At 69.9% G+C, this 46,525-nt stretch carries 39 protein-coding genes and 1 tRNA gene; 13 read left to right on the top strand and 27 right to left on the bottom strand.

Annotated features, from left to right (window positions below; genetic code table 11):
• The first annotated feature begins 271 nt into the window (after positions 1-271).
• A complete protein-coding gene (locus tag K9U41_RS04900) occupies positions 272-2,872 on the top strand; it encodes a diguanylate cyclase (protein ID WP_282639739.1) in 2,601 nt (866 codons plus the stop codon).
• Positions 2,873-3,087: 215 nt separating this feature from the next.
• Here K9U41_RS04900 and K9U41_RS04895 read toward each other — a convergent pair.
• The 4 genes from K9U41_RS04895 to K9U41_RS04880 all read right to left on the bottom strand — a co-directional run bounded on the left by K9U41_RS04895 (position 3,088) and on the right by K9U41_RS04880 (position 5,876).
• Positions 3,088-3,164, bottom strand: a tRNA-Met gene (locus K9U41_RS04895).
• Positions 3,165-3,279: 115 nt separating this feature from the next.
• On the bottom strand, positions 3,280-3,924 hold the full coding sequence (locus tag K9U41_RS04890; RefSeq protein WP_282639738.1) for a class I SAM-dependent methyltransferase: 645 nt from the start codon (positions 3,922-3,924) through the stop codon (positions 3,280-3,282).
• A 74-nt stretch (positions 3,925-3,998) separates the two neighbouring features.
• Complete coding sequence (gene mnmA / locus K9U41_RS04885) at positions 3,999-5,168, bottom strand: tRNA 2-thiouridine(34) synthase MnmA (RefSeq protein WP_282639737.1); 1,170 nt, start codon at positions 5,166-5,168, stop codon at positions 3,999-4,001.
• A gap of 186 nt (positions 5,169-5,354) precedes the next feature.
• Positions 5,355-5,876, bottom strand: a complete 522-nt coding sequence (locus K9U41_RS04880; protein WP_282639736.1) for an invasion associated locus B family protein — start codon at positions 5,874-5,876, stop codon at positions 5,355-5,357.
• Positions 5,877-6,360: 484 nt separating this feature from the next.
• Here K9U41_RS04880 and K9U41_RS04875 point away from each other — a divergent pair, with 484 nt between their 5' ends.
• Positions 6,361-7,341, top strand: coding sequence for an NADPH:quinone oxidoreductase family protein (locus tag K9U41_RS04875; RefSeq protein WP_282639735.1), 981 nt, complete (start codon positions 6,361-6,363; stop codon positions 7,339-7,341).
• 42 nt (positions 7,342-7,383) lie between these two features.
• On the opposite strand, the gene K9U41_RS04870 is transcribed toward K9U41_RS04875, so the two are convergent.
• From K9U41_RS04870 to K9U41_RS04855, 4 genes are all read right to left on the bottom strand, one after another.
• Positions 7,384-7,785, bottom strand: a complete 402-nt coding sequence (locus K9U41_RS04870; protein ID WP_432715728.1) for a YkvA family protein — start codon at positions 7,783-7,785, stop codon at positions 7,384-7,386.
• A 52-nt stretch (positions 7,786-7,837) separates the two neighbouring features.
• A complete protein-coding gene (thpR, locus tag K9U41_RS04865; protein WP_282639733.1) occupies positions 7,838-8,371 on the bottom strand; it encodes an RNA 2',3'-cyclic phosphodiesterase in 534 nt (177 codons plus the stop codon).
• A gap of 207 nt (positions 8,372-8,578) precedes the next feature.
• Positions 8,579-10,138, bottom strand: coding sequence for a DUF3300 domain-containing protein (locus K9U41_RS04860; protein WP_282639732.1), 1,560 nt, complete (start codon positions 10,136-10,138; stop codon positions 8,579-8,581).
• Positions 10,139-10,318: 180 nt separating this feature from the next.
• Entirely contained in the window at positions 10,319-10,990 is a 672-nt protein-coding gene (locus tag K9U41_RS04855) for a GyrI-like domain-containing protein (RefSeq protein ID WP_282639731.1), read from the bottom strand.
• 299 nt (positions 10,991-11,289) lie between these two features.
• Between K9U41_RS04855 and dapF the strand changes: the two genes are divergently transcribed.
• Genes dapF through ftsY form a run of 3 tightly spaced genes read left to right on the top strand, consistent with a single transcriptional unit; the run spans position 11,290 to position 15,091 of the window.
• The gene (dapF, locus tag K9U41_RS04850; RefSeq protein ID WP_282639730.1) at positions 11,290-12,147 is read left to right on the top strand and encodes a diaminopimelate epimerase; all 858 of its coding nucleotides are present in this window, start codon (positions 11,290-11,292) and stop codon (positions 12,145-12,147) included.
• Complete coding sequence (gene mtaB, locus K9U41_RS04845; RefSeq protein ID WP_282639729.1) at positions 12,147-13,460, top strand: tRNA (N(6)-L-threonylcarbamoyladenosine(37)-C(2))-methylthiotransferase MtaB; 1,314 nt, start codon at positions 12,147-12,149, stop codon at positions 13,458-13,460. Before dapF ends, mtaB begins: the two co-directional genes overlap by 1 nt.
• Positions 13,461-13,486: 26 nt before the next feature.
• Positions 13,487-15,091 (top strand): signal recognition particle-docking protein FtsY, encoded by a 1,605-nt coding sequence (gene ftsY, locus K9U41_RS04840; protein ID WP_282639728.1) that lies wholly within the window; start codon positions 13,487-13,489, stop codon positions 15,089-15,091.
• A 132-nt stretch (positions 15,092-15,223) separates the two neighbouring features.
• Here ftsY and K9U41_RS04835 read toward each other — a convergent pair whose 3' ends face one another.
• From K9U41_RS04835 to K9U41_RS04820, 4 genes are all read right to left on the bottom strand, one after another.
• Positions 15,224-16,072: an SAM-dependent methyltransferase gene (locus K9U41_RS04835; protein ID WP_282639727.1), complete on the bottom strand. Its 849-nt coding sequence runs from the start codon at positions 16,070-16,072 to the stop codon at positions 15,224-15,226.
• Positions 16,069-17,112, bottom strand: a complete 1,044-nt coding sequence (locus K9U41_RS04830) for a glycosyltransferase family 4 protein (RefSeq protein WP_282639726.1) — start codon at positions 17,110-17,112, stop codon at positions 16,069-16,071. Before K9U41_RS04830 ends, K9U41_RS04835 begins: the two co-directional genes overlap by 4 nt.
• Positions 17,113-17,119: 7 nt before the next feature.
• Positions 17,120-17,551 carry a 6-pyruvoyl trahydropterin synthase family protein gene (locus tag K9U41_RS04825; RefSeq protein WP_282639725.1) on the bottom strand — a complete coding sequence of 144 codons (432 nt, stop codon included), beginning with the start codon at positions 17,549-17,551 and terminating at the stop codon, positions 17,120-17,122.
• Positions 17,552-17,616: 65 nt separating this feature from the next.
• Positions 17,617-18,621 (bottom strand): zinc-dependent alcohol dehydrogenase, encoded by a 1,005-nt coding sequence (locus K9U41_RS04820; protein ID WP_432715727.1) that lies wholly within the window; start codon positions 18,619-18,621, stop codon positions 17,617-17,619.
• A gap of 105 nt (positions 18,622-18,726) precedes the next feature.
• On the opposite strand from K9U41_RS04820, the gene mdoH reads away from it, so the two are divergent.
• Positions 18,727-20,547, top strand: a complete 1,821-nt coding sequence (gene mdoH, locus K9U41_RS04815; RefSeq protein WP_282639724.1) for a glucans biosynthesis glucosyltransferase MdoH — start codon at positions 18,727-18,729, stop codon at positions 20,545-20,547.
• 19 nt (positions 20,548-20,566) lie between these two features.
• On the opposite strand, the gene K9U41_RS04810 is transcribed toward mdoH, so the two are convergent.
• The 3 genes from K9U41_RS04810 to K9U41_RS04800 form a co-directional block, all read right to left on the bottom strand.
• Positions 20,567-21,076 (bottom strand): DinB family protein, encoded by a 510-nt coding sequence (locus K9U41_RS04810; RefSeq protein ID WP_282639723.1) that lies wholly within the window; start codon positions 21,074-21,076, stop codon positions 20,567-20,569.
• 96 nt (positions 21,077-21,172) lie between these two features.
• Complete coding sequence (locus tag K9U41_RS04805) at positions 21,173-23,659, bottom strand: carbohydrate-binding family V/XII (protein ID WP_282639722.1); 2,487 nt, start codon at positions 23,657-23,659, stop codon at positions 21,173-21,175.
• Between the two features lie 190 nt (positions 23,660-23,849).
• Positions 23,850-24,119, bottom strand: a complete 270-nt coding sequence (locus K9U41_RS04800; RefSeq protein WP_282639721.1) for a hypothetical protein — start codon at positions 24,117-24,119, stop codon at positions 23,850-23,852.
• A 591-nt stretch (positions 24,120-24,710) separates the two neighbouring features.
• Here K9U41_RS04800 and aqpZ point away from each other — a divergent pair.
• Positions 24,711-25,400: an aquaporin Z gene (gene aqpZ / locus K9U41_RS04795; RefSeq protein WP_282639720.1), complete on the top strand. Its 690-nt coding sequence runs from the start codon at positions 24,711-24,713 to the stop codon at positions 25,398-25,400.
• 259 nt (positions 25,401-25,659) lie between these two features.
• Here aqpZ and K9U41_RS04790 read toward each other — a convergent pair whose 3' ends face one another.
• The 3 genes from K9U41_RS04790 to K9U41_RS04780 form a co-directional block, all read right to left on the bottom strand.
• Positions 25,660-27,090 carry a homospermidine synthase gene (locus tag K9U41_RS04790; RefSeq protein WP_282639719.1) on the bottom strand — a complete coding sequence of 477 codons (1,431 nt, stop codon included), beginning with the start codon at positions 27,088-27,090 and terminating at the stop codon, positions 25,660-25,662.
• 247 nt (positions 27,091-27,337) lie between these two features.
• Positions 27,338-28,621 carry an MFS transporter gene (locus tag K9U41_RS04785; protein ID WP_282639718.1) on the bottom strand — a complete coding sequence of 428 codons (1,284 nt, stop codon included), beginning with the start codon at positions 28,619-28,621 and terminating at the stop codon, positions 27,338-27,340.
• 122 nt (positions 28,622-28,743) lie between these two features.
• Positions 28,744-29,961: a polyhydroxyalkanoate depolymerase gene (locus tag K9U41_RS04780; protein WP_282639717.1), complete on the bottom strand. Its 1,218-nt coding sequence runs from the start codon at positions 29,959-29,961 to the stop codon at positions 28,744-28,746.
• A 355-nt stretch (positions 29,962-30,316) separates the two neighbouring features.
• Here K9U41_RS04780 and K9U41_RS23920 point away from each other — a divergent pair, with 355 nt between their 5' ends.
• The 3 genes from K9U41_RS23920 to K9U41_RS04770 all read left to right on the top strand — a co-directional run bounded on the left by K9U41_RS23920 (position 30,317) and on the right by K9U41_RS04770 (position 32,054).
• Positions 30,317-30,541, top strand: a complete 225-nt coding sequence (locus K9U41_RS23920; RefSeq protein WP_432715726.1) for a pentapeptide repeat-containing protein — start codon at positions 30,317-30,319, stop codon at positions 30,539-30,541.
• A gap of 77 nt (positions 30,542-30,618) precedes the next feature.
• A complete protein-coding gene (locus tag K9U41_RS04775; protein WP_282639716.1) occupies positions 30,619-31,269 on the top strand; it encodes a glutathione S-transferase family protein in 651 nt (216 codons plus the stop codon).
• An 8-nt stretch (positions 31,270-31,277) separates the two neighbouring features.
• The gene (locus tag K9U41_RS04770) at positions 31,278-32,054 is read left to right on the top strand and encodes a TSUP family transporter (protein WP_282639715.1); all 777 of its coding nucleotides are present in this window, start codon (positions 31,278-31,280) and stop codon (positions 32,052-32,054) included.
• Positions 32,055-32,064: 10 nt separating this feature from the next.
• Here K9U41_RS04770 and K9U41_RS04765 read toward each other — a convergent pair whose 3' ends face one another.
• From K9U41_RS04765 to K9U41_RS04750, 4 genes are all read right to left on the bottom strand, one after another.
• Positions 32,065-33,216 carry a patatin-like phospholipase family protein gene (locus K9U41_RS04765; RefSeq protein WP_282639714.1) on the bottom strand — a complete coding sequence of 384 codons (1,152 nt, stop codon included), beginning with the start codon at positions 33,214-33,216 and terminating at the stop codon, positions 32,065-32,067.
• A gap of 181 nt (positions 33,217-33,397) precedes the next feature.
• Positions 33,398-34,147, bottom strand: a complete 750-nt coding sequence (locus K9U41_RS04760; protein ID WP_282639713.1) for an acetoacetate decarboxylase — start codon at positions 34,145-34,147, stop codon at positions 33,398-33,400.
• A 271-nt stretch (positions 34,148-34,418) separates the two neighbouring features.
• Complete coding sequence (locus tag K9U41_RS04755) at positions 34,419-35,411, bottom strand: WD40 repeat domain-containing protein (RefSeq protein WP_282639712.1); 993 nt, start codon at positions 35,409-35,411, stop codon at positions 34,419-34,421.
• A 114-nt stretch (positions 35,412-35,525) separates the two neighbouring features.
• On the bottom strand, positions 35,526-36,737 hold the full coding sequence (locus K9U41_RS04750; RefSeq protein ID WP_282639711.1) for an ABC transporter substrate-binding protein: 1,212 nt from the start codon (positions 36,735-36,737) through the stop codon (positions 35,526-35,528).
• Positions 36,738-36,882: 145 nt separating this feature from the next.
• Between K9U41_RS04750 and hrpB the strand changes: the two genes are divergently transcribed.
• The gene (hrpB, locus tag K9U41_RS04745; RefSeq protein WP_282639710.1) at positions 36,883-39,417 is read left to right on the top strand and encodes an ATP-dependent helicase HrpB; all 2,535 of its coding nucleotides are present in this window, start codon (positions 36,883-36,885) and stop codon (positions 39,415-39,417) included.
• Between the two features lie 44 nt (positions 39,418-39,461).
• Here hrpB and K9U41_RS04740 read toward each other — a convergent pair whose 3' ends face one another.
• Positions 39,462-39,860 (bottom strand): acyl-CoA thioesterase, encoded by a 399-nt coding sequence (locus tag K9U41_RS04740; RefSeq protein WP_282639709.1) that lies wholly within the window; start codon positions 39,858-39,860, stop codon positions 39,462-39,464.
• Between the two features lie 319 nt (positions 39,861-40,179).
• Between K9U41_RS04740 and K9U41_RS04735 the strand changes: the two genes are divergently transcribed.
• Positions 40,180-41,295 carry a linear amide C-N hydrolase gene (locus tag K9U41_RS04735; RefSeq protein WP_282639708.1) on the top strand — a complete coding sequence of 372 codons (1,116 nt, stop codon included), beginning with the start codon at positions 40,180-40,182 and terminating at the stop codon, positions 41,293-41,295.
• Positions 41,296-41,535: 240 nt separating this feature from the next.
• Positions 41,536-42,825, top strand: coding sequence for a 5-aminolevulinate synthase (gene hemA, locus K9U41_RS04730; protein ID WP_282639707.1), 1,290 nt, complete (start codon positions 41,536-41,538; stop codon positions 42,823-42,825).
• 69 nt (positions 42,826-42,894) lie between these two features.
• On the opposite strand, the gene K9U41_RS04725 is transcribed toward hemA, so the two are convergent.
• The 4 genes from K9U41_RS04725 to K9U41_RS04710 are packed head-to-tail and all read right to left on the bottom strand — an operon-like array spanning position 42,895 to position 46,460.
• Complete coding sequence (locus tag K9U41_RS04725; RefSeq protein WP_282639706.1) at positions 42,895-43,719, bottom strand: phosphodiesterase; 825 nt, start codon at positions 43,717-43,719, stop codon at positions 42,895-42,897.
• 53 nt (positions 43,720-43,772) lie between these two features.
• The gene (locus tag K9U41_RS04720) at positions 43,773-44,834 is read right to left on the bottom strand and encodes an ABC transporter ATP-binding protein (RefSeq protein WP_282639705.1); all 1,062 of its coding nucleotides are present in this window, start codon (positions 44,832-44,834) and stop codon (positions 43,773-43,775) included.
• Complete coding sequence (locus K9U41_RS04715; protein WP_282639704.1) at positions 44,831-45,625, bottom strand: ABC transporter permease; 795 nt, start codon at positions 45,623-45,625, stop codon at positions 44,831-44,833. Before K9U41_RS04715 ends, K9U41_RS04720 begins: the two co-directional genes overlap by 4 nt.
• Before the next feature lie 16 nt (positions 45,626-45,641).
• Complete coding sequence (locus K9U41_RS04710) at positions 45,642-46,460, bottom strand: ABC transporter permease (protein WP_282639703.1); 819 nt, start codon at positions 46,458-46,460, stop codon at positions 45,642-45,644.
• Positions 46,461-46,525 lie beyond the last annotated feature (65 nt).

Below are 46,525 nucleotides of genomic sequence, written 5' to 3'. Positions count from 1 at the left end.
TCAGATGGGTATAAGAGACAGGGGGAGGGGAGTGGGGATGGCCTTCCGGTCACCGCCCGGCCGGCCCCATGCTGCAATGCGAAGCGGTAATTGTGCACTCTGTCGCCTTCTGGTTTATATGCACACGTCTGCCCCGCGTTTGTCACATCACCATGGAGCGTTTTCCGTTCGCATCGGCATACGGCAATCGCTCAGAGTCGCGTGTTGACGCGTTTTTTCACGCGAACGGGTATCTACTTCGCTCGAAAATGCTCGAGGGGAACAGCGCGCCATGGGACTTCAGGACCGGAAGCTGCTGAGCTGGCGGGCGGGCGCCGTGGCGGGGGCGATCGTTGTCGCCGGCCTTGGGGTGACCTGGGCAGCCGGGTCCCTCGCACGGCACGTCATCCAGTCCAATACCCAGAGCCGCTTCTCGGCCGAAGCCGCCGAAATGGCGTCGGCCGTGGGCGAGCGCGTGCGGGCCCATGCCGAGGTGCTGGTGAGCATGCAGGGGCTCTACGCCTCGGTGGGGCGCATCGATCGCGCCCAGTTCCAGCGCTATGTGGACGTGCTCGACCTCGTGCGCCGCTATCCGGGCTTCGAGGCGCTCCAGGTGCTCCGTCACGTGACGCCGGGCGGCCTCGACGCCTTCGTCGCCGAGGCGCGCGCCGATACCAGCGTGGATCCGCGCGGCCAGCCGAATTACACCGTCCATCCGGCCGGGCCGCGCCCGGTCTACAACGTCATCCAGTTCGTGGAGCCCATGCGGGGCAACGAGCGGGTGATGGGCTTCGATGTGGGCTCGAACCCCGCGCAGCTCGACAGCCTGGTGCGCGGCGGGGACACCGGGCGCATCGTCGCCACGCCGCCGGTCAAGCTGCTGCAGGATGAGAGCGGCGGGCTTGGCTTCATCCTGCGCGCGCCGCTCTACAAGGCGGGGGAGTTGACCGCCACCGTGGAGCAGCGCCGCAACGCCCTGCTCGGCTATGCCGCCGCCGTCTATCGCGCCAATGACCTCATGCGCGGCGTGCTCGACGCGCGCACCCTCCAGCAGATGAACGTGCGGGTGCTCGACCGCGGCTATGCGCGGGTGACCACCGAGGGCGCGGTCACGGCCGAGCCGGCGGACCCGGCCGCCGCCGCGGTGCTGCTTTATGACAGCCGAGAGCCCAACCTCCAGGTGGTGACGCCGGTGGCGGAGGTGCCCATCGGCATCGCCGCCGAGCGGTCCCTGGTGGTGGGCGACCGGCTCTGGCTGCTCCATTTCGCCGCGCGGGCGGGATCGAGCTACGAGGCCGACCAGACCATTCCCGTCGTGGTGCTGGCGAGCGGCTCGGTCATCAGCCTGCTGCTGGGGGGCATGGCGCTGTCGCTCATGCGCGCGGGCCGGCTCTCCCGCAGCCTCGGCGCGCTCGATGCGGAGCAGCGGGCGCTGGTGGAAAATCCGCTCGCCGGCATCCTGTTCACCCACGGGCGGGAGGTGGTGCGCGGCAATCACCGCATGGGGGAATTGTGCGGCCGCGCGCCGGAGGCCCTGGCCGGTCTCGATCTCGCCGATCTGGCGGCGCGGCCGGAGGATGCCGCCGCATTCGAGGCGGCCCTCGCCGCCATCGCCGCCGGCGGAACCGCCGCGCTCGAACTGCACCTCAGCTGTCCCGATCGCCCGCCGGTCGTGGTGGATGCCTTCGGGCGTCCCCTGTTCCTCCAGGGGCGCCGGGGCGACGGCGACGTGCTGTGGGTGATGCAGGACAAGACCGACGCGCTCGCGGTGGAGGCCGAGCGGCGCAGCCACGAGCGCGCGCTGCACGAGGCCAATGCCCATCTCACCCGCCTCGTCGGTGCCGCCGAGGCCCGCACCATGGAGATCACGCTCCTCGCCGAGCTGAGTTCCATCCTGCAATCCTGCCAGTCCATGGACGAGGTCTTCGCCTCGGTCCAGGCCTATGCGGCGCGGCTGTTTCCCGACGAGGCCGGCGCCCTCTACGTGCTCAACCGCACGCGGGACCAGGTGGTGCGCGGCAGCCGCTGGGGGGAGCCCCGGGCCGACGTGGCCGCCTTCACCCCGGATGCCTGCTGGGCGCTGCGCCGGGGGCAGGCCTTCCCGGTCTCCGAGGCGAGCCGGGGCCTTGTCTGCGACCACGTGGCCCACGCTGTCGACGATGCCGTGGCTCCCGATCATGTGTGCCAGCCGCTGATCGCGCGCAACCGCCTGCTGGGCCTGTTCTATCGCGAGCCGGCGGAAAGGGCGGCCAGCACCTCGGGCGTCCAGCTTGCCACCATGCTGGCCGAGCAGGTGTCCCTCGCCCTCGCCAACATCGACCTGCGGGAACAATTGCGCGGCCAGGCATTGCGCGATCCCCTCACCGGCCTCGGCAACCGCCGTTTCGTGGAGGATGCGCTGGCGCTCCAGATCGCCGGCGTCGCGGGCGACGGGCGGCCGCTGTCCGTGGCGCTCATCGACCTCGACCATTTCAAGCAGATCAACGACACCTACAGCCACGAGGCGGGGGACGCGGTGCTGCGCGCCATCGGCGACGTGCTGCGCGCCAATACCCGCCAGAGCGACATCATCGCCCGCTATGGCGGCGAGGAATTCCTGCTGCTGCTGCCCAATACCGCGCCGGACGGGGCGCTGGCGGTGGCCGACCACCTGCTCCAGGCGGTGCGCAGCCTGCGCGTGCTGTGGTCGGGCGGGGTGCTGGACGGCATCACCGCCTCCATCGGCGTCGCGGCCTTTCCCGACCACGTCAGCCGGCCGGACGACCTGATCGTCGCCGCCGACGCGGCCCTCTACCGCGCCAAGGCGCTGGGGCGCGACCAGGTGGTGGTGAGCGCCGTCGCGCCGGATGCGGCGGGACGGCCGGACGTGCCGACCCTGCACGCGGTGGAGTGACGGCTTTCACTGCCGGTAAAAGGCCGCCCCCAAGAGGCCGCCCCGGCGTGCGCAAGCTGTCCGGCCTGAGCCCCCGATCCGGGGTGATGGAGGCGGCGGCTTCGCTCTCACCCCATCGCCGCCATTACGCATGCAGCTTTTCGACCCCGGCCGGCGAACGCGCGTGAGCACGGGGCGGGCAGGACGGCTGTGCGGATCGCGGAAAGGAAGGTATGTGGTAGCAGCGGGCGGATTTGAACCGCCGACCTCCGGGTTATGAATCCGGCGCTCTCACCAACTGAGCTACGCTGCCACGCGGAGAGACGCGCATATAGGGGCGGCGCGGCGCGGGTGTCAAGAAAGCGGAGGGCGCGGAACGCTGCTCCGCACCCGATTTCCACCGCTCCACCGGTCCCGCCGAGGCTGGATCAGCGCGCCCGCTTCTTGATGCGCACCAGCTTGAAGAAGCCCACCGGGAACACCGGCGAAATCTCGATCACTTCCATGTCGGGGTAGCGCGCCGCCCAGTTGCGCAGGCGGCTCGCCTTGAAGGCGATGCTCCAGCCCACCTTCTTCACCAGCGGGGCCAGCGCCGCCTCGATATGCATGGCGGTGCCCTCGTCCGCGCCGAGCTTGGAGGCGATCACGATCTCGCCGCCCGGCTTCAGCACCCGGTACATCTCGTCGAGGGCGCCTTCCGGGTCCGGCACCAGGGTGATGACGAAGGGCACGGTGACGGCGTTGAAGCTTTCGTCGGCAAAGCCCAGGTTGCAGGCGTCCATGGCGGCGAGCAGGCCGACCTGCGACAGGGCGCGTTCCACCTTCTTGTCCACCGCCTTCTGCAGCATGTGGAACGACAGGTCGATGCCGGTCACCTGCGTGCCCTTGGGGTAATAGGGCAGCACCAGCCCGGTGCCCACGCCCACTTCCAGGATGCGCGGGCCGCAGGCGGCGGCGGCGGTGGCGGCCTTGCGCTGGGCGTCCGCCAGCAGCTTCACATAGACCTTGTCATAGATGGGCGCCCACTTGGCGTAGGCGCGCTTCTGTCCCTCAAGATCGTACTGGACCGCCATTCTCAGTCTCTCCTGGCCGCGAAGGCCCGTCCGTTGGGCCGTTGCCTCAGGCCACTTCATTCGGGCCACTTCACTCAGGCCACTTCGGCGACGCTCTTCGCCACCCGTTCCGCCCGCATGATGGTGCCGCCGCCGAGAAGGCGGGCGGCCGTTCCGGCGTCATCGTAGAGCACGCAGGCCTGTCCCGGCGCAACGCCTTCTTCACCTACCGCCAGATGCACCGCCGGCGTGCCATCCGCACCGCGCGCAAGATGCGCCGGCACCGGTGGTCGGGTGGACCGCACCTTCACGTAAACGTCCGCCTGCCGCGCCAATGCCTCGGCGAAGGGCATGTCGCCCAGCCAGTTCACGTCGTCGATGGCGATGGCGCTGACCGTGAGCGCCGTGCGCGGGCCGACCCGCACTTCCTGCCGCGTCGCGTCGATGGCGATGACATAGAGCGGCTCCGGCGTGGCGATGCCCAAGCCCTTCCGCTGGCCGATGGTGTAGTGCATGACGCCGCGATGGCGGCCGAGCACGCGGCCGTCCAGATGCACGATGTCGCCCGGCTCGGCGGCTTCGGGCCGCAGGCGCTGCACCACCTGGGCATAGTCGCCGCCGGGCACGAAGCAGATGTCCTGGCTGTCCGGCTTGTCCGCCACGGGCAGGCCGAACCCGGCCGCCAGCGCCCGCACGTCCGCCTTCCGCATCTCGCCAAGGGGGAAGCGCAGGCGCTCCAGCTGGGCGGCGGTGGTGGCATAGAGGAAATAGGACTGGTCGCGCGCCTCTTCCGCCGCCCGGTAGAGGCCGCGCCGGCCGTCCGGCAGCGCCCGGCTGGCCACATAATGGCCGGTGGCGAGATAGCGCGCGCCCAGCTCCTCGGCGGTGGCGAGCAGGTCGCGGAACTTCACCGTGCGGTTGCAGTCCACGCAGGGAATGGGGGTGACGCCCGAGGCGTAGCTGGCGGCGAAGCGGTCGATCACCTCTTCCTTGAAGCGGCTTTCGTAGTCGAGCACGTAGTGGGGAATGCCCAGGGTGCGCGCCACTTCGCTGGCGTCGTAGATGTCCTGCCCCGCGCAGCAGGCGCCGCGCCGGTGGGCGGCCTCGCCATGGTCGTAGAGCTGGAGGGTGACGCCCACCACGTCATAGCCGGCGCGGGCATAGAGCCCGGCCACCACGGACGAATCCACCCCGCCCGACATGGCCACCACAACGCGGGTGGAGGCGGGGTCGCCGTCGGTATCGAGAAGGGGAAGGTCGGTCATGGTCGTGTGATGCTTGCCCGGCTGCAGCTGGCGCAGGTTAGGCCGCGCCGGATGAAGGTGCAAATGGCTCGCATCCTTCAGGCCATGGGAGCAAGGCGAAATCGGGGCCGAATGCGGTTCGAACGCGCCCGGCTCCGTCCTGTGTGCTTCCGCGTCACCTTCAACCAGCGTCCCTTCAATCCGGCGTCATTTGCACTCCTGCGCCGCCCGGTCGAGGGCCTGACCCAGGCCGGTCAGGGAGTATTTGTCGGTGGTGGGGTTGCCGCGCAGGGAGGTGGAGACAACCTGGAGGTCCTTGCCGCGGCGCATGGCATCCACCAGCTTGGCCTCGTCCGCCACGTTGCGCACCCAGGCGCCTTCATTCTTGGTGTAGAGCTGCAGCGTCATGCTGCCGACGGTGAGCGTCGCGTCGGAGCCTTCCTTCAGCGGGAAGCCCATGGTGACGGTCACCTCATTCTTCACGTTCTCGCTCGGGCGGGTGGAGACGAAGAAAAACGCCGGGTCGCGCTTCAGGCCTTCCGGCGCGCGGCTCTTCGGCTGGGAGATGGCGTAGCACACCTTGGGGCTGACGGTGGAGACGTAGACGCTCCAATCCCCGAACTGCGCCACGGACTTGGACTGGGGCTGTCCCTGCGCGCCGGCGGGGGCGGCAAGCGCGCAGGCGAGAAACACGCCCAGCAGCGTCGGATGGACACGAGGAAGCGTCATGGCTTCTCCTATTTCACCAAGGCCCTTCAGGCGAGCCGGACGAGAGTACGATCCAGGGAGATCGAAACGGTTCCGGTTCCATCCCATCCGCAAATCGCCTTCTAACTCAGTGAAGAGAGACGGATTCAGTGTTCAGGCGAAAGCGCAAGGCGTTTTCGTCCAGACACGTCCCGCTCTCGAAGCGTGGCCGCCATCGGGTAGCGGCGCAGGCAGTCAAAAAAGTGGCGGTCGAAAAATGGCAGGTACGTCTTGCGTTTTCATAAACCAAAGGCTCCGCTCCGCCTGAGGCGATCGTCGTGCCGCGCAATGATTCGAAGCGGCGCGCGGCTTTGCGCGGCAAGGTGGCCCGGCGATCCCTTGGCGCGGGCCAGGGGGGATGGCGCCTCTCTGCCGTTGGGGAACGAATGTGTATCCGGAGCTTTTGCGGCACGGGGTTAAATTTTGGTAACCCGTCTCGCGATCCACCGTGACAGAAGGTGAGTCCATGAAAGCGGTCATCTGCGTGCGCCATGGTCCCCCCGACGCCCTCGAAATCCAGGATCTGCCGGATCCTGTGCCGGGACCGGGCGAGGTGGTGGTCGAGGTCTCGGCCATCGGGCTCAATTTCTTCGACACGCTGATCATCCGCGATCTCTACCAGGTCAAGCCGGCCCTGCCGTTCTCGCCGGGCGCCGAGTTCGCCGGCCACGTGGCGGCGCTGGGCGAGGGCGTCGCCGGCTTCGCCGTGGGCGAGCGGGTGTGCGGCTATGTCACCCACGGCGCCGCGCGCGAGAAGGTGGTGGTCCCGGCCCAGTTCCTGGCGCGGGTGCCGGACGACCTCGACCTCGTGAAGGCGGCCGGCCTCATCGTCACCTACGGCACCTCGCTCTACGCCCTGCGCGAACGCGGCAACCTGAAGGCCGGCGAGAGCCTCGCCGTGCTCGGGGCCTCGGGCGGGGTCGGGCTCGCGGCGGTGGAGATCGGGCGCATCATGGGCGCACGCATCCTCGCCTGCGCCTCGTCCGCCGAGAAGGTGGCCTTCGCCATGGCCCATGGGGCCGACGAGGGCTTCGACTATGCCCAGGGCGACCTCAAGGCCGCGCTCAAGGCCTTCGGCGGCTCGAACGGCCTCGACGTGGTCTATGATCCGGTGGGCGGCGACATGGCCGAGCAGGCGCTGCGGGCGCTGGGTTCCCTCGGCCGTTTCCTGGTGGTGGGGTTCGCCGCCGGCGAGATCCCGAAGATCCCGCTCAACCTGCTGCTGCTGAAGAATTGCGACGCGCGCGGCGTGGCCTTCGGCTCGGTGGCCCGCAGCGATCCGGCCTGGCTCGCCGGCGTGGTGGCCGAGTTGATGGAGCATGCGCGTACAGGTCGCATCTCCGCCCATGTGGACAAGACCTTCCCGCTGGAACGCTGCGTCGATGCGCTGGGCGAGATCGCCGGGCGCCGCGTCAAGGGCAAGGTCGTGCTCACCACCGGCCGGTAAGGAGGCGGTGACGCGCGCGGTCGGCGGCGTCGCCAGCGGGACTCAGCTCTTTTCGTCCTTGAGGCGGGTCAGGGCGTCGCGGGCGGCGGTGTAGTGGTCGGGCGTCACATGGCCCGACAGCAGCTTCAGTGCCGCCATCAGCACCGCCGTGTCGTCGGTGAATCCGATGAGGGGGAAGAGGTCCGGCATCACGTCGAGCGGCAGCACGAAATAGGCGAGCGCGGCCATCAGTGTCGCGCGCACCCTGAGCGGCGTCTTGCGGTCGAACGCGGCGTAATAGCTCGCGATGGCATCTTCCGCGAAGGGGATGCGGACAGCGGTGGCCTTGATCTTGGTCCAGAAGCCGCGGCGCACGCTCCGTTCGTCGCGCGCCGCCTGCTCCCGCTCGTCGGGGGATAGGCCGTCGTCGCCCAACGCATCGTTACCCAAGGTGGTGCTGGTCATGACCACCATTTGGGAAGGGTTCGCCCGCCCGCAAGACCTCCGCGGTGCGCACTTACAGCAGCGGATAGGCCGCTTCCACCAGATAGGGGCCGCCGCCCACCGAATCGCGTGAGGAGAACAGGACGAATCGCGGCACGTGGAAGGCGGGGCTGCGATAATGGCCTCGGGTGGCGAGATAGTCGGCCACCTGCCGCGAGGAGGCGTCCCGCAGCCGGGCGAGGGTGACGTGGGGCTTGAAGTTGCGCCCCTCCGCGCCGAGGCCGAGGCGCTGCATGATGCGCTCCTGCTCGGCCTGCAGCTCCATGAGGGCGGCACTGGCCTTCACCGCCGCGAACACCGCCCGCGGCTTGTGGCCGCCGAACTGGTCGATGCCGTCCAGCGTCAGGTCGAAGGCGGGCCGGCGCACCTGGCCGAGCATCAGCATGATGTCGCGGCCGGTGGCGTCATCCACGTCGCCCACGAACCGCAGGGTCACGTGGTAGTTCTCGGGATCGATCCAGCGGGCGCCGGAAAGCCCGCCGCGCAGCAGCGACAGGCCGAGCCCGACCTCGCGGGGGATCTCGATGGCGGTGAACAGTCGCGGCATGAAACCCTCCGCGATCGGTCGACCCGCTGCGATGGGTCGGCTCTGGCAGCGCCGGCGCCGGGGCGGGACCGCCCGGTGGAGCGACGATGCCCCAAGTGAAGAAGATTCGCGCCGGGAAGAAAAGAGAGGCGGCCCCATGAGGCCGCCTCCCGCTGTGCATCGGGTGCGTTCCGCACCCTTTTCTCATCGCAGGGACGGCTGCGCGTATCAGCGCCGCCGTTCCCCGCCGCCCTGCGGGCGCGCCCGCTGCTGCTGCGGCCGGGCGTTCTGCTGGGGCCGTGCGCGTTGCTGGGGCCGGGCGTTCTGCTGCGGCCGGGCCCGCTGCTGCGGCCGGGCATTCTGCTGTGGCCGGCTCTGCTGTGGCCGGGGTCGGGCATTTTGCTGTGGCCGGCTCTGCTGCGGCCGGCTGCGGTTCTGCCCGGCGTTGGGCCGCTGGCTGGGCCGTTGCGCGTTCGGCCGCTGGTTCGGGCGGTTCTGCCCTGCCGACGGACGCTCGGGGCGGCTGGTTCCGGCGCCGGGCCGATCGGGACGGCCGGGACCCGCGCCGGGCCGATCGGGCCGGTTCGGACCAGCACCCGGACGATCCGGGACGCCGGGCCGGTTCGGGCCTGCCCCAGGACGATCGGGCCGGTTCGGGCCCGCGCCGGGACGATCGGGGAGGCCGGGCCGGTTCGGACCCGCTCCGGGACGATCCGGGACGCCAGGGCGATTGGGACCGGCGCCGGGACGATCAGGGAAGCCGGGGCGGTTCGGGCCTGCACCGGGCCGATCCGGACGGCCCGGGCGGTCGGGCTGGCCGGGCTGCCAGCCGGGCGGACGGCCGGGACGCCACGGCCCCGGACCCCAGGCCGGCGGACGTCCGCCGCCCCATCCCGGACCCCAGTGCGGCGGCTGGTTCCAGCCGGGCGGGTTCACCCAAACGGTGTTCCAGCCGCGATTGTTCCAGCCCCAGCGATTGTTCCACGCCGAGCCCACCAGCACGCCGCCGCCGAACAGCAGGGCGCCGGTGGCGAAGGTGGTGAAGACGTCGGAGCTGTCATAGACCGGCACATAGACCCGCTCGGGGTTGGCCGGCTGGATATAGATGGTGCGCTGGCCCCCTTCCTCGCGGGTGGTGACCACCTGCTGCGGCGTGGTCTTCAGGTTGCCGACGCTCTGCGCCTTGGCCCGCAGCATCTGGATGGTGTTGGACACATCCTGGGGCTGGGTGGAGAAGGCGAGGCCGAGGGATTCGGTCCATTCCATATGGTCGTGGAGCTGGCGGACCACGTCGGGGAAGCGGATCAGCGCCTTGACCGAGCTGTCCCAGTCCTTGGCATCGGCCTGCGCGAAGTTGCGGGCCTGCACCAGGCGCGGATTGGCCTCGATCCAGTTGTAGGCGTCCACGATCTGCTCGGGGAACAAGGTGGCCGGGAACAGGATCGCCAGCAGCGGGTCCGGATACAGCGCCAGTGGGCCGAGGAGATATTCGAGGTCCGAGAGCGAGTAGATCGGGGCGGTGTTCGCCGGCTGGGTGGGCGCGGCCGGAAGTGGCGCCTGGGCCGCTGCGGGCGGCGGTGCGACGGGCGCGGTCGCCGGGGCCGGCTGCACCTCGGGCGCCGCCTGCATCGGCTGGGCCTGGGGCGGGGTTTGGTCAGGGATTTGGGGCGCGGGCTGGGCCTGCGGCTCCGCCGCGGGCATCTGCGCGAGGGCCGGATAGACCGCCGTGGACCACCCGAACACCGCGGCCACGGCGACACGGGACCAGTTGCCGGCGCGGCCTTTCACGCACGTTCTGACGGATATTCCTGGCATTCAATGCTCCTGACGCAGGGGTTCTGGCCCCTGCCATTCTTGTCCTTGATGCGTTCCGATTGGCCTGCGGTGGTTGCCGCCGCGCGCTCATTGACGTTCGGGTAGTAGCCTACTTCCAGCGCGAAACTGTGGTGGGCTCCGATCAAAGAACCGTTACGGCACCGGTACCAGGATATCGATTGTCAGCGCGTCAGGAGAGCCCGTGACGATGTCGGTCCGGTATTGCTCGATATACATGTCGTTCTGCTCGACGTTCTTCTCATCGAGATAGTTGGCGATCTGCTCGTAGGTGTTGTCCATGTCGGCGAAGGAGCCGGCATGGGTGAATTTCAGCACCTTGCCCGCGTGGGAGCCGCCGAGCTTCATGCCCTCGCCCGGCTTCCGGGTGGTGGTGCCGGAGAAGGGCACCTGGATCTCATATTCAAAGCTCAGGTCGTCGCTCGACGTGTAGACGATGAAGGTGTCGCCCGACCGCGCAAGCCCGAGGCGCTGCAACTCGGCGTCCGTCTGCTTCACGCTCGCCACCAGCTTCTCGAACGCCTCTTCCCAGGTGGCCGAGCCCGCGAGCGTCAGCACCGGCACCGGGGAAAGGGTGATCTCCTGCGGCGCGAAGGTGCGCCCGGCAGGGGCGACGGGGGTGGTCTCCACCTTCTTCGGGTCCACCACGGGTGGCGGCGTCAATGCCCCGTCGGTACCGGGCTGGGCGGACTGGCCCTGCGCCGCGGCCGGGAGCGGGACCAGCGCCGCGCCCAGACTGGCGCCCAGCAGGGCGCATGCCCCGGCCACCCTCACCCTGTCGAGGCTGACCCAACGCGATCCCGCCATTGCTCTTTCTCCCGCCAGCCGAAGCAGTTGAGCACCGTTTCTAGCATGTTCTCGGGCGGCGGCGAGGCCGCACTTGGGCGGCTTTGCGGCAAGCTCCGGCGCCCGGTTGCGGCGGGGGTGGTGTCGCCGGCGGATCGGGGCCATATAGGACGACAGTTTCAACCCGAGTGGGTCACCCGATACACTTGGCTACCCTTCTGTATCGGGTGACCCGCGCGATCAATGCTCCAGGGTTCGACCGTTCGCGACAGGTGGGTTCCACCCGTTGCGGTCGAGCCACCAGGAAGACCCGGCCCGCCGTGAATCCGCTCGCACACCGCCCCTTCGTCAAGATGAACGGCCTCGGCAACGAGATCCTCGTGCTCGACCTGCGCGCGGATCCCGTGGAGGTGCCCGCCGCCGCGGCGCGCGCGCTGGCGCGTCCCACGGTGCTGCCGTTCGACCAGGCGATGGTGCTCTATCCGCCCCGGCGGAAGGGCACGGCCGCCTTCGTGCGCATCCTCAATTCCGACGGCTCGGTCTCCGCCGCCTGCGGCAACGGCACCCGCTGCATCGCCGCGCTGGAGGCCGAGCGCACCGGCAGCCCCCACGCCGTGTTCGAGAGCGAGGCCGGCCTCCTCGACTGCCACGTCCGCGCGGACGGCTTGGTGGAGGTGGACATGGGCGCGCCGCGCTTCGACTGGCGCGACATCCCCCTGTCCCATGACGTGGGCGACACCGGGCAGGTGATCGTCCCCGGCTTCGAGGCCTTGGGGCCGGCAAGCCTCGTCAGCATGGGCAATCCCCACGCCGTCTTCTTCGTGCCCGACGCCGATGCCGTGGATGTGGAAAGGCTGGGCGCCGCGCTGGAGCAGCATCCGCTGTTTCCCGAGCGCGCCAACATCTCCTTCGCCAGCCTCACCGCGCCCGACCGCATCCTGCTGCATGTGTGGGAACGCGGTGCCGGGCGCACCCGCGCCTGTGGCACCGCCGCCTGCGCCACCGGCGTTGCCGCCGCCCGCACCCATCGCACCGCCCGCGCCGTGACTGTGACGCTGCCCGGTGGCGACCTTGAGATTTTCTGGCGCGCGGCGGACGGTCACGTGTTGATGACCGGCCCGGTGGAACACGAGTTTTCCGGCACGCTCTCCCCCGCCATGCTGGAGGAGGCCGCCTGATGGCGGCTTCATCCGTGGCGCCTGGATCAGTGGCGCCCGCAGCGCCGGGCGAACAGGTGCGCGTGCTCTCCTTCGGCTGCCGGCTCAATGCGCTGGAAGGCGACGGCATCGCCCGCGCCGCCACCGCCGAGGGGCTGGAGCGCACCCTCGTGGTCAACACCTGCGCCGTCACCGGCGAGGCGGTGCGGCAGGCGCGCCAGGCCATCCGCCGGGCGCGGCGGGAGGACCCGGACCTGCGCGTCATCGTCACCGGCTGTGCCGCCCAGACCGACCCGCAGGCCTTCGCCCGCATGGACGAGGTGGACCTCGTGCTGGGCAATGGGGAAAAGACCTTTCCCGCCACCTGGGCCGCGACCCGCGCCGCCCTCGACTTCGGCATCGCGGCCGAGCAGAAGGTGCAGGTGCAGGACATCGCGGCGGTGCGCGCGGCCACCCCCCACCTCGCCGACCGGTTCGAGGGGCACACCCGCGCCTTCGTGGAGGTGCAGAACGGCTGCGACCACCGCTGCACCTTCTGCATCATCCCCTTCGGCCGTGGTCCCTCGCGCTCCGTGGCCATGGGCGCGGTGGTGGATCAGGTGCGCCGGCTGGTGGACAACGGCCACCGCGAGGTGGTGCTCACCGGCGTGGACCTTACCGCCTATGGCGCCGACCTGCCCGGCGCGCCCACCCTCGGCCTGCTGGTGCGCGCGGTGCTCAATGGCGTGCCGGACCTTGCCCGTCTGCGCCTGTCCTCCATCGACGCGGTGGAGGCCGATGACGCACTCATGCGGGCGCTGGCCGAGGAAGAGCGGCTGATGCCCCATCTGCACCTCTCTTTGCAGGCCGGCGACGACCTCATCCTGAAGCGCATGAAGCGCCGGCATTCCCGCGTCGAGGCGCTGGATTTCATCGCCGCATTGCGCCGGGCGCGGCCGGACGTGGTGCTGGGCGCCGACATCATCGCCGGCTTTCCCACCGAGACCGAGGAACAGGCCCGCGCCACCCGCGCTTTCCTTGACGAGGCGGGCCTCGCCTTCGTCCACGTCTTCCCGTTCTCGGCGCGTCCCGGCACCGCCGCCGCCCGCATGCCGCAGCTTCCTGCCCCCGTGGTGGCGGAGCGCGCGCGCCGGTTGCGCGAGACCGCCGCCGACCTGCTCCGCCGCCATCTCGCAGGCGAGGTGGGGCGGCGCCGGCAGGTGCTGGTGGAGGCCGGCGGGCGCGGCCATACGGAACACTTCACCCCGGTGCGGCTGACGTGGCCGGCCGAGCGCGGCAGCCTCACGGCGCTGCGCATCGCCGGACATGACGGCGCGCGCCTCATCGCGGCGTGACCTCTTTTCAAGGAACGGCCTGAGCCATGAGCGACAACGACCAGGAGTCCCCCGCCGACGCGCAGAAGAAGAAGCGCGGCTTGTGGGGCTGGCTGAAGTCCGGCTTCGAGGACCCCGTCCCGCGCTTCACCCACGCCCCCCCGCCGGAGGCTGGTGCGACGGCAGAAGAGGGTCGCGAGGCCGCGCCTGAGCCGTTGGGCGATGCCCCGGCTGTGGGCGACGCGTCCACCTCCGCGCCATCTGCCGCTGAAGCCGAAGTCGGCCTCGGAGGCCTGCCCACGCCGGTGGGCGAGTTGGTGCTACCGGTCCTGGTGGAGGCCATGGAGTCCGCAGGCGTCCCCGCCTTCGGCGTGCCGCGCGAACAGCCGCCGGCCCCCGTGGCGGAACACTTGCCGGTGGCGCAGCTTGCCGTCGAATCCTTCCCGCCGGTTCCTGCGGTCGAGCCGGAGCCCGAGGCGCCGTTCGCCGAAGGGCCGAACGCCATCGCATCCGAGGGCGCGCAAGCCGGAAGCGCGGCTGCCTTTGGCGTTGCGCCCGAGGACGCCCCTGGTCCCGAAGCCCACATTTCCTTGCCCGCGCCCGAGGTCCCGCCGCCAGCCGTTGCGGCTCCCGCGCTGCCCCCGGTGGAGGAGGTGGCCCCGGAAGCCGTCCTCCCGGCTGCGGAGCCTGCCGCGGTGGTGCCGGCTGAGGTCGAGGGCGAGCCGCAGCCGGTCAAGAAGGGCTTCTGGAGCCGGCTCGCCGCGGGCCTCGCCCGCACCGCGTCCAGCCTCGGGCAGGGCATCACCGACCTCGTCTCCAAGCGCAAGCTCGATGCCGATACGCTGGAAGAGCTGGAGGACGTGCTCATCCGCGCCGATCTGGGCGTGGAGACCTCCATGCGCATCGTGGAAACCGTGGGCAAGGGCCGGCACGACAAGATGATCTCCCCCGAGGAGGTGAAAAGCCTCATCGCGGAGGAGGTGGAGCGCATCCTCGTCCCCGTGGCGAAGCCTCTGGTGGTGGACACGGCGCACAAGCCCTTCGTGGTGTTGATGGTGGGGGTGAACGGCTCCGGCAAGACCACCACCATCGGCAAGCTCGCCGCCCAGTGGCGCACCGAGGGCAAGAAGGTGGTGCTCGCCGCCGGCGATACCTTCCGTGCCGCCGCCATCGAGCAGCTGAAGGTGTGGGGCACCCGCACCGGGGCCACCGTGATCGCCCGCGAGCAGGGCTCGGATGCGGCCGGCGTCGCCCATGAAGCCATCGTGGAGGCGCGCGCGGCCGGGGCCGACATCCTCATGGTGGATACTGCCGGCCGCCTCCAGAACCGCACCGAGCTGATGGCGGAGCTGGAGAAGGTGGTGCGCGTCATCAAGAAGCTGGAGCCCTCGGCGCCCCATGCGGTGCTGCTGGTGCTCGACGCCACGGTGGGCCAGAACGCGCTGTCGCAGGTGGAGGCCTTCACCCGCATCGCCGGGGTGACGGGGCTGGTCATGACCAAGCTCGACGGCACGGCGCGGGGCGGCATCCTCGTCGCCATCGCCGCCAAGCACAAGCTGCCGGTGCACCTGATCGGCGTGGGCGAGGCGGCCGAGGACCTGCAGCCCTTCACCGCCCGTGACTTCGCCCGCGCCATCGCCGGGCTGAACTGATACCGATGGGCGCTGGGCATGAGGCATCGCCCATCGGTACAAGCCCGCGCGGCACCTGAGCGCAACCCTCTCGGCGCCGGTCATAGGCCGGGGCCGTTGGTATAAGGCCGGCGGAAGGGGGCCGCCCGCCGTTCAGCCGCGCGGCACCGCCAGAAGGTCCAGGTGGCCGATGGCGCAGGCGTCCGCATCGGCCCGGTGCCGGGCCCAGTCCTGCGCCGTGGCGGCATCGACGCGGCCGCTCTCCATCGCCGCTGCCGCCGTGCCGGCGGCGAGCCTGGCCATCAGCGCCCGGTCGCCGGGGACGAGCCGCCACGGGCTCTGCGCCTGCCCCACGTCATAGCCCGCCCGCGTCAGCGCCGAGCCGAGCACCTGCGTTGCCTGCGGACCCAGGGCCGGGCCGAAGCCCTTGTCGATGCCCTGATGGGCGCGAAAGCCCTCCGCGATGGCGGCGTCCGCCGGATGGGGCGGCGCCCAGGCATCCTGCCCGTCGCAGATGAGGGCGGCGTGGATGAGGATGCCCGAGCCCGCCATCCCCTCGGCGAAGCTCGCGCACCAGTCCGCAGAGACCAGGTCATGGAACGCCGAAGCCGTAACCAGATGCGGCGCGAAGGCCCGCGGGGCGGCGGGATCGCGGGCAAGGTCCGCGATGGCGAAGTCCACCCGGATCTCCCGCGCGCCGAGGGTGAGGACCAGCGTGTCACCCGCCTCCCGCCACTTGTCCGCGAAGGCCTTCAGGCGGGCGCGGGCGGCATCGGCGAGGGCGCCGTCGTAATCCATCAGCACCCAGTGCTGGCGCGGCCCGAGGCGCAGCGCCAGCGCCCGCAGGTTCGATCCGGAGCCGGCGCCCAGATCCACGATGCGCTGCTCCTCCACGTCTTCCAGATGACGCACCAGCTCGGCTTCCAGGGCCATGTTGCGGGAGCGGTGGTCGGCCGGCTCGCGCAGCGAGAGCCAGTCGTCGGAGAAGGTGGCGGGGGTCACGGCTGGCTCGCTTTCGCCAGCACCCGGCCGATGATGGCGGCGGTGTCGGCCCAGGAGGGCAGTGTCTGCCCGGCGGCGAAGGCGGCGTCGGCATAGGCGCGGCGCCGGGCGGGATCGGCGATGAGGCTGCGCAGGGCGTCCGCGAGGGCCACCGCATCGCCCGGCGGCACCTTGAGGCCGGCGCCGTCCGGCACCGTCTCGCCCGCCGCGCCACCGGTGGTGCACACCACGGGCAGGCCGCGCCGCATGGCTTCCGCCAGCACCATGCCATAGCCCTCATAGAGCGAGGGATGCACGAAGATGTCGGCCTGCCCATAGGCCGCGTCGAGGGCGGCGCGATCGAGCTGGCCCAGCAGCCGGATATTGCCGCGCGGGGCCGCCGCCGCCCGCGCGGCGACCATCTCTGCCGTGGGCGGATCGAGATGGGTGGCACCGGCGATGGCGAGGGAGAAGTCGAGGTCGGCGATCCGGTCGATGGCGTCGAACAGGATGTCGTAGCCCTTGCGCGGCGTCAGCGAGCCCACGGCGATGAGGCGCGGCGGCGCGCCATCGGCGTTAACGCGGTCCATGGGCTCGGTGCCGGGAACCGCCAGCGTCAAGCGCTCGGGGGCAACGCCATAGCGCGCCACCAGGGTGCGGCCGGTCTCGGGGCTCACGGTGATCACCGCGTCGGCCGCGTTCAGCACCGCCTTCTCGCTTGCGAAGAGCTGTTCGGCGAGGTCCGCGGACAGCCCCGTCTCCAGCGCCAGCGGATGATGCACCAAGGCGACGAGGCGCCGGCCGAGCCCCCTCAGCCGGTCCGCCGGCAGGGCGCCGAAGGCGAGGCCGTCGCCCAGCAGAATGGTGTCTGGCGGCGTCGCCGCGAGCCGGGCGAGGGCGGCTTCCACCTCGGCCCCGGAGGCGGTGGGAAAGGCGCCGTCGAGGCTCAGGGGCGCGATGTCCAAGCCCGCGGCCTGAAGCTCGGCGATGACGCGCCGGTCATAGGCATAGCCCCCGGTGGGCGTGTCCAGCGGGCCGGGGTGGACGAAGGCGACGGGCATTGCGGTCTCAAGCCCAGAGCTGGGGCGCGGCGTCGTCGTCGGCGAGGTCCGCCTCGTACCAGGCGCGGGCCACGTGGGATTCGTGCAGCGTCACGCGGATGCGGGCAAGGGCCTCGCTGCCCGCGCCCAGCTCGCCGGCGCGCGCGGCCTGCGCCATCCTGTCGAAGACGTGCCGGCACAGCACTTCCGTAGTGGTATTGCGGCCGGCGAAGTCCGGCACCTCGTCGAGGTTCTTGTAGTTGAGCGGGCCGAGCACGGCCTTGAGTGCGTCGTGGGCGCGCGCGATGTCCACCACCACCCCCTCCACCGTCAGCTCGCGGCGGTAGAAGGCCACGTCCACCACGAAGGTGGCGCCGTGCAGCGCCTGGGCGGGGCCGAACAGCGCGCCCGTGAAGCTGTGGGCGATCATGATGTGGTCCCGCACCTCTACCGCATACATGCGTCACTCCCTTGGTGGATTTCGGGGCCGGTCCGTGCGCCGGTCGCAAACCGATGCCGTCGATATCACGTGTAGCGCACCACCGTGGCGATGCCTGCGGCGCCATCCGCAAGGATACGCGGCAGAGCCTGCGGCAGATCGTCGAAGGCCACCTCTTCGGTGATGAGCGCGTCGAGGGCGGGGTCGGCCAGAAGCGACAGCGCCTTTTCCAGCCGTCGCCGGTGGCTCCAGCGGGGGCGGCGGACCGGGCTCACCTGGCCCACCTGAGACGAGACGACCTGCAGGCGTCGATGGTGGAAGGCGCCGCCGAGCGGCGCATTCACGCCCTTGTCGCCGTACCAGCTCATCTCCACCACGCGGGCTTCCTCGCCGCAGCAGGCGAGGGCGGTGGCAAGCCCGGCGCCGGTGCCGCTGGTGTGGAAGACGAGGTCGGCATCGGCGACCCCTTCGCCCGTGGTCGCGAAGGCGGCGCCGAATGAGCGCGCCAGCCCCCTGCGGCTCTCGTCCGGATCGATGATCATCACCTCCGCCCCCGGCAGGCGCGCGGCGAGCCAGGCGACCAGCAGCCCTACGAGGCCCGCCCCCACCACCACGATGCGGTCGCCGGGGCCGGCGCCGCCATCCCACAGGGCGTTCAGGGCGGTTTCCATGTTGGCGGCCAGGGTCGCCCGGCGGGGCGGCAGGCCCTCCGGCAAAGGCGTCAGCATGGCTATTGGGGCATTGAAGCGGGTCTGGTGCGGGGCGAGGGCGAAGACCATGCGGCCCTCCAGCGCGGCGGGACCCGCCTCCACCCGGCCGACCGCGCAATAGCCGTATTTCACCGGGAAGGGGAAGTCGCCCTGCTGCAGCGGCGCGCGCATGCGGTCGCGGTGGACGGGATCGGCGAGGCCCTGAAACACGAGGCGTTCCGTGCCGCGGCTGATGGCGCTCCACACGGTGACGACCCGTGCTTCATCGGGTGCGGGCGGCGCAAGCTTTTCCGTGCGCACCGCCGCGGTGCCGGCGCCCACGGTCCAAAGCGCCCGGCCTTCGTCAGGGTTGGGACATTTTGACGCATCAAGGGCTGTCATGCCGTCGCTTTCGTATAGCGCTTCAGGGGCCTGCTGCGGCCTTGCCGGCGGCGGGTGTGGGATGCGTTTTCAGCCTTGAGCCGGGTCCGGCAGTTGGAGCTATGCATGTCTTCGAGGTCCGGTCCACCGCCGCACATAAGCCCCGCCGCTGATTTCACCCCGGCTTTGCTCCAGCCGGTGGCGATGCTCGCCCGGCGCCGGCTGTTCATGCTGGTGGCGAACGGGCTGACGCTGCTGGTGGTTCTGGCGGCCGTCGCCGTGCTCGGGGCGCATGGCGGCTTTACGGTGGTGGATGGCCTCATCCTCCTGTGCGCCCTCGCCATAACGCCGTGGAACGCCATCGGGTTCTGGAACGCGCTCACCGGGCTCGTGCTGCTGCACGGGCGCCGGCGCGGGGTGGAGGCGGCGGCGCCTTTCCTCGCCCCGGAACCGCAGGGGCCGCTCACCGCGCGCACCGCCATCCTGCTCACCGTGCGCAACGAGGACCCGGCGCGGGCGCTGGCGCGCCTCAGGGCGGTGAAGGCCGACCTCGATGCCAGCGGCCACGGCGCCCTGTTCGATTTCCACGTGCTCAGCGACACCTCGCGGCCGGAGATCGCGGCGGCGGAAGAGGCGGCGGTGGCCGCGTGGCGGGGCGAGGAGGGCGCCGCGCGCATCTTCTATCGCCGCCGGCCGGAGAACACCGATTTCAAGGCCGGCAACATCCGCGATTTCTGCCTCACCGCCGGCGCGCGCTACGACTTCATGCTGCCGCTGGATGCCGACAGCCTCATGGGCGCCGCCACCATCCTGCGCATGGCGCGCCTGATGGCGGCCCACCCGCGCCTCGGCATCCTGCAGAGCCTGGTGGTGGGGCTGCCGGCGCAGAGCGCGTTCGCCCGCATGTTCCAGTTCGGCATGCGCCACGGCATGCGCTGCTACACCCTGGGCGCCTCCTGGTGGGCGGGGGAGTGCGGGCCGTTCTGGGGTCACAACGCGCTGATCCGCATCGCCCCGTTCCGCGCCTTCTGCCATCTGCCGCATTTGCCCGGCACGCCGCCTTTGGGCGGGCCGATCCTGTCCCACGACCAGGTGGAAGCCGCCCTGATGCGCCGTGCCGGCTACGAGGTGCGCGTGCTGCCGGTGGAAAGCGAAAGCTATGAGGAGAACCCGCCGGCCGTCACAGATTTCGTGTCGCGCGACCTGCGCTGGTGCCTCGGCAATCTGCAATATGTGCGGCTGCTCGCTCAGCCCGGCTTTGCCGCCAGCCTGAAGCCCATGAGCCGCTTCCAGCTGGTCTGGGCCATTCTCATGTTCGTGACCGTGCCGGCCCATCCCCTGCTCATCGCGCTTCTGCCATTCGCGGCGGCGGAAGCGGCGGGGATGGCGGATTATCCCGCCGGCCTCGCCATCGGCCTCTATGGCGGGATGCTGCTGCTGGCGCTGGCGCCCAAGCTTGCCGGCGTCGCCGACGTGGCACTGACCCGCGGCGGCGTCGCGGCCTATGGCGGGGCCGGGCGCTTTGCGGCGTCGGTGGCGGTGGAACTGGTGTTTTCGTTTCTGCTCTCGGCCATCACCGCGCTGGCGGTGACCCTGGAGATCGGGCGCCTGATGCTGGGCCGCGCCCGCTCCGGCTGGATGGCGCAGGCGCGCGACGGGCATGGGGTGAGCTGGACGGCGGCGGCGCGCGCCTTCTGGCCACAGACGGCGTTCGGCCTGGCGGTGACGGTAGGGCTCGCCGTCGTCTCCCCGGGCCTCATCGCGTGGGCGGCGCCGGTGCTGGCGGGCTATGTGCTCGCCATTCCCTTCACGGTCGCCACCGCCGATCCCCGCTTCGCTCGGTTCGCGGTCCGCACCCGCCTGTGCGCCGTGCCGGAGGAATTCGTGCCGAGCAAGGTGCAGGGCATCCTGTCGGGCGAAAGCCCGCGTGAGCGCGCCGCGGCCTGAAGCCGAGGCGGCGCGCGAGTCAGGCGCCGGCCTGTTCCCGCTGGAAGACGATGAGGTCGAGCGAGGGGGCTGCCTCCCGGCCACCGATGCTGGTGAGGAGGGCGTGCGCCTGCCCGCGATGGTGGGCCTGGTGGTTGAAGAAATGGTCGAGGGCGCTCGCAAGGCTCTGGCGGAAGGTCTGCCCGGACGAATTGGCGTAGCTGATCTCGGCTGAAAGGCTCAGTGCGTCCTGCGCGGCGGTGAAGGCGATGATGCGCGCATCCTCCGCCGTGCGCAGCGGCTCCAGATCCGCTATCCGGGGGGCGAGGATGGTGTCCAGCTTCAGGGCCGGCGGCGCCTTGCCCTCGAAGCGGGCGAGCCAGATGCGGTCGGCCACCACGAGATGGTTGAGGGTCGCGCTCACCGAGCCGAAGAAGGCTCCGGCAGGACGCCCGCAGGCGTCCTCGCCCTGCGCGCGGGCGGCGGCATAGAGGCGAGCGTTGGCCCAGGCATTGTAGGCCGCGAAGGTGGTGTAGCTGCGCAGCGGCATCTTGGCTCTCTGATCGCAATCCTGAAGATATCGGCGCCTCTGGGCGAGGGACCGGGGGCGAATGGGGACGGGCGGGTTCCCGCCCGTCCGTTGCCGTCAGCGACGGAAGCCGCCGCCGCCGAACCCGCCGCCCCGGAAGCCGCCGCCGCCGAAGCGGTCACCACCGCCATAGCCGCCGAAGCCCCGGTCGAAGCCGCCGGAACCGTAATGGTCGCCACCCTCGAAACCGCCGCCGCCGCCATAGCTCGACACCCGCTGCTGGCTCACCGAGCGGGCGCGCTCCTCGTCGTCGAGGCGGCTGGTGTCGGTGGTGCGGTCCACGTTCTGCCAGCCCGAGCCGGTGTTCTTGCTCCAACCCGAATCGGTATTCTGGTAGACGTGGCCGTCATGGTCCACGGCCACGTGGCCATTGTTCCAGGCCACCGCATTGCCGGTCTTGGCGTTGCCGGCGACGCCGCGGCTGTCCACGCTCACCTTGCCGTTCTGGTCGGTGACGGCGGTCTGCGAGGCATGGCCGGTGCCGGTGGTGGGGTTGTAGCCCGCCGATTCGCGGCCGGCGGCGGCATTGCCGGTGTTGACGTTGCCCGCGATACCGGCGGCCGATTCGCCCCGGGCCCCGGTGGTCGGATTGTAGCGGGCGTTCGCGGCGCCGGCGGCGTAATTGCCCGTATAGGGATTGAACGCGGCGCCCGAGCGGCCGGCGAAGCTGGTGCCGCCGCCGGTGGTGCCGTGCCAGTCGCGGCCCGACCATTCGGTGCCGTTCCAGGTGGTGCCCCAGGCGTGGTTCACCGTGGCGGCGCCGCCCCAGCGGCCGTAGATGTTGGCCTGGTTGATGTTGGTATAGCCCCAGTGGCCGCCCCACGGCCCGTAGGGGCCATAGCCCGCGGACCAGTACGGCCCCCAATAGGGCGTCACCGCCGCGCCCCAGGGCCAGCCGGCGGCGAAGCCGAAGGCGAACCCGTCCGCCACGCCCAGGGCGAAGCCGGCGCCGACGCCGTAGGTGACCGGGCAGGAATACCACCAGGTGCCCACATAGCCCGGGCAAGTGTAGCCGGTGCCGTAGACCACCGTGCCGCCGGGCGCGACGACCACGCCCATGTAGCCGGGCGTATAGCCCACCACCACCGCTTCAGGCGTGGTGGCATAGATCCGCACATAGGTGACGTAGTGGAGCGGCGAGGAGACCGGGATCGTATAGATTGCGTCCGGCACCAAGTCGGCCACGCGCCAGGGGCCGGTGGCGGTTTGCGCCACGAACCAGATGCCGTTGTTCACCGCATAATAGCGCTCGGTGTCGAGCTGGATCACCGGGGTCGGGGTGTTGACGGCGTAGTGCAGCGGCGTGCCGGGGATGGGCTCGAAGCGCGGCGTGCCGTCGAAGGCGACCTTCAGGGGCAGGTCCCGCTTCACCGTCGCGGTCTGCGGGATGGTGGCGGCGATCACCGCCTCCTTCGCCTGCGGCGTGCCGGCCACCGAGACCAGAACATTGGCCTTGGCGTCGTTGGGCGAGATCTTCGCGAAATCGGCGGGCAGCGCGTTGCTGGCCACGAACGCCCACGGCCCCTTGAGGTCGGGGGCGCGGAACCAGCGGCCGGAGAGCAGCACGTAATAGGTGTTGGAGGTGGTCTCCATGAACACCGCGTGGTCGGCGTTATTCATGGAGAGCAGGTTGGTGCCGGCCACCGGCAGCATCTGCGGCGGGCCGTTGCTCTGGATCAGTTCGGCCGGCTGGGTGGCGACCAGAATGGCGGGGGCCGGGTTGATGGGCTTGCCCTTGCCGTCGAGCAGCGGGTCGCCGGCCTGCTCCTGGAGCGCCGCCTTGGCGGCGGCGGAGAGCGCATCCGAGATCTGGGGCGTGAGGATCCAGGTGCCGGTGAGGCTGGGGCTCTCATACCAGTGCCCGCCCGCCTCCAGATGATAGGTGCCGGCCTCGTCGAGCAGCAGCAGCGGGCGGGTGTTGACCACGCGCTGGAAGGTGCCGGCGCCGGCGATGGGCCGCAGCACCGGCGTGCCGGCCACCGGCACCAGCACGGTGGTGGAGGTGGCGAACAGGATCTGCGGCGGGGTGTTGTCCACCGGCTGGGACTTGAGCTTGGCCAGCTCCTGGTTCACCGCGTAGCTCGCCTGCAACTGGTCAAGCGGCACGGTCATGCCGTTGGCCGGCAGGCGCGACTGGAGGGTCGAGCGGATGAGGGACGCCTTGGCCGGCTCGGTGGGCACCTCCACCCCGTCGATGGAGATGGTGGCGAGGTGGACGAGGCCGGCCGGCTTGTCCACGGCGACGCGGGCCGAGAATCGCACCATGCCGTAGGTGGGCGTGCCGGACTTGGGCCCGATGGCCACCGCCGCGCGGCCGGACATCACGTCGCCGGTCCAGCTATCGACCTGCGGCTGGTAGAGCTGGAGCAACTGGTCGCCGGCGAGGGCGAAATCCCGCGGCCACGGCAAGGGGGCCTGTTGGCCCGTCGCATCCTGGCCCTGCGGGGCGGCTGAAGGCTGGGCCTGCTGGGCCTGACCGCTCGCGCTCCAGAGCAGAGCGGCGGAGAGGACGGCGGCCGAGACGCCGGTCCAAAGTCGCTTCATGACGTCACTTCCTTCCGATCCGTCGGGGCGGCGGGAGGACTAGCATGTTCGCGGGCAAGCGTCAGCGGTACCTTGCGGTGGCGTCGGTCCCATCCCCTTCAAATGTCGGTGGGCGCCGGCTCCAGGCTTTGCGACGGAGCTGGCGCCGATCGGATCGGCGAAACGGGCGCGTGGCCCGTCGTTCGGCCTGTCAGGCCGGGGCCGGGCAGGTGCGCTGCCACTTCAGCCGGGGGCCGTCCCAGGAGACCTGCAGGGTCTTGCGGAAGGGGCACAAGCTGCCGGGGCCGGCAGGCTCCGTTGTCGTGGTGTTCCAGTAGCCCTGCCACCGGTAGGGCGCGCCGGCGCCGGCGACCAGGGCGTCCGGGCCCGCGGCCGGGAACGCCCGCACGAGGTCGCCGCCAAACAGGCTCGCTCCGACGAGCGTGGCGCCGACCATGGCGATGAGGGAAGACCGTTTCATGGCTGTCTCTCGAACAAGTTCTCTTCCGAAACCGGATTCACCGGCCAGGAAGACCTGAGCTGACCGGATCCGGCTGGCGTATTGCCGCGCGTTCTTCGCCCGAACCGCTATCCGTTTCGCACGGCTGCGCTTCGGGGATTGCCGTTTCACTGCGCGTCGCTGCGCTGGGCATAGGACGGCCCATGCCGGTGGTCGTCCCCCCAACGGAGGATGCGTGCCTGTGTCTTACGCCTGCCGACCTGAACCGGGTGCATCTGGTCGGTCAGGATTTGTTCATCTTTCCGCGATCAGGCAGCGGACCCCTCCCTCCACCCCATTCCTCCGTCCCTTCCACCGTATCTTTCCGCGCGCTCGCGGAAAGATACGGTGGAGAGCGTGGGTCATTTTTGGTTGCGGGCTTGATCTTAACCCTGATGCGGATTTCGCTGGGCGGGAGCGTCGGCCAGATGAGATCTTGCACGCTGGAGCCGGATCCCATCAGGCACCCTGGGTCCGATGGGTGAATCCGGCTCCAAATTTTTGGGAGAGCGCGCACGCGGGCCATGCCTGGGGATCCGGGCTGACCGGTGCGCCGTTCGGGGAGGGGTTGGCATGAACAAGTATGTGGCCGAGTTCATCGGCACCGCCGTGCTGGTGCTGTTCGGGTGTGGGTCTGCGGTGCTGACGGGCTATGGCTCCGCACCCATCGGCATGCTCGCCATCGCCTTTGCCTTCGGCCTGGCGGTGACGTCCATGGCCTATGGCATCGGCCACGTCTCGGGGTGCCACATCAATCCCGCGGTCACCATCGGCGTCTGGGCGGCGGGGCGTCTGCCCACCTCCGAGGTGCCCATGTACATCATCGCCCAGGTGCTGGGCGGCATTGCCGGCGCGGCCATCCTGTTCGTCATCGCCTCGGGCAAGCTTGCGGGCTTTGATGTCGCCACTGCCGGTCTCGGCCAGAACGGCTGGGGCGAGGGCTATATCGGCGGCTACGGGCTCGGCGCAGCCATCGTGGCCGAGCTGGTGGGCACCTTCGTGTTCCTGGTGGTGATCCTCGGCTCCACCTCCAAGGCGGGCATCACCCAGGCGGCGGGCCTCGCCATCGGCCTGTCGCTGGTGATGATCCACATCGTGTTCATCCCCGTCACCGGCGTGTCGGTGAACCCGGCCCGCTCCATCGGCCCGGCCCTGTTCGCCGGCGGCAAGGCCATCGGCCAGCTCTGGCTGTTCATCGTGGTGCCGCTGGTGGGCGCCTATCTCGCCGGCCTGCTGTTCAAGCTGAAGGTTCTGGAGGACTGAGCCTCCTCCCTCCCCAACCCGCGCGGCGCCTGAGTGGAAACGCAAGGCGCCCGCGCGGCGTTTGGTCGGCCAAGCGAAATCAGCCCGCGTGGTACCTGAGCGAAGCCGTCTTGAGGCAAACCATCCTGGCTCCGGTCGAAGGATGACGCGGTCTTCGCCCGTCCCAAACGAACAGGCCCGGCGCGGGGCCGGGCCTGTCGAAGCTGCATCCTCGGTTTGAGGCGGCGTCCGTTGTGGGCGGCGTTTGCCGCCGGCACAATCAGCGCACGATGATGTTCTTGAACTGCCAGGGGTCTTCCAGGTCCAGGTCCTCGGGGAACAGCTTCTGGCGGCCGGTGAGGGGCGTCCAGTCCGTATAGGTGCCGATCACCGGGCCGAGATAGGGCATCTGCACCTCAAGGCAGCGGTGGAAGTCCATCTCGTCCGCTTCCACGATGCCCGCGGTCGGGTTCTCCAGCGCCCACACCATGCCGGCGAGCACGGCGGAGGTCACCTGAAGGCCGGTGGCGTTCTGGTAAGGGGCGAGTTCCCGCGTCTGCTCGATGGAGAGCTGCGAACCGAACCAGTAGGCGTTCCTGGCGTGGCCGTAGATGAGCACGCCCAGTTCGTCGATGCCGTCCACGATCTCGTGCTCGTCGAGGATCTTCCACTTGCCCTGGAAGTGGCCGCCATTGCCGAACATCTCGTGCAGGGAGAGCACCGCGTCGTTGGCCGGGTGGTAGGCATAGTGGCAGGTGGGCCGGTAGAGCACGGCGTCGCCGTCGCGCACCGTCAGGTAGTCGGCAATCGAGATGCTCTCGTTGTGGGTGACGAGGAAGCCGTACTGGGCCTGCGGCGTCGGGGTCCAGGAGCGCACGCGGGTGGCGGCGCCGGGCGAGAGCAGATAGATGGCCGCGCCGCAGCCGGCCTCGTGGGTGCGGCCGTCCGGCGGCAGGGACTTCTCATGGGTGCCCCAGCCCAGTTCGGCGGGCTGGAGGCCTTCGGACACGAAGCCTTCCACCGACCAGGTGTTCCAGAACTCGCCCATCACCTTGGGCTCGCGGGCGCGCTGGGTGTCGCGCTCGGCGATGTGGATGCCCTTCACGCCCAGCGCGCGGGCGAGCTGCGCCCATTCCTCGCGGCTCGCCGGCTCGGGCCGATCGAGGCCGGTGTCGGAAGCGATGTTCAGCAGCGCCTGCTTCACGAACCAGGACACCATGCCCGGGTTGGCGCCGCAGGTGGACACCGCCGTGGTGCCGCCCGGATTGCGCCGGCGCGCGGCCAGCAGGCTCTCGCGCAGGGCGTAGTTGGTGCGCGCGGCGTTATCCATGGTCTCGTCGAAATAGAAGCCCTTCCAGGGCTCGATCACCGTATCCACATAGAGCGCGCCGATCTCGCGGGTGAGTTCCATCACCGCGATGGACGACACGTCCACCGAGAGGTTCACGCAGAAGCCCTGCCCGCCGCCATTGGTGAGCAGGGGGGTGAGCAGCTCGCGATAATTCTCGGCGGTGACTTCCGACTGGATGAAGCGGATGCCACGGGCGTCGAGCAGCGTCTTGTGGTCCGCCACCGGGTCGATCACCACCATGCGGGAGAGATCGAAATCGAAGTGGCGCTCGATCAGCGGCAGGGTGCCGCGGCCGATGGAGCCGAACCCGATCATCACGATGGGGCCGTCGATCTTCGCGTGGACCGGCCAGACGCTCATGGCGCTACACTCCTCGTCGGGGCGGCGTTCGTGGGACACGGGCGCCGCTCGATCATCAATTTTCAGGACGCGCACCAACGGGGCGGTAACCGCTTCGTCGGCGCAGCGTCGGGGGCAAAGTCCCGCGACGGATGCGCGGGCGGCGGCACCATGGGAAAAGCGCGCCCGCGCGTCAACCGAAGAGGCGCATGAAAGCCGGCAAATCAAATGATTGCGGCGGCTCCCGGTCCTCGGTTGCCGGATCGGCTCAGCCGGATTTGACCTGCGGGGGGTGTGTCTGCGCCGGATGTGTCCGCGCGGGGCGGGCGGGCATGCGGTCGACCTTCAGCAGGTCGGGGAACAGACGCATCCACAGCACGGCCACCAGGATGGTGCCGACGCCGCCGGCCACCCCGGCGCCCACCGCGCCGAGCAGGGCGGCGGCCATGCCCGATTCGAACTCCCCCAGCTGGTTGGAGGTGCCGATGAACAGCGAGTTCACGGCGCTCACCCGCCCGCGCATGGCGTCGGGGGTGGAGAGCTGGACCAGCGAGGAGCGGATGACCACGCTCACATTGTCCGCCGCCCCCAGCACGAACAGCGCCCCAAGCGACAGGAGGAAACTGCTCGAGAGGGAGAACACCACGGTGGCGAGGCCGAACACCACGACGGCGGCGAACATCATGTGCCCCACCCGGTGCGACAGCGACATGCGGGCGAGCACCATCGCCATGAGCATGGCGCCCACCGCCGGGGCGGCGCGCAAGGCGCCGAGACCTTGCGCGCCCACGTGCAGGATATCGGCGGCGAAGATGGGCAGCAGCGCCGTGACCCCGCCCAGCAGCACCGCAAACAGATCAAGCGAGATGGAGCCGAGCACCACCTTGTGCCCGCGGATGAAGGCGAGGCCTTCGACCAGGGTTGCGAGGGTCATCGCGCTGCGCGGCGCCGGGGCGTGGGTGTGACGCACCGCCATCATGGTGAGAGCGGCAGCAGCGTAGCACAGGGCGGCGCCCGCCAGCGGCGCGGTGGCGCCGAACGCATAGGCGAAGCCGCCCGCGGCCGGCCCGGTGATGGTCGCGATCTGCATGGAGGAGGAGGACACCGCCAACGCCCGCGGCAGCAGTTCTCCAGGCACGAGGCGGGGCAGCAGCGCCGCCATGGTGGGGTGCACGAAGGCGCGGCAGGCGCCGTGCACCACCACCGCGACGTAGATGGCGACAAGGCCGACCATCCCCTCCGCAAGGCCAAAGGCCAGCAGGGCAAGCGTCACGGCCGCGACGGCATGGCCGATGACGACGATGCGGCGGCGGTCAAACACGTCGGCGGCATGCCCGGCGATCAGGCTGAAGAGGAGGAGAGGCAGGAACTGGGCGAGGCCCACCAGCCCCAGCGCCACCGCGCTGCCGGTGAGGCTATAGATCAGCCAGCCCACCGCCACGCCCAGTATCTGGTAGGCGAAGGCGGAGGCGATGCGGCTGATGCAGAAGAGCAGAAAGGCCGGGTGGTCCCGCAGCCGTTCGGACGGGGGTGGGGCAGGAGCTTGGGGCACGGAGCAGATCTCCGGGCCAGGGTGAGGCCGGCTCTGGTCCGGCTCCCCTGGCCCGTCAGGCTGTGTCGGGTGGCGGCGGGGGCGGACGCCGCCCGGCCGCCGGACGGTTCATCGTCGTGGCGTCAGTCGCTGGAGAGGATGTGGTTGCGGACGATGGGATAGACCTGCCCGGCCCATTTGCGGCCGGAGAACACGCCGTAATGGCCCACGCCCGCCTGCATGTGGTGGCGCTTCTTGTGGGGCCGCAGGCCCGAGCAGATATCCTGCGCCGCCATGGTCTGGCCGATGGAGCAGATGTCGTCCCGCTCGCCTTCCACCGTCAGCAAAGCCGTCTTGCGGATGGCCTTGAAGTCGATGGGCTGGCCGCGATAGGTCAGCTCGCCCTTGGGCAGGCGATATTCCTGGAACACGTACTTCACCGTCTCCAGGTAGAACTCGGCATCGAGGTCCAGTACCGCGAAATATTCGTCGTAGAACGCCTTGGTGGACTCGGCCTTCTCGTCGTCGCCTTCGGCAAGGGCGTTGTAGAGGTCGATATGGGCCTTGACGTGCCGGTTCACGTTCATGCTGACGAAGGCGGTGAGCTGGACGAAGCCGGGATAGACCTTGCGGCCCGAGCCGGCGAACCCTTTCGGCACCGTGGCGATGAGGTTCTTCTCGAACCACGACATGGGCTTGGAGGTGGCGAGCTCGTTCACCTTGGTGGGGTTGATCCGGCAGTCGATGGGCCCCGCCATGAGCGTCATGGAGGCGGGCGCGGCGGGATTTTTGTCCTGCGCCATCACCGCAGCGGCCACCAGCGCCTGGACGCACGGCTGGCACACGGCCACGAGGTGGGACCCCGGCCCCATGATCTCGAGGAACTTGATGACATGCTCGACATAGTCGTCGAAGGCGAACGGACCGGCCGACAACGGCACGTCGCGGGCGTTGTGCCAGTCCGTGATGTACACGTCATGGTCCGGCAGCATCGTCTTGACGGTGTTGGTGAGCAGCGTCGCGAAATGGCCGGAGAGGGGCGCCACCACCAGCACGCGGGGCTGGGCGATGTCCACGTCCTTCTTGAAGCGCAGCAGGGTGCCGAAGGGCAGCACCGCCGCCTTCTCCTCGGTGACCTGGACCTCGCGGTTGCCCACCTCCACCGTGCTGAGGCCGAAGTCGGGGCGCCCATGGCTGAGGCCGGTGCGCTCCACCAGTTCGTAGGCCGCGGCGAGATGGCGCAGGCCGGCATGGCCGTAGCCGTTGATGAGCGGACCCGTGAGGGTCTGGCGTGCGAGCCCCGCCAGAAAGCGGATGGGGCCCATCAAGTCGGACTGGGTTTGATACGCCTGATACATCATGGCTGCCCGTGCCGCTGCGACCGCCGGCTATGTACCGGAGAGACTGACCTGAATATCATCTGCAGCATGACGCTGAAAGGTCCTTCTATTCCCCGTCTGCCGCCGCCCTCGTGGACGGCGGAGCCATTCTGTTTAAGTTATTGCCGCAGGGCCTGCTTTCCGCTTTGCAGCAAGCCTGAACGGATGTACCTGTTACGGTGAATAGTGAAGCGGTGCGTGGTGCAATGCAACATGCTTCCACGCGAGGGGCGCCGGAGCCGGTGCCGTTCACGTCGAAATCGGTCTGAACGGTCGATCCGCCCGCGAATGGACATTGGAACGCGGACCCCGACCGACCCTCGGGCCGGACAGGTTCATGCCCTCGCGGTGGCACTTCGTGGCGTTATCCGGAGCGGCGTTCTCCGGAGCGGCGTTCTCCGGAGCGGCGTTCTCCGGAGCGGCGTTCTCCGGAGCGGCGTTCTCCGGTGATTCCGCCCCGTCTTGCGGCGACGCGGGCGCCACGGTGGCGACACATCAGGGGATCAAGAATCCAGGCGAATATTCAGGTCGGGGACCCAAAGTCGAGCACCCTTCAGGTTGAGCACCCCAAGTCGAGCACCCAGGTCGAGCACCCAGGTCGAATATCCGAGGCGCAGGACAGGCAGACGAGCATCCAGCATGGCGACACTCACCATCTCCAGCAAGAACTACTCCTCCTGGTCCCTGCGCGGCTGGCTTCTGTGCAAGATGGCCGGCCTGTCCTTCGAAGAGGAGCGCGTGCCCCTCGACGACCCGGACATGAAGGCCGAACTGCTGCTGTTGTCCCCCTCCTTCCTCGTGCCGCGCCTGGTGCATGAGGACGTGACCGTGTGGGACACCCTCGCCATCGCCGCCTTCCTCAATGAAGTCTTCCCGCAGGCCGGGCTGCTGCCAGCGGATCGCGCGGTGCGGGCGCACTGCCTGTCCATCTCCGGCGAGATGCATTCGGGCTTTGCCAACATGCGCTCGGCCCTGCCCATGAACATCAAGGCCCATTATCCGGGCTTCAAGGTGTGGGCCGGGGCACAGGCGGATATCGAGCGCATCGTCGCCATCTGGCGCGGCTGCCTCACCGCCCATGGCGGCCCCTTCCTCATGGGCGCCACGCCGACGCTGGCCGACGCCATGTACGCCCCCGTCTGCTCGCGCTTCACCACCTATGACGTGAAGCTCGATTCCGAGTGCGACGCCTACCGCGCCCGCATCATGGACCTGTCGCTGATGCAGGAATGGATCGCCGGCGCGCAGGACGAGCCCGAAGAACTGGAAGAGCTCGGCGCCGAGTTCTGACTGCGTCGATGCCGGCCGCCGTCGCCGGGTTGCCCGTCGGCGTCCTTGTCGCGGGCTTCGCCGTGCTGGTTTTGGCCGGCATGGTGAAGGGCCTCATCGGCATGGGCCTGCCCACGGTAGGCATCGGGCTGCTCAGCCTGTTCCTCGCCCCTGCCGAGGCGGCGGCCGTGCTGATCCTGCCGGCCACCGTCACCAATCTCTGGCAATATTTCACCGGGCCGAACGTGGCCGGCACGGCCCGGCGCTTCGGCGCCATGATGGTCGCTGTGGTGCTGGGCACCCTCGCCGGCGGGCTGCTGCTGGGCGGCCTCACCTCCCCCGCCGCGGTGCCGGCGCTGGGGGCGACTTTGCTGCTCTACGGCGCCCTCGGCCTCAGCGCCATTCCGCTGCGCCTGCCCGCCGGCTGCGAACGCTGGATGTCGCCGCTCATGGGGGTGCTGACCGGCCTCGTCACCGGCACCACCGGGGTGGCGGTCATGCCCTCGGCGCCCTTTCTCCAAGCGCTGGGGCTCAATCGCGACGATCTGGTGCAGGCCCTCGGTCTCACCTTCACCGTCTCCACCTTCGCGCTCGCCGCGGTGCTCGCAACTCCGGGGGAGGGCGGCGCGGTGCTGACCGATCCACGGGTGGCGCTGGCATCGGCGGCCGCGCTTGCGCCCGCCTTCCTCGGCATGGAACTGGGCCGGCGGATCCGCCTCGCGGTTTCGCCGCTGGTGTTCCGCCGGGTCTTCTTCGCCGGCCTCGCCCTGCTCGGCGCCTACATGCTGGCGCGCGGATTGCGCTGAACCGCTCCGCTCACTCGGACAGGCGGTGGATGTCGTGCACCACGATGCCGATGGAATCGTCCGGCTTCTTCAGCCAGTCGCCGCGGCGCAGGGTCTTCACCGTGTCCTCGTAGCCGGTCTGCCAGTGATCGCGCATGGAGGCGGCGGAAAACTCGTAGTCCTTGGTATCCCGCTCGTAGGTCTTTTCCTGATAGATCAGGTGACAGATGTTGACCGGGCCGGATGAGCTGTAATCCTCGATCAGGGCGAGGTCGTCCTCGGTGCGCAGCTGCTCGGGAATGCGCTGGAGCGCGTCATACAGCTTGGAGCGCAGCTCCTGCACCCGGCGGAAGACGTCGGTGGTGTAGCGGGTGCGGCTCGAATAGCCGATGTCCTTCTGCCGCTCGCTGACGTCGTACATGTCGCGGGGCAGCTGGCCACGGGCGCTGAACAGGTCCACCTGGAACACCAGGGCGCTCGGATGATCCGGCTGGTCCAGCAGGAACTGGAGAGGGGTATTGGAGACGACGCCGCCGTCCCAATAATATTCGCCGTCGATCTTCACCGCCGGGAAGCCGGGCGGCAGCGCGCCGGACGCCATCACATGCTCCGGCCCGATGGTGTGCTCGCGGTTGTCGAAATAGATGAAATTGCCGGTGCGCACGTTCACCGCGCCCACCGAGAAGCGCTTGTCGCCGGAATTGATGCGGTCGAAGTCCACCAGCTTCAGCAGCGTGTCGTGCAGGGGCGAGGTGTCGTAGAAGGAGGTGGCGCCGGGCGCTCCGGTGGGCATCATCAGGGGGCTGGGGAAACGCGGCTTGAAGAAGCCGGGCTGGCCCTGCAGGATGGTCCGGGCGGCGCTGAACTGGTTGCGCCACTGCCGGAAGATGTCCCCCTCCAGATTGAAGGGGATGATCCGCTGCGAGGTAATGGTCTCCCAGAACGCCTTCAGCCGCGGCACCCGGTCCTGCGGCGCGTTGCCGGCGATGATGGCGCAATTGATGGCGCCGATGGAGACGCCCGAGATCCAGTTGGGGTCGCACCCGGCCTCCGCCAGCGCCTCGTAGACGCCGGCCTGGTAGGCGCCGAGCGCGCCGCCGCCCTGGAACACCAGGGCGATGCGCTTGTACTCGCCGATGATGTCGCACAGGTCGGGCGGAAGGTGATTGGCGCGTAGTGTCATGAACCTTGCCTCTCGCATTCCGGCGGAACGCTCTTCGTGTTGAGGAGCGGCGCACCGCGCCGCCCGTTCCACTGGATCATGTTCCGATCAGATGAGCCTGAGCGGATCCGGCTCTCGTCATCTGTGTCAAGGCGTCTTCGCGCCAAGCGGATGCAGGTTCGCGCGAAGACGTTCCAAGGCTTCAGCCCTCGCCGTCCTTCATATAGTCGTAGATCACCTCGCCCATCCCGAGGGTGAGGTCCGCCTTCACATGCAGGGCGGAGATCACCTCCAGCACCGGCAGCTGCGAGACGTTGCACAGGGCGTGGGGGAACAGGCCGAGGGCGCCGGGCCCGGTCCAGCATTCCTTCAGCGTCACGTCTTCCAGATAGTAGCGCACCAGCTCGCAGATGCGCGGCTTGGCGTCCACGTCCGGGATGATCTTGAGCAGGAAGCTCGGCGTCAGCAGCGCGGCGAGCACCTTCTCCTTGTTGCAGGCCACGTGCTTGTAGCCCATGGTGGCTGAGGCGCAGAGCACGCTGCCATAGTGCAGCGTCCCCACCAGCGTGTCCTTCTCCACCACCAGCTTGGGATTGGCGAACTTCTTGGGGAAGCCCCACAGCTCGCGCCCGCCGGCGATGGGGCTCTCGTCGTCGAGATACATGGAGTGGACATAGCCGCCCTCCATGCCCTGGAATTTCACCGGGATGACCTGTCCGGTCTCGGTATAGTCGCCGAAGCCGGTGGAATCCGGCATGCGGATGAATTCGTACTTCACGATCGGCTCGATGATCTCGAGCGGCTCCGGCACCACCTTCGCCAGCGCGGCGGGGTCGGTGCGGTAGGTGATGATCATGTATTCGCGATCGACGAACCGATAGGGTCCGGGCGGATAGGACGGGTTCACGAGCGGCATCGAATAGGCGGTGCGGCGAACGTCGGCGATCTTCATCGGCGTTTCTCTCGTGCGCTTGGGCCGCTTCGCAGTCGCGAACGGGCGGCGCCACGTTAGTGCGCGCGCAGGCGCGTGAAAAGCGGTTCCATCGGCGGCGGCGCGCAAATTCGCCAATGGCTTGAGGCCGGACCAGACGGCCGGCCCGCAGGGGGCATACCGGCCCGCCGTGACACCACCGCGACGCGGAGCGGCCGTGGGCGGCCTTGGGGCCGACCGCGGGGGGCATGCCGGCGGTCCGCCCTCGAAGCCGGGGAGCGCGCCGGCTGGTTCAGAAGGCGAGCAGGCCGCCCTTGCCGCCCTTCGTGCCGAAGGCCACCGCCCCGCCGGACGGGTGCCAGGCCATGGCGCTCACCGCGTCGGAATCGGGGGCGCGCAGCAGGATCTCGGCGGCGTCGGGGATGCGCACCATCATCACCATCCCGTCCTCGTAGCCGATGCCCACCACCGGATCCTTGGGATGGGGCGCCACCACGGTGACGCGGGTGGTGGGGGAAGGGGCGAGCATGGACGGCTCCTTGCCCATGGGGCCGTCCTTGGCCTGGAACGGCCACAGGATGGCCTCGCCCGAGCCCGAGGTGGCAAGCCACTTGCCGTCCGCCGTGAAGGCGAACGACTTCACCCGCGAGGGATAGCCGGACATGCGCATGTGCGCGCCGTCCACCACCCGCCAGCCGTGGAGCGCCGGCTCCTGCATGGTGGTGACCAGGAAGCGGCCGTCGGGCGAGAAGGCGACACCGAGGTGGGAGCCCTTCCAGCCGAACAGCTCCGGCTTGGCGGCCGCGGCGTTGGGAAACCACAGGGTGACGCCGCCATAGTGCGCCACCGCCAGGCGCAGCCCCTTGGGGGCGAAGGCGAGGCCGCCCACGGTGGAGGGCACGTCGAGGCTCTTGGGCTCGCCCTTCGGCGGCAGCACATGGGCGGTCTTGCCGGCGGACCAGGCGACGACGCCGTCCGGACCCAGCGCCACCCGGTCGATCCAGCGGCCCTTCTGGCCGGCGAGGAGGCGGGTGGAGCCGTCCGAACGGGTCTCCATGACCTGCCCGTCGTCGCCGCCGGTGACGAGGCGCTTGCCGTCGGAGGCGGCGTCGAGCACCGCGCCGTCATGGACCTTAACCATCTTCGGCGCGGCGCCCACCAGATGCACCACGCCCTCCGTGCCCACGAAGGCGACCGCCGCATCAAGGAAGGCGAGGGCGAAGATCCCGGTATCGAAGGCGAGGGGCTGCACCTTGCTGGTGAGGCTGGACGGGGCGGTGGACATGAAGGCGGCGTTCCCGGTTGCGGCATCGACGCGCCTCATAAGGCACCGAACGTGCCCGACCGCAAGGCGGCACCCCGCAGGCCGGCCCGTGCCGGGTGGTCGATCCGGCGGCCGTCAGTTGCTGGCAGCCTTGCCCACCAGCGGGCAGCCGCCCTCGTTGAGCGGCCGGAACGCCTCGTCGCCGGGAATGACGCGGATGAGCTTGAGATAGTCCCACGGATACTGCTGCTCGGACGGCGCCTTCACCTGCAGCAAGTAGAGGTCGTGGACCATGCGCCCGTCCTCGCGGATGCGCCCGCCGTGGGAAAAGAAATCGTCCACCGGCGCCGCCTTCATCTGCGCGGCGACGGTGGCTGTGTCGGTGGTGCCGGCCGCCTTCACCGCCTTCAGATAATGCAGGATGGCCGAATAGGTGCCGGCCTGGCCCATGGTGGGCATGGCCTTGTGGCGCTCGTAGAAGCGCTTGGACCAGGCGCGGGTCTCGTCGTTGAGGTCCCAGTAGAAGCCCTGGGTGAGGATGAGGCCCTGCGCTGTCTTCAGGCCGATGGCGTGGATGTCGGTGATGTGCAGGTAGAGGCCCGCCAGCTTCACGCCCGACTGGGGAATGCCGAACTCGTTGGCCTGCTTGATCGCGTTCACCTGATCGGCGCCCGAGTTGGCGAAGGCGATCAGGCGAACGCCGGTGCCCTGGGCCTGCAGCAGATAGGATGAGAAATCGGTGGTGCCCTGCGGGTGCTTCACCGCGCCCGCCACCTTGCCGCCGCCCTTGGTGACGGCCGCCGCGGTGTCGCGCTCCAGCGCCGCGCCGAAGGCATAATCGGCAGTGATGAAGAACCACGGCCCCTCCTTGGCCAGCGACGCGCCGGTTCCGGCCGCCAGCGCGTAGGTGTCATAGGTCCAGTGAATGCCGGTGCTGGCGCAGGCCTTGCCGGTGAAGTCCGACGAGCCGCCGGTGGAGGCGAGCACCAGCTTGTTCTTGCGCCGGCCAATCTCCTGCACCGCCAGCAGCACCGAGGAGGTGGGGATGTCGGCGATCACCTCCACATTGTCCTCGTCGATCCAGCGGTTCACCAGCGCCGCGCCCACGTCCGGCTTGTTCTGGTGGTCGCCGGCGATGATCTCGACCGGGCGGCCGAGCACGCTGCCGCCGAAATCCTCCACCGCCATTTGCGCCGCGATCACCGAGCCGGGTCCCGCCATGTCGGCATAGATGCCGGCCTGATCGTTCAGCACGCCGATGCGCAGGGGCTTCTGGTCGGCCGCGGCGGCGAGCGGCCCCGCCAGCAGCGGGGCGAGGAAAGCGGCAAGGAGCAGGGGGGCACGCATGAATGGGTCTCCGAAAGCGGTGCCTTTCAGATAGTCAACAATTATGAGTGATTCAATCAATAAAAACGCTACAAGTGCGATGATGGAATAAATAACGGCATTATCATGCTATTTACCCCTTTGCCGCCGCGGCCCTTTCTGGCCTATGAGCGGCCATGCCGTCCCGCGCCCAGCGAGAAACGCCCTGTCCGATCCGCGACCGTTCGACACGCCCTTGCCCATCGACGCCATTCTCGGCGACCTGACCGCGACGCTGGCCGCCGCCCCCTGCGCGGTGCTGGTGGCGCCGCCGGGCGCGGGCAAGACCACGCGGGTGCCCCTCGCGCTGCTGGACGCGCCATGGGTCAACGGCGGCCGCATCCTGGTGCTGGAGCCGCGCCGCCTCGCCGCCCGCGCCGCCGCCCGCCGCATGGCGCAGACCCTCGGCGAGCGGGTGGGGGAACAGGTGGGCTACCGCACCCGCCTCGCCTCGGAGGTGTCCGGGCGTACCCGCATCGAGGTGATCACCGAGGGCATCTTCACCCGCATGGTGCTGGAGGACCCCGAATTGTCCGGCGTCGCCGCCGTGCTGTTCGACGAGTTCCACGAGCGCAGCCTGGATGCCGACCTCGGCCTCGCTTTGGCCCTCGACGCCCAGCGCGGCCTGCGCGAGGACCTGCGTCTCCTTGCCATGTCGGCGACGCTGGATGGCGCCCGCGTCGCCGCCCTCATGGGCAGCCCCGACGCGCCCGCGCCGGTGATCGAGAGCGAGGGCCGCGCCTTCCCGGTGGATACGGCCTATCTCGGCCGCGATCCGCGCAGCCCGCTCGAGCCGCAGATGGCGGAGGCCATCCGCCGCGCGCTCGCACGGGAAAGCGGCTCCATCCTCGCCTTCCTCCCCGGTGCGGCGGAGATCCGGCGCACCGAAAGCCTGCTGCTGGAGCAGGTGCGCGATCCCTCCGTGGACGTGGTCGCCCTGTTCGGGGCGCTGGACGCCGCCGAGCAGGACCGCGCCGTGCTGCCGGCGCCCAAGGGCCGGCGCAAGGTGGTGCTCGCCACCTCCATCGCCGAGACTTCGCTCACCATCGAGGGGGTGCGGGTGGTGGTGGATTGCGGCCTCGCCCGGGTGCCGCGCTTCGAGCCGGACGTGGGCCTGACGCGACTGGAGACGGTGCGCGTCTCCCGCGCCGCCGCCGACCAAAGGCGCGGCCGCGCCGGGCGCACCGAGCCGGGCGTGTGCTATCGCCTGTGGGGGGAGGGCGAGACGGGAAGCCTCGCCGCCTTCGCCACGCCCGAAATCCTCGCCGCCGACCTCACCGGCCTGGTGCTGGACCTCGCCCGCGTCGGCGTGCGCGAACCTGCGTCCCTGCGCTTCCTCGATCCGCCGCCCGCCCCGGCTGTGAGCGAGGCCAAGGCGCTGCTGCGCCTGCTGGGCGCCCTCGATGCCGACGATGGGGTGACGGCGCTGGGCCGGCGCATGGCCCGCCTGCCCCTGCCGCCGCGCCTCGCCCATCTGGTGGTGGTGGGCGCCGACCGGGGCGTGGCGCGAGAGGCGGGCGAGATCGCCGCACTGCTCACCGAGCGCGGGCTGGGCGGGGATGGCGTGGACCTTCTCCATCGCCTCGACGGCTTCCGTCGCGATCGCTCACGCCGGGCCGAGGATGCCCGCCGCCTCGCCGTCCGCTGGGCCGACTTGGCCCGGAGCGGCGGTGAAAGATCCGACGGCCCGCGCCCGTCGCCGGCGGCGCTGCTCGCCTTCGCCTTTCCGGACCGGGTGGCGAAGGCCCGCGGCGACGGCACGCGCTTCCTCCTCGCCAACGGCCGGGGGGCGGTGATGGACCCCGCCGCGGCTCTGGCGAAGGCATCCTTCCTCGCCGTGGCCGAGGTGGGCGGCCGGGCCGAGGCCGCGCGCATCTCGCTGGCCGCCGCCTTGTCGCCGGACGAGGTGGAGACGCAGTTCGCCGGCGACATCACCTCCGGCACCGAGATCGCCTTTGATGCGGAGGCCGCCGCCGTGCGGGCGCGGGAGGTGCGGCGGCTGCGGGCCATCGTGCTCGCCGCCCAGCCGCGTCCGGTGCCGGCCACCGAGGCCACCGCGCGGGTGCTGGCGGAGGGCATCGCGGGGCTCGGCCTCCACCGCCTGCCGCTCAGCGCCGCCACGGCGCAATGGCGCGCGCGCGTCGCCTTCCTGCGCGCCGCCGAGGGCGAGGCGTGGCCGGACCTCTCGGATGCGACCCTTGCCGCCACCGCTGCCGATTGGCTGGCCCCGTTCCTTTCCGGCAAGACCGCGCTGGCCGATATTGCGCCGGGCGATGCGGGCAATGCCTTCCACGCGCTCCTGCCCTACGCCCTGTCGGCACGGCTGGAGGCGGAGGCGCCCACCCATTTCACCGCCCCCACCGGTTCGCGCCTGCCCATCGACTATGATGCCGAGGGCGGGCCGCAGGTGAGCGTGCGGGTGCAGGAACTATTCGGCCTCACCCATCACCCGGCCATCGCCGGCGGCCGGGTGCCGCTGACGCTGGCGCTGCTGTCGCCCGCCCACCGGCCGATCCAGGTGACCAAGGACCTGCCGCAATTCTGGCGTGGCTCGTGGCGGGAGGTGCGCGCCGACATGCGCGGGCGCTATCCCAGGCATCCCTGGCCCGAGGACCCCGCCGAGGCGCCCCCCACCACCCGGGCCAAGCCAAGGGGCACGTAGGTGGGCACGTGAGGGCGGGGACGCAGGTGGGAACGTGAGGGCCGTCAGCCCTCGTCCACCGGGATGGGGCGGGGGCGGCCTTCCTCGTCGATGGCGACGAAGGTGAAGACGGCTTCCGTCACCTTGGTGGTCTGCTCGCTGGCGCGGGCGCGGCGCCAGGCCTCCACCTCGATGCGCATGGAGGTGCGCCCCATCTTCGCGACGCGGGCGAACAGGCTCACCTCGTCGCCCACCGCCACCGGCGACAGGAAGCTCATGGCCTCCACCGCCACCGTGGCCGCCCGACCGCGCGAGCGCCGCGCCGCCACGTTGCCGGCGGCCAGGTCCATCTGCGACATCAGCCAGCCGCCGAAGATATCGCCATTGGGATTGGTGTCCGCCGGCATGGCGATGGTCCGGATCACCGGGATACCGTCTGGCATATGGGCCTCTTTATCGAGCATCGTCTCTCCAGGCGCCTGAGGCGCGTTTGGCCATTCATGCGCCTGGGGCGCGTTCGACTTTAGCCCATAGCAAAAATTTGACCGGCTTCCGCCAAATTTGATCCATCTCAGAGAATCCCCCCGGGGGAGGTGGTTATCTCCCTCTTGTCCATGTCTTTTCGGGGCAGACAGGGCATGGATGACCGGCTCCGCCTTGCTGTGTGGGCGGAGCCGGTATCTCTTTCAGCCGTCTATCCGGCGGTCGATGCGGCGCTGTCGGGGCTTAAAGCTCCGGCAGCCCGCTCAAAAAAACGGCCCGGCCGCCCAACCGGAGACCCCTATGCCGCATTCGCGCGCTCCCCGCACCCTCAGGTCCGTCCGCGCCGCCGCGCTCGCCGCCGCGGCGCTTTATGTCTCGGGCCTCGGCGCCGGGGTGGCGCAGGCCTGCACCCGTGCGGTCTATCTCGGCTCCGATGGCGTGGTCATCACCGGCCGGTCCATGGACTGGGCCGAAGACATACGCACCAATCTCTGGGCCTTTCCGGCCGGCATGGCGCGCACCGGCGCCGCCGGAGCGAACACCCCCAAATGGGTGTCCAAATACGGCAGCCTCATCGCCTCCGGCTATGACGTGGGCACGGCGGACGGCATGAACGAGAAGGGCCTCGTCGCCAACCTGCTCTATCTGGCCGAATCCGAATACGCCAAGCCGGACGGCCGTCCCGCCCTCTCCATCAGCCTGTGGGCGCAATATGTGCTCGACAATTTCGCCACGGTGAGTGAGGCGGTGACGGCATTGTCCGCCGAGCCGTTCGTGGTGGTGACGGCCAACCTGCCCAACGGCGACGGCGCGCAGCTGCACCTCGCCATTTCCGACCCCTCGGGCGACAGCGCCGTCTTCGAATATCTGGGCGGCAAGCTGGTGGTCCACCATGGCCGCCAGTATCAGGTGATGACCAATTCGCCGTCCTTCGACCAGCAGCTGGCGCTCAACAGCTACTGGGAGCAGATCGGCGGCACGGTGTTCCTGCCCGGCACCAACCGGGCGGCCGACCGCTTCGCCCGCGCCAGCTTCTTCATCAAGGCTATTCCCACGAAGGCCTCCCCGGCCATCCTCACCGCCGTGCCGGACGGCACCTATGCCAACCAGGCGGTGGCCAGCGTCGCCAGCGTGATGCGCTCGGTGAGCGTGCCGCTGGGCCTCACCACGCCGGGCGAGCCCAATATCGCCTCGACCCTGTGGCGGACGGTGAGTGACCAGAAGGACCGCGTCTATTTCTACGATTCCGCCACCAGCCCCAACAGCTTCTGGGTGCCCCTCGACAGCCTCGACCTGAAGGCCGGGGCGCCGGTGAAGAAGCTGACGCTGACCGGCGGCAAGGTCTATTCCGGCAATGCGGCGGCCCGCTTCGAGCCGGCCGCGCCCTTCACCTTCCTGCCGGTGGAGGTGAAGTAGCTCGCCCCGGTTGTATGGCGGTTGCCCGATGGCGCCGGGGCGATCCCGGCTGCCCCGCGCAACATGCTGCAATGCAGTAAAATTTCCGCTGCGCCGTCCCCTTGCGCCGGATCGCCGCGCGTCCTGCTCGCCTCTTGATTGGCATCAATACAAGGAGCAAGGTGCCGCGATAACCTTATAACAATGAGGAACGGCTCCGTCGGAGCCGCACCCAGTCGCTCAGTCGCCGCAGGGTTCGGAATGAACTACGACAGCTTTTTCGCCGACGCCATCGACGCCCTGCGCAAGGAGCGCCGTTATCGTACCTTCGCCGAGATCGAGCGTGACGCGCGCCATTTCCCGCGCGCGGTCTGGCATTCCCCCGGCGGCCCGCGCGACATCGTCGTGTGGTGCTCCAACGACTATCTGGGCATGGGCAGCCATCCCGACGTGGTCGCCGCCATGTGCGAGGCGGCCCAGGCGCGCGGCGCCGGCGCCGGCGGCACCCGCAACATCTCGGGCAACAGCCACGAGATCGTGATGCTGGAGCGCGAGCTGGCCGACCTGCATGGCAAGGAATCCGGCCTGGTCTTCACCTCCGGCTACATTTCAAATGCCACCGGCATCTCCACCATCGTCAAGCTGATCCCCGACTGCGTGGTGATCTCCGACGAGCTGAACCACAATTCCATGATCGAGGGCGTGCGCCACGGCGGCCGGCAGAAGGCCATCTTCCGCCACAACGACCTCGAGCACCTGGAAGAGCTGCTGAAGGCGGCCGGTGACCGGCCCAAGCTGGTGGTGTTCGAGAGCGTCTATTCCATGGACGGCGACATCGCCCCCATCGGCGCCATCTGCGAACTGGCCGAGCGCTACGGCGCCATGACCTATCTGGATGAAGTGCACGCCGTGGGCATGTATGGCGAGCGCGGCGGCGGCGTCGCCGAGCGCGACGGCGTCATGGACCGCGTGGACGTGATCGAGGGCACGCTGGGCAAGGCGTTCGGCGTGGTCGGCGGCTACATCACCGGCAAGCGCCTGATCATCGACGCGGTGCGCTCCTATGCGCCGGGCTTCATCTTCACCACCGCGCTGCCCCCAGCGGTCGCGGCGGCGGCTGCCGCCTCGGTGCGGCACCTGAAGGCGTCCCAGGTCGAGCGCGAGGGCCAGCGCGCCCAGGTGGCCAAGGTCAAGCGCGCCCTCGCCGCCGCCGGCCTGCCGCAGATGGACACGCCCACCCACATCGTCCCGGTGATGGTGGGCGATGCCAAGGCCTGCAAGATGGCCAGCGACCTGCTGCTCGCCGAGTATGGAATCTACATCCAGCCCATCAATTACCCCACCGTGCCCCGCGGCACGGAGCGGCTGCGCATCACCCCCACCCCGTTCCACGACGACGCGCTCATCGCCCATCTGGCCAAGGCGCTCACCGACGTGTGGGAGCGGCTGGAACTGCCCTACGCCGACCATGTGGCGGAGCGCGCCTCCGCCTCGTCCCGCCGCACCGCGCTGGGGCCCGCGCCCATCCCGCTGCCGGTGGCCGGCGGCTGACAGTCGGTCTGTCTCAACTGAAAAAGCCCCGGCTGGTCCGGGGCTTTTTCTTTTCCGGGGCTGGACGTCTCACCCCGGCGTGCCGATGGCCCTGCCGTCCGGGCCGAAGAAGGGATGCGGTCCGCCATAGGCGCCGATGAAGCTGCGGTGGGTCACCAGCCGGCCGTCCGTGAACAGGTGCAGGGACAGGCTCGGCGGCTCCATGTGGAAGGTGGGCGGCGCCTCGCGGTCGAGGGCGAGGCTCACGGAATGGGCGGGGGCCGGCCCGATGGTGGCGGCGACGCCGGCGAAGCTGGTGGTCACCGCCCGGTGGACATGGCCGCAGGTGAAGCCCAGCACCTGGGGCCAGTGCCCGAACACCTCTTCCAGCCCCGCCGCGTCGGACAGGTTCTGCACGTCCATGTGCCGTATGCCGGTGAGGAAGGGCGGATGGTGGGCGCAGACGAAGGCCGGTCGCCCGGGCGCCGCAGCCAGCGCGCGGTCGAGGAAGGCGAGGCCCTGTTCCCCCAGCGCGCCATGCGGACGGCCATGGACCGTGGAATCCAGCATCACCAGCCGCAGCGGAAAATCCTCGACCACATAATTCACCCGCCCGCCGTCGCACCGCGCGGCGATCTCGGGGAAGGCGGTCAGCAGGCCCGCAGACGAGTCGTGGTTGCCCGGAACGGGAAACAGCGGCATGGGCAGCGCCGCCGTGATCGCCCGGAAGCGGGCATATTCGGCCGCATCGTCGAAATCCGTGAGGTCGCCGGTGACGATCACCGCATCGGGCCGGGGCGCGAGGGCGAGGATGTGGGCGACCGCCGCTTCCAGGTAATGCGCGGTGTCCACCACCCCGTAGGCGAGGGTGCCGGGGCGGCGGATATGGGTGTCGGTGAGCTGGGCGATGAGCATGGGGCAGGATCAGACGAGCAGATTCAGACGGGAAGGAACGGTGTGAAAGGCAATCAGGCGAGGCTGATTCGGCCAGGATCGAGGATAAGCCCCACGGCGCCGCCGACGAGCAGGGTTCCATCGGCGGGCGCCTCCACGAGGATGCGTGCCCCGGACGGATCCTTGAGGGTCACCTTCTGGCGGGCGCCCTGGAATTCCACCTGCACCACCTCGAATACCAGACTGGTTTCCACCGGGCTCGCGAGCCGCGCGGCCTCGGGGCGGAACAGCAGCCGTGCCGCGCCTTTCCCGGCCGCGGCGGCCGGTGGCGACGCAAGATCCGGCGGCAGGGACACCACGCCCGCCGCGGTCTCGAAGCGGCCGTTCCGCACCGTGCCCGCGAGGCGGTTGGTGACGCCCACGAAATCGGCCACGAAATCGTCGGCCGGGCGGAAATACACGTCGCGCGGGGTGCCCACCTGGGCGATGGCGCCGTTGCGCATGACCACGATGCGGTCGCCCAGGGCCAGCGCCTCGGCCTGGTCGTGGGTGACATAGATGGCGGTGATGGCGAGGCGCTTCAGCAGCGCATCGATCTCGCCGCGCAGATGCTCGCGCAGGGCGGCGTCCAGCGCGGTGAGCGGCTCGTCGAGCAGGATCACGCGCGGCTCCACCGCCAGCGCCCGGGCCAAGGCCACCCGCTGGCGCTGGCCACCGGAGAGCTGGTCGATGCGCCGCTCCGCCAGCGCGCCGATGCGCATCATTTCCAGCACGCCCGCCGCCTGCGCGCGCCGTCCCTCTTTTGCCATGCCGCGCACGCGCAGGCCGTAGGCGACATTGTCGATGACGCTCATGTTGGGGAACAGGGCATAGGACTGGAACACCATGCCCACGTTGCGCTTCTCGATGGGCAAGGCGGTCACGTCCGCCCCGTCGAAGCGGATATGCCCGCCCGCGTCGGGCGCCTCCAGCCCGGCGATAAGGCGCAGCAGGGTGGTCTTGCCGCAGCCCGAGGGGCCGAGCAGCACCAGCGTCTCGCCCGCCGTCACGTCGAGGTCGAGGGGGGACAGGGCTCTGGTGCCGTCGGCGAAGGTCTTGCCGCAGCCGGACACCGTGATGGCGGCACCCCGGTTCATTTCGCTGCGCCCTCGACGGTGCGGCCGAACAGCTGGAGGGCGACGAGGAGGGGCACGATCATGACGAAGAATACCAGCGTGTAGGCGCTCGCGATTTCGAGGCGCATGGAGGCGTAGCTGTCGGCAAGGCCCACCGGCAGCGTCTTGGTGAGCGGGGTGTGCAGCATCCAGGTGAGGTTGAACTCGCCGATGGAGAGCGTCACCACCATCAATGCCCCGGCGAGGATGCCGCCGCGCGCATTGGGCACCACCACATGGAAGAAGCGCTGCAGCGGCGAGGCGCCAAGCGAGGCGGCGCCTTCCTCCAGCGTGCGCACGTCCACGGCGGCGAGCACCGCCATCACCGCGCGCAGCATGAAGGGCAGGGTGTAGAGCACATGGCCGGTGAGGATGAACAGCGGGCTCATGCGGAAGTCGCGGATGCCGCCGTAGGCCAGGATCAGGGCTAGCGCCAGCGCGAGGCCCGGTATGGCGACGGGCAGGGTCACCAGCTCCTCCACCAGCCGGGTGAGCCGCGAGGGCCGGCGCGCCAGCGCCCATGCGGCGGGCACGCCGATGAGCAGGGTGACACCGAGGGTGCCCAGCGCGATGGCGATGGAGAGCGCGATGGTGTCGGAATAAAGCGCCAGCACCTCGCCGATCCACTTCAGCGTGAGCCCGGAGGAGATGCCGCGGAAATAATTGACGGTGAAGCCGGCAAGGATGGAGGCGCCCGCCGGCACCATCAGGAAGGCGCAGGCCAAAAGCGTTACGCCAAGCTGGAAGGCGAAGGTGAGGCGGTGGGGTTTCATCGCGGCTGTCATGCCCTCACCCCGCCGCCGCGACGCCGGAGCCGGCGAGATTGCGTGCCAGCGCCAGCACTGCCCAGGTGATGAGGCCGAGGGCGATGGAGAGGGCGGCGGCGGTGGCGAAGTTCGCGTTGAGGGTGAACTCCGTATAGATGGTCATGGCCAGCACATCGATGCGCGTGGCCAGCGTGAAGGCGGTGCCGAAGGCGCCCATGGCGGTGGCGAACGCGATGGCGCCGGAAGCCATGAGCGCGGGGGCGATGCCCGGCAGCGTCACGTCCCGCAGCACCTGCGCGCGTCCCGCGCCGAGTGAGCGGGCGGCTTCCTCCAGCGCCGGGTCCAGCTTCTCCACCGCCGCCAGGAGGGTGACCAGCACCCGCGGCAGGGAGAAATAGACATAGCCCGCGAACAGCCCCGCCATGGAATAGGCGAACACCCACCGCCCCATTCCGAGCCCCGTGGAGAGGCCGGCGAGCAGCCCCTGCCGGCCGGCGAGCAGGATCACCATGAAGCCCACCACCACGCCGGGAAAGGCCAGCGGCAGGGTGAGCAGGGAGACCAGCAGCGGCCGGCCGAAGAAGCGGTTGCGGGCGAGGAACAGCGCCACCACCGTGCCGATGGCAAGGGTCGCCGCCGTCACCGCGGCGGAGAGCGCCAGGGTGGCGAGAAGGGTCGCGAAGTGGCGCGGATTGGTGAGGATGGCGCCGTATTCAGCCACGCCGTTCGGCCCTGAGCCGGCCACGCCCACCAGCCGCACCATGGGCAGCAGGAAGAACGCCGCCACGAACAGGAACAGCGGCAGCAGGAACAGGCGGGCGAGGCGGTCGGCGCTGTGCATGGGCTTGGGCCGGGTTCGAGATTGCCGGGGATGGCGGTGCAAGGACAGGCGAGCTCCCTCTCCCG

Source organism: Xanthobacter autotrophicus, assembly GCF_029991245.1.
Classification (GTDB): Bacteria; Pseudomonadota; Alphaproteobacteria; order Rhizobiales; family Xanthobacteraceae; genus Xanthobacter; species Xanthobacter autotrophicus_C.
Note: the sequence above shows the minus strand (reverse complement) of the source record. Positions and strands in the feature narration are given on the sequence as shown.

Coding starts and splice junctions, on each gene's coding strand:
- K9U41_RS04900 (WP_282639739.1), top strand. CDS start 272: ATGGGACTTCAGGACCGGAAGCTGCTGAGCTGGCGGGCGGGCGCCGTG.
- K9U41_RS04890 (WP_282639738.1), bottom strand. CDS start 3,924: ATGGCGGTCCAGTACGATCTTGAGGGACAGAAGCGCGCCTACGCCAAG.
- mnmA (WP_282639737.1), bottom strand. CDS start 5,168: ATGACCGACCTTCCCCTTCTCGATACCGACGGCGACCCCGCCTCCACC.
- K9U41_RS04880 (WP_282639736.1), bottom strand. CDS start 5,876: ATGACGCTTCCTCGTGTCCATCCGACGCTGCTGGGCGTGTTTCTCGCC.
- K9U41_RS04875 (WP_282639735.1), top strand. CDS start 6,361: ATGAAAGCGGTCATCTGCGTGCGCCATGGTCCCCCCGACGCCCTCGAA.
- K9U41_RS04870 (WP_432715728.1), bottom strand. CDS start 7,785: ATGACCAGCACCACCTTGGGTAACGATGCGTTGGGCGACGACGGCCTA.
- thpR (WP_282639733.1), bottom strand. CDS start 8,371: ATGCCGCGACTGTTCACCGCCATCGAGATCCCCCGCGAGGTCGGGCTC.
- K9U41_RS04855 (WP_282639731.1), bottom strand. CDS start 10,990: ATGGCGGGATCGCGTTGGGTCAGCCTCGACAGGGTGAGGGTGGCCGGG.
- mtaB (WP_282639729.1), top strand. CDS start 12,147: ATGGCGGCTTCATCCGTGGCGCCTGGATCAGTGGCGCCCGCAGCGCCG.
- ftsY (WP_282639728.1), top strand. CDS start 13,487: ATGAGCGACAACGACCAGGAGTCCCCCGCCGACGCGCAGAAGAAGAAG.
- K9U41_RS04830 (WP_282639726.1), bottom strand. CDS start 17,112: ATGCCCGTCGCCTTCGTCCACCCCGGCCCGCTGGACACGCCCACCGGG.
- K9U41_RS04825 (WP_282639725.1), bottom strand. CDS start 17,551: ATGTATGCGGTAGAGGTGCGGGACCACATCATGATCGCCCACAGCTTC.
- K9U41_RS04820 (WP_432715727.1), bottom strand. CDS start 18,621: ATGACAGCCCTTGATGCGTCAAAATGTCCCAACCCTGACGAAGGCCGG.
- mdoH (WP_282639724.1), top strand. CDS start 18,727: ATGTCTTCGAGGTCCGGTCCACCGCCGCACATAAGCCCCGCCGCTGAT.
- K9U41_RS04810 (WP_282639723.1), bottom strand. CDS start 21,076: ATGCCGCTGCGCAGCTACACCACCTTCGCGGCCTACAATGCCTGGGCC.
- K9U41_RS04805 (WP_282639722.1), bottom strand. CDS start 23,659: ATGAAGCGACTTTGGACCGGCGTCTCGGCCGCCGTCCTCTCCGCCGCT.
- K9U41_RS04800 (WP_282639721.1), bottom strand. CDS start 24,119: ATGAAACGGTCTTCCCTCATCGCCATGGTCGGCGCCACGCTCGTCGGA.
- aqpZ (WP_282639720.1), top strand. CDS start 24,711: ATGAACAAGTATGTGGCCGAGTTCATCGGCACCGCCGTGCTGGTGCTG.
- K9U41_RS04790 (WP_282639719.1), bottom strand. CDS start 27,090: ATGAGCGTCTGGCCGGTCCACGCGAAGATCGACGGCCCCATCGTGATG.
- K9U41_RS04780 (WP_282639717.1), bottom strand. CDS start 29,961: ATGATGTATCAGGCGTATCAAACCCAGTCCGACTTGATGGGCCCCATC.
- K9U41_RS23920 (WP_432715726.1), top strand. CDS start 30,317: ATGCCCTCGCGGTGGCACTTCGTGGCGTTATCCGGAGCGGCGTTCTCC.
- K9U41_RS04775 (WP_282639716.1), top strand. CDS start 30,619: ATGGCGACACTCACCATCTCCAGCAAGAACTACTCCTCCTGGTCCCTG.
- K9U41_RS04770 (WP_282639715.1), top strand. CDS start 31,278: ATGCCGGCCGCCGTCGCCGGGTTGCCCGTCGGCGTCCTTGTCGCGGGC.
- K9U41_RS04765 (WP_282639714.1), bottom strand. CDS start 33,216: ATGACACTACGCGCCAATCACCTTCCGCCCGACCTGTGCGACATCATC.
- K9U41_RS04760 (WP_282639713.1), bottom strand. CDS start 34,147: ATGAAGATCGCCGACGTTCGCCGCACCGCCTATTCGATGCCGCTCGTG.
- K9U41_RS04755 (WP_282639712.1), bottom strand. CDS start 35,411: ATGTCCACCGCCCCGTCCAGCCTCACCAGCAAGGTGCAGCCCCTCGCC.
- K9U41_RS04750 (WP_282639711.1), bottom strand. CDS start 36,737: ATGCGTGCCCCCCTGCTCCTTGCCGCTTTCCTCGCCCCGCTGCTGGCG.
- hrpB (WP_282639710.1), top strand. CDS start 36,883: ATGAGCGGCCATGCCGTCCCGCGCCCAGCGAGAAACGCCCTGTCCGAT.
- K9U41_RS04740 (WP_282639709.1), bottom strand. CDS start 39,860: ATGCTCGATAAAGAGGCCCATATGCCAGACGGTATCCCGGTGATCCGG.
- K9U41_RS04735 (WP_282639708.1), top strand. CDS start 40,180: ATGCCGCATTCGCGCGCTCCCCGCACCCTCAGGTCCGTCCGCGCCGCC.
- hemA (WP_282639707.1), top strand. CDS start 41,536: ATGAACTACGACAGCTTTTTCGCCGACGCCATCGACGCCCTGCGCAAG.
- K9U41_RS04725 (WP_282639706.1), bottom strand. CDS start 43,719: ATGCTCATCGCCCAGCTCACCGACACCCATATCCGCCGCCCCGGCACC.
- K9U41_RS04720 (WP_282639705.1), bottom strand. CDS start 44,834: ATGAACCGGGGTGCCGCCATCACGGTGTCCGGCTGCGGCAAGACCTTC.
- K9U41_RS04715 (WP_282639704.1), bottom strand. CDS start 45,625: ATGAAACCCCACCGCCTCACCTTCGCCTTCCAGCTTGGCGTAACGCTT.
- K9U41_RS04710 (WP_282639703.1), bottom strand. CDS start 46,460: ATGCACAGCGCCGACCGCCTCGCCCGCCTGTTCCTGCTGCCGCTGTTC.